Below are 57064 nucleotides of genomic sequence, written 5' to 3' on the forward strand. Positions count from 1 at the left end.
CCGGGGGAGGTCGGCGCACACCATGCACGTCACGCATCTCTCGCTGGCCGACTTCCGCTCGTACGCCCGGGTCGAGGTTCCGCTCGATCCGGGCGTCACCGCGTTCGTGGGCCCGAACGGGCAGGGCAAGACGAACCTCGTCGAGGCCGTCGGCTATCTCGCCACGCTGGGCAGCCACCGCGTCTCCTCGGACGCGCCACTTGTCCGTATGGGCGCGGAGCGGGCCGTCATCCGGGCCGCCGTCACCCAGGGCGAGCGATCCCAGCTCGTCGAGCTCGAACTCAATCCCGGCCGCGCCAACCGCGCCCGTATCAACAGGTCGTCGCAGGTCAGACCGCGCGACGTGCTGGGAATCGTCCGTACGGTGCTGTTCGCGCCCGAGGACCTCGCGCTGATCAAGGGCGACCCCGGTGAGCGGCGTCGCTTCCTCGACGAGCTGATCACCGCCCGCTCCCCGCGCATGGCCGGTGTCCGGTCCGACTACGACCGGGTGCTGAAGCAGCGCAACACCCTCCTGAAGTCGGCCGCGCTCGCCAGGCGCCACGGCGGACGTTCCATGGACCTGTCCACACTCGACGTCTGGGACCAGCACCTCGCGCGCGCGGGAGCCGAGCTGCTCGCCCAGCGGCTCGACCTGATCTCCGCGCTGCAGCCGCTGGCCGACAAGGCGTACGAGCAGCTGGCACCCGGCGGCGGACCGGTCACCCTGGAGTACAAGCCCTCGGCGCCCGGCGACGGGCACACGCGCGAGGCGCTCCACGAGCAGCTGATCGCCGCCCTGGAAGAGGCCCGCAAGCAGGAGATCGAGCGAGGCGTCACCCTCGTCGGCCCGCACCGCGACGACCTGCTGCTCAAGCTGGGCCAGCTCCCCGCGAAGGGGTACGCGAGCCACGGCGAGTCCTGGTCGTACGCCCTGTCGCTGCGCCTGGCCTCGTACGACCTGCTCAGGGCCGAGGGCAACGAACCGGTGCTCGTCCTCGACGACGTCTTCGCGGAGCTGGACGCGCGCCGCAGGGAGCGGCTCGCGGAGCTCGTGGCCCCCGGCGAGCAGGTGCTGGTCACCGCGGCCGTGGACGACGACGTGCCGGGCGTGCTCGCAGGGACGCGGTTCTCGGTGTCGGACGGCGCGGTGGACCGCGTATGAGCTCCGAAGAGCCTGCCGAAGGCGCCGCCAAGGACACCGCAGCGGGGGCCCCGAAGACGCCCGAGCCGTCCGGTGTCGACCTCGCCAGGGTCGCCCTGCGGGCCGCGAAGGAACAGGCACGCGCGCGTGGGGACGCCGCGCAGCAGAAGAAGCAGGCCCGGCGCGGCGGACTGCGGTCCGGGGCGCGCGCCGACGGGCGCGACCCGCTGCCGCTCGGATCCGCGATCAACCGCCTGATCACCGAGCGTGGCTGGGAGACGCCGGCCGCGGTGGGCGGCGTGATGGGCCGCTGGCCGCAGATCGTCGGCGACGACCTGGCCAACCACTGCGTACCCCAGCGGTACGACGAGGACGAGCGCGTCCTGACCGTGCAGTGCGACTCGACGGCGTGGGCCACCCAGCTGCGCCTCATGGCCCCGCAGCTGGTCGCGCGCCTCAACGAGGACCTGGGCCACGGCACCGTGCGCCTCATCAAGGTGCTCGGCCCCGGCGGCCCCCCGCGCCGCTTCGGGCCCTTGCGCGCACCGGGCAGCACGGGCCCCGGCGACACCTACGGCTGAGCCCGTCGGTGGCGGTAGCTGGGGGTTGACGGCTCAAAGCGCTGAGTGCCGCTGTGAGCCCTCTGGAGCCCCGTTCCGCATATGGGGAGTCGGCCGAGTCCCGTTCAGGACGGCACATGAGGACTCAGGTACCGGCAAACCCCCATCACTGTCAGCGCTACCGGTAGACTGGAGGCTAATCCCGCCCCACTTGTGGGACGCACCGAGCAACGCTGACTATCGCTGAACGACGCAGCCGCTCCGGCCATTGCCGGGTGCTTGGCTTGTGCTGTGCCAGAAAGGGCGCTTCGTGGCCGATTCCGGCAACCCCAACGAGAACATCCCGTCCACCGCCGTCGGCGAGAACGGCGAGGTCAACACCTCGTACGACGCCAGCGCGATTACCGTCCTCGAGGGTCTGGACGCGGTCCGCAAGCGGCCCGGCATGTACATCGGCTCGACCGGTGAGCGGGGCCTGCACCACCTGGTGCAGGAGGTCGTCGACAACTCCGTCGACGAGGCCCTGGCCGGGCACGCGGACGCGATCGACGTCACGATCCTCGCCGACGGCGGCGTCCGCGTCATCGACAACGGCCGTGGCATTCCGGTGGGCATCCACCCTGTCGAAAAGAAGCCGGCCGTCGAGGTCGTGCTCACCGTGCTGCACGCGGGCGGCAAGTTCGGCGGCGGCGGTTACGCCGTCTCCGGTGGTCTGCACGGTGTCGGCGTCTCCGTGGTGAACGCGCTCTCCACCAAGCTGTCCGTCGAGATCAGGACCGACGGATACCGCTGGACGCAGGACTACAAGAGCGGTGCCCCGACCGCCCCGCTCGAGCGCCACGAAGCCACTCAGGAGACCGGCACCTCGGTCACCTTCTGGGCCGACGGCGACATCTTCGAGACCACCGAGTACTCCTTCGAGACGCTGGCACGGCGCTTCCAGGAGATGGCGTTCCTCAACAAGGGTTTGACCATCAAACTCACTGATGAGCGCGAGTCGGCGAAGGCGACCGCGGGCGCGGACTCGGCCGAGGCGTCCGACGCCGAGGCCGCCGAGGCCCGCACGGTCACGTACCACTACGAAGGCGGCATCGTCGACTTCGTGAAGTACCTCAACTCCCGCAAGGGCGAGGTCGTCCACCCGACCGTCATCGACGTCGAGGCCGAGGACAAGGAGCGCCTCCTCTCGGTCGAGATCGCGATGCAGTGGAACTCGCAGTACACCGAAGGTGTGTACTCCTTCGCGAACACGATCCACACGCACGAGGGCGGCACGCACGAAGAGGGCTTCAGGGCCGCGCTGACGGGCCTGGTCAACCGCTACGCGCGCGAGAAGAAGCTGCTCCGCGAGAAGGACGACAACCTCACGGGTGAGGACATCCGCGAGGGTCTGACCGCGATCATCTCGGTGAAGCTGGGTGAGCCCCAGTTCGAGGGCCAGACCAAGACCAAGCTGGGCAACACCGAAGCGAAGACCTTCGTACAGAAGGTCGTGCACGAGCACATGACGGACTGGTTCGACCGGCACCCGAACGAGGCCGCGGACATCATCCGCAAGGGCATCCAGGCCGCCACGGCCCGTGTCGCCGCCCGCAAGGCGCGTGACCTGACCCGCCGCAAGGGCCTCCTGGAGACGGCGTCCCTGCCGGGCAAGCTCTCCGACTGCCAGTCGAACGACCCGACGAAGTGCGAGATCTTCATCGTCGAGGGTGACTCCGCCGGTGGCTCGGCGAAGTCCGGCCGCGACCCGATGTACCAGGCGATCCTGCCCATCCGAGGCAAGATCCTGAACGTCGAGAAGGCGCGCATCGACAAGATCCTGCACAACCAGGAAGTCCAGGCCCTCATCTCGGCCTTCGGCACCGGTGTGCACGAGGACTTCGACATCGAGAAGCTCCGCTATCACAAGATCATCCTGATGGCGGACGCCGACGTCGACGGTCAGCACATCAACACGCTGCTCCTGACGTTCTTGTTCCGCTTCATGCGGCCGCTGGTCGAGCACGGACACATCTACCTATCGCGCCCGCCGCTGTACAAGATCAAGTGGTCGCGCGACGACTTCCAGTACGCGTACTCGGACCGCGAGCGCGACGCCCTGGTGGAGATCGGCCGCCAGGCCGGCAAGCGCATCAGGGACGACTCGGTCCAGCGCTTCAAGGGTCTCGGTGAGATGAACGCCGAGGAGCTGCGCATCACGACGATGGACCAGGAACACCGCGTGCTCGGCCAGGTCACCCTGGACGACGCGGCACAGGCCGACGACCTCTTCTCGGTGCTGATGGGAGAGGACGTCGAGGCACGGCGCTCGTTCATTCAGCGCAATGCCAAGGACGTCCGCTTCCTCGACATCTGAGTCGGCCCGTACAAGCCGCACCTCGAAAGGACTTTGACCAGCAATGGCCGACGAGAACACCCCTGTGATGCCCGAAGAGGAACCCGCCGTTCCCGGTGTGGGCATGCGTGTCGAGCCCGTCGGGCTCGAGACGGAGATGCAGCGCTCCTACCTCGACTACGCGATGTCCGTCATCGTGTCCCGCGCACTGCCGGACGTACGGGACGGCCTGAAGCCCGTCCACCGTCGCGTCCTGTACGCGATGTACGACGGCGGCTACCGCCCCGAGAAGGGCTTCTACAAGTGCGCCCGCGTCGTCGGCGACGTCATGGGCACGTACCACCCGCACGGCGACTCCTCGATCTACGACGCCCTGGTGCGCCTCGCCCAGCCGTGGTCGATGCGGATGCCGCTGGTGGACTCCAACGGCAACTTCGGCTCCCCGGGCAACGACCCGGCGGCCGCCATGCGGTACACCGAGTGCAAGATGGCGCCGCTGGCCATGGAGATGGTCCGTGACATCGACGAGGACACCGTCGACTTCACGGACAACTACGACGGCCGCAACCAGGAGCCGACGGTCCTGCCGGCGCGCTTCCCGAACCTGCTGATCAACGGTTCGGCGGGCATCGCGGTCGGCATGGCCACCAACATCCCGCCGCACAACCTCCGCGAGGTCGCGGCGGGCGCGCAGTGGGCCCTGGAGCACCCCGACGCCTCGCACGAGGAGCTGCTCGACGCCCTCATCGAGCGCATCAAGGGCCCCGACTTCCCGACCGGCGCCCTTGTGGTGGGCCGGAAGGGCATCGAGGAGGCGTACCGCACGGGCCGTGGCTCCATCACGATGCGCGCGGTCGTCGCGGTCGAGGAGATCCAGAACCGCCAGTGCCTGGTGGTCACCGAGCTCCCCTACCAGACCAACCCGGACAACCTCGCGCAGAAGATCGCCGACCTGGTCAAGGACGGCAAGGTCGGCGGCATCGCCGACGTGCGCGACGAGTCCTCCTCGCGCACCGGCCAGCGCCTCGTCATCGTCCTGAAGCGTGACGCGGTCGCCAAGGTCGTGCTGAACAACCTCTACAAGCACACCGACCTGCAGTCGAACTTCAGCGCCAACATGCTGGCCCTGGTCGACGGCGTGCCGCGCACCCTCTCGCTGGACGCGTTCATCCGGCACTGGGTCACGCACCAGGTCGAGGTCATCGTCCGGCGCACGAAGTTCCGGCTGCGCAAGGCCGAGGAGCGGGCGCACATCCTGCGCGGCCTCCTCAAGGCCCTGGACGCCATCGACGAGGTCATCGCGCTCATCCGCGGCAGCCAGACCGTCGACATCGCGCGCGAGGGCCTGATGGGCCTCCTCTCGATCGACGAGATCCAGGCCAACGCCATCCTCGAGATGCAGCTGCGCCGCCTCGCCGCGCTGGAGCGCCAGAAGATCGTCGCCGAGCACGACGAGCTCCAGGCGAAGATCAACCAGTACAACGCGATCCTGGCCTCGCCGGAGAAGCAGCGTCAGATCATCAGCGAGGAGCTCGCGGCGATCGTCGACAAGTTCGGCGAGGACCGTCGCTCGGCCCTGGTGCCCTTCGACGGCGACATGTCCATGGAGGACCTGATCGCCGAAGAGGACATTGTCGTCACCATCACCCGTGGTGGTTACATCAAGCGCACCAAGACGGAGGACTACCGCTCGCAGAAGCGCGGCGGCAAGGGCGTGCGCGGCACGAAGCTGAAGCAGGACGACATCGTCGACCACTTCTTCGTGTCGACGACACACCACTGGCTGCTGTTCTTCACGAACAAGGGCCGCGTCTACCGCGCGAAGGCGTACGAGCTCCCGGACGCCGGTCGTGAGGCCCGCGGCCAGCACGTCGCGAACCTCCTCGCCTTCCAGCCGGACGAGCAGATCGCCGAGATCCTCGCGATCCGCGACTACGAAGCGGTGCCCTACCTGGTGCTCGCCACCAAGGGCGGCCTGGTCAAGAAGACCCCCCTCAAGGACTACGACTCACCTCGCTCCGGTGGCGTCATCGCCATCAACCTCCGCGAGACGGAGGACGGTTCGGACGACGAGCTGATCGGTGCCGAACTGGTCTCCTCCGAAGACGACCTTCTGCTCATCAGCAAGAAGGCCCAGTCGATCCGGTTCACCGCAACGGACGACGCGCTGCGCCCGATGGGCCGCGCCACGTCGGGCGTCAAGGGGATGAGTTTCCGTGACGGCGACGAACTGCTCTCGATGAATGTCGTTCGTCCAGGTACGTTCGTGTTCACCGCCACCGACGGTGGGTACGCGAAGCGGACCAACGTCGACGAGTACCGCGTCCAGGGTCGCGGTGGCCTCGGCATCAAGGCCGCCAAGATCGTGGAGGACCGCGGCTCGCTCGTCGGCGCCCTGGTGGTCGAGGAGACCGACGAGATCCTCGCCATCACGCTGTCCGGCGGTGTGATTCGTACGCGAGTCAACGAGATCAGGGAGACGGGCCGTGACACCATGGGCGTCCAACTGATCAACCTGGGCAAGCGCGATGCCGTGGTCGGTATCGCTCGTAACGCCGAGGCCGGTCGCGAGGCCGAGGAAGTCGACGGAGACATCGTCGTCGACGAATCGGACATTGACGAGCCGGCCGCCGGTACGGACGAGGGCACGGACTCCTCGGCCGAGTAGCGCGAGGAGTGAATCATCGTGAGTGGAGCCACGGGCGCCGGGGCGAATCGGACCGGCACTACCGGCACGGACGGTGCCCGTGGCTCCGCCACTGATGCACACGACTCCGACGAGTCTCATGGATCCCAGGGGGGGACTGTGACGGACACCCGAGGTCCAGGGACTACCGGTCAGACTTCTGACCAGTACGACGCCTCGTACGCGGCAGGCAAGGGCAAGGCCAAGGGCAAGCAGACGGGCGGGGCGGGCGGTGCGGGCGGGGCGCTGCCCGGAGAGCGCCAGCCCCAGCAGCAGTCGTCCCAGCCGTACCACCCGCCGCAGGCATACCAGCAGGGCGCTCAGGCGGGCGCCGCGCGCCGGCCACGCACCGGGGCGCGCACGATGCCGCGCACGCGCAAGGCGCGGCTGCGCGTGGCCAAGGCCGACCCGTGGTCGGTGATGAAGGTCAGCTTCCTGCTCTCCATCGCTCTCGGCATCTGCACGATCGTGGCGGCGGCCGTCCTGTGGATGGTCATGGACGCGATGGGCGTCTTCTCCACGGTCGGCGGCACGATCTCCGAGGCGACGGGCTCGAACGAGTCCAACGGCTTCGACCTGCAGTCCTTCCTGTCGCTGCCGCGCGTCCTGATGTTCACGTCGATCATCGCGGTCATCGACGTCATCCTGGCGACCGCGCTGGCGACGCTGGGCGCCTTCATCTACAACCTCTCCGCGGGCTTCGTGGGCGGCGTCGAGCTGACCCTGGCCGAGGACGAGTAGTCCTCTCGTAGCCGTGCCTCCCCCGCGCGTGGGTATCGATTTTGGGACTGGCGCCCAGGTGCGCTAATCTTCAGAGGTCAGCGCGCGGGACATACACCGCAGCGCGGCGGGGCTATAGCTCAGTTGGTTAGAGCGCATCCCTGATAAGGATGAGGCCACAGGTTCAAATCCTGTTAGCCCCACCAGTACAGAACCCCCAGCCGGTCACGGTTGGGGGTTCTGGCGTTTCTGGGCACTTTCGTAGGGGTCTCCGGGCCGGTGGGCAGGGCAGGGTCTGTGTCAGCAGGCTGACAGCAGCCGTCGTACGTGGTGGGGCCCTGGTCGCGGCCGGGGCGGCCTGGGGTTGGGGGCACCGGTGGCTGTGGGGCTGACGCGCACGAGAAGACCCCCGGCCTGGGGTGGCCGGGGGTCTTCTGAGGAGTGTGAGGGCGGGCGCCCTGGGTGAGGGGCCGGGGTTACGGCTCCGAAGCGAGGCCCGGCTCGTGCGTGGTGGGCTCAGCCTCGGCTTCCGTGTCCGTGGGGGGCAGGTGTCGGCAGCTGGGGGACGAGCCGTGGGCCTCGGCGCGGATGCGCTGCTTCATCGTCGGGGGCAAGGACCGTTCGTACGCGGCCGACCAGAGGGCCGCCATCGGCGCGGACGCGCACACCGTGGCGTTGCGTGCGTTCGTGGTCTCCTGTACCGCCGTGGCGGCGGTCGCCGTCGTGGTGAGCCCCAGCGCGGCGAAGAGCGCGAGGAACGCGGTGACGATCGTGGTCCAGAGCTTCATGGCTTTGTTGCCGGTCATTGCCCCTCAATTCGGGTTGGGCGATTTGCGTACTTTCCTCATGATGTGTATGTGGGGCCCCGAGAGGTGGACCGACGCCCGCGTGGCGTCGATGTTCAGATGAACACCACCCGGATGGACCCAAGGGCGTCGAGAAAGGGGCAAAGCGGCGAAAGTCACAGTGGACGGGATCTGCGCGGAGTTTCCGGGTCCGTTTCGACTGCTGTGTGCGGGGCGGGAGTTGGCGCCGATCCAGGTCACCGATCGATATCGCTCGGTGTGTATAGTCGGGCGCCAGAAGTCCCCTACGTCAAGGAAAGACGAGGTCGCGCGGTGAAGAAGCTTCTCCTGGTCGCACTGGCCGCCATCGGCGGGCTCCTCGTGTACCGCCAGATCCAGGCGGATCGCGCCGAGCAGGATCTGTGGACGGAGGCGACTGACTCCGTGCCCACGGGTTCGTGAGTATCGACGACAGTCACTTCACAGGCCCCGGTCGCTTTTGCGGCCGGGGCTTTGTGCTGTCCGGACACGTCTTTCTTTCGCATTTGTAAATGGACTGATTGCGTACGCGAATGTGAGTGCCGTGCATGCGGGGGTGGCGCGGTTGCGTCGGTGGTGGACTCGTGGTGGTGTCCGCGTGGCATCGGGCGGGCAGGACGGTCGGGATGGCTGGGACGGCTGGGTTCGCGGCGAGGGGTGACGCTTGATGGGGCGGCGGCTGAGGCGGCTGAGGTGGCTGAAGCGGCTGAGCGGGTGCCGGGGGACGGCAGGGCGAGGCCGTGGCAAGACTGCTCCGGTTGCGGTGATGGTCGCCGGGCTATGTGCGGTGGCAGTACTTTCCGGAGAGGCAGGGGCCGCGGGAGCGCCTGCCCCGTACGCCTTTGCCGAGGGCGCCGAGACGGTCGACGGCGCGCCGAGCAACGTCGAGGGGCACCGGCTCAGTGCCGGTAAGACGTACAAAAGCTCCCTCCCGCGCGTGGGACAGCGGTTCTACCGCCTGGAGCTCCGGGCCGAGGAGAGCGCGTACGTCTCGGGCACCGCCGTTCCGAAGCCCGAAAGCAAGGTCTCCTACGCGGACGGCCTCGAGGTGTCCGTACAGGACGCCGACGGCAACAACTGCAGCCCCCTGGAGGCGGAAAAGGCACGGTTCGGCTCTTCGGAGAGCCCCCGCCCGATCACGGCCACGGCGGCGCGCAGGGTCGGACCCGACGAGAAGAGTTGTACGGGGGCCGGTACGTATTACGTGGTCGTGGAGCGAACCAGGGCCTCCAGTCCCGCTCTGGAGGACTGGGACCTGGAACTTCACGTCGCGTCAGAACCCGCGCTGCGGGCGGAAAGCCCGACGGTGCCGCCGGAGTCCTGGAACTCCGCGGCTCCCGTACTGCCGTCGGGGGAGCGGAAGCAGCGCGAGGGCGGCTCGAGCTTCAACAAGGCGCGGGGACTGGAGAACGGGGTGTGGGGGGCCGACATCGTGCCCGGAGAGACCCTCTTCTACCGCGTGCCGGTCGACTGGGGGCAGCAGCTTTCGGTCGCCGCCGAGCTCGGGAGTTCGGGCGGTGGTGTCGGTGGTGCTGGTGGTTCGGGTGGTGCGGGGCGCGGGACGGCTCGGGGCACGGGGTACGTCTCGTCCGCCTTGGTGATGTCGCTGGCCAACCCCGTGCGCGCCCAGGTCGACGACGTCGATTCGGCGTACGACGGCAAGCAGAAGTCGACACTTCTGGAGCCGCTGCCGCCGGTCGCGTACGAGAACCGTTTTGCCCTCACCGACGAGATCGCCGCGATGAGGTTCGCCGGTTGGTACTACCTGTCGGTCCACCTCAGTCGGGACGTCGCGGAGAAGTTCGGGGACGCCCAGCTGGAACTGACGTTGCGGGTGGACGTCGATGGATCGCCGCGCCAGGGCCCTTCGTACGCGGGAACACCCGAGCCCGCCGAGAACTTCGGCGTCACGGAACGGGACACGGAGGCCGCGAAGCGTGGGGATACGGCCGCGGGCGGGGGCGGCGCGAGTTCCGGTGGGGACGACGACGAGCTGATGGTGGTGGTTGCCGCCGGGGGCATCGGGTCCGGGGTGGTGCTGCTGGGGATCCTCGGCTTGTGGACGCTGATCGCGCGGCGCAGGGCGGGGGACGCGGCCGCGCAGTTCGGTCCGCCGCGGGGGTGGTGAGGCGGGCGGCCGCACTTCCCCTGAGCCGTCACGACCCACAGACCCGCAGACCCGCAGACCCACAGACCCGCAGACCCGCAGAACTGTCAGAGCTGCAGGAGCGCCCAGACGCCGACCGTGAAGCAGGCCAGCGCCATGAGCAGCATCGGGACCGCCACCTTCGCGGGCGGCCCGGGACGCTTCAGTGGGGCGGGGGAAGCCGCAGTCTGGGGCTGGAGAACTGGAGCGTGGGTGCGGGACACCGAGGACGTCACGGCCTGTGCGGGGTCGTGGGGCGCGGGGGCGGCTGCGGGTGCGGGTGCGACGTGGTGAGTGTGCGGCTGTAGGGAGGGCACGTACGTGGGTTCGGGCGCAGCTGTCCGTAGAGGCATCGGAGTGGGGGGAGTGGGGGGAGTGGACGGCTGGGGTGGCTGAGGAGGCTGGGACGGCGGGAGGGGTTGGACGGGAGGCGGCACGTGATAGGTGCCGCTGCCCGCGGGTGACGCGACGTACGGCGTCGGCGCCGGGGACTGACCTGGGGCGGGGGGCGGACCCGTCGGCGGCGCGGGGGCCGGAGGCGGTGCCGGGGGCAGCCGGGGCGCGGAATGCGGAGTAGGCGTCGAGCCCGGAGTAGGCGTCGAGCCCGGAGCAGGAGTCGGGCTCGGAGCAGGAGTGGGCGTCGAGGCCGTGCCCGGTGTCGTGGGTCCACGAGCGGGGCGCGCATGGCGAGGTGCGGGGCCAGGACGCGACGTAGAGAGAGGCCCTTCGGGACCGAAACCGATGGGCAGAGGCGGTAATTGATCGAAGATCTCGATGAGCTCGTCGTCCGGGCCGGGCTCGGGCAGCATCTCCGCGGCGGAAGCGAGTGCCTTGCGCGCACCCGTGGCGGTACGGAACCGCGTCTGGGGATCTGGCTGGAGAAGAGTGGCGATGACCTGCCAGAGGGGCTCGGGGATGCCTTTGGGGGCCGGTGGCGTGCCGTGCTCGGCGAAGTACTCGATCAGAGCCTTGGCGTCCGGCTTGGCGCCTTCCAGGAGGTACAGGGCCACCAGGCCGACGGCGAAGAGGTCGGCGGTGAAGTCCGGCTCGGCGCCCAGCATTTGCTCAGGGGCGAAGTAACCGGGCGTCCCGACGACGTAGTCCGTCTCGGTCAGCCGGGGCTCGCCCTTACGCATCGAGATGCCGAAGTCGGACAGGCGCAGATGCGGGCGACCGGCACCGGTGGCTTCCAGCAGGATGTTGGCGGGCTTGATGTCACGGTGGACGACGCCTTCGGCGTGGACGGCCGCGAGGCCGGAGAGGAGCTGGTCCAGGAGGGCGCAGACGAAGCGGGCCGGCAGCGGACCGTAGTCACCGATCACGTGCGCCAGCGAGCCGCCGCCGATCAGGTCCATGGTGAAAAGGACCTTGTCGTCGTCGGCGGCCCAGCTGGCGGGCGCGAGCACATGGGGGTGGTCGATCCGCAGGGCCTGCTCCCGTACGAACCTCAACAGGGAGTGCGCGTCGCTCTGTTGAAGGACCTTGGCCGCCACGTACCGGTGGCGCCGGTGGTCCCAGGCGCGCCAGACCGCTCCGACTCCCCCGTGTCCGATCGGGTCGACCAGTTCGTACCGGCCGGCGAAGACCTCACCCATGGTCGCGCTCCGCTCCCCTTCCGGGCCGCGCGCGGCGGCCCGGTCGACGGCTCAGCTCTGGTGCGCCTCGTAGTGGGCGACCGCGTCCGCGGTGCGCCCGGCGCCGTACACCCGGAGGAACTCTGCCAGTTCCGGGTGGGTCGGGGCGAGGGAGTCGGCGGCATCGATGATGTCGCCGGCTGCCGCGACGGAGCGCAGCAGTGACTGGATCTCGCGCACCACGCGCTTCACCGTGGGCGCGCCCGAACTGGTCGCCGTCTGCGAGGTGTTGGTGAGGACGGAGCCGCCCTGGGACTTCTTGATCTCGTCCATGCGGTCGGTGGCCTCCGCGGCGCTGACGCTGCCGTCCGCGACCTGGCCCGCCAGCTCCTGGAGGAGCTGGACGCGCTGGACGACGGCGGGGTTGCCGATCTTGGCGCGCTGGCCGCTCATCAGCTGGGACAGCATGGGCGCGGACAGGCCGAGGACTCCGGCGAGGCGGGCCTGGTTCAGTCCGAGATCATCGATGAGGCGACGGAAGAGCGCCCCCAGCGGCTCTCCGTACCAGTTCCGCTGGAGCTCTCGTGCTCTCGCGGTGGTGTCCTGCTGTGCGGCGTCCATTGCGTCTCCCCATCGCTTCCCCTAAGACCGCGGTTCGCTGCCGCGAACCACGTCGAGCATCTTACGGAGCGTGGTCGTGGACCGGGACCCCCAATCCTTTTGCGGAATCCGGGGGGTGACCCGGTACTCTGGTCTGCGATGCACGCCGGGACGTGGTTCTTCCGGTTCGACGTATCGCAAGCGGGGCCTTAGCTCAGTTGGTAGAGCGCTGTCTTTGCATGGCAGATGTCAGGGGTTCGACTCCCCTAGGCTCCACATCAGGAAAGCCCCTCCGGCCGCGGAAACGCTGGTCAGAGGGGCTTTTCCGTATGCCTGGGGGCCTTCAGGGGGCGGCTGGGGCCGTTCCGTCCTCGGGGCTGCTCCGTCCTCGGCGGGGCTGCTCCGTCCTCGGTGGGGCGGGCAGGGTGAAGGCGAGTGCGGCGACGGCCGCGCACACGGCCGCGATGGCCAGGAACACCGTGCGGTAGGCACCCGCGGTGGAGGTGCCGGAGGCCGTGGCGGCGGGGGTGAGCAGGGCGGCCAGGCCGATGGCGCCGCCGATCTGACGGGTGGCGTTCATGAGACCCGAGGCCGCGCCCGCGTCCTGTTCGGCGATGCCGGAGGTGACGGTGGTGGTGATCGGCGTGATCAGCAGCCCCATTCCGGCCGACATCACGACCGCGGGACCCAGCAGCCCCTCCCAGTAGGTGCTGTCGGCGTCGATCAGGCTCTGCCACACGAACCCCGCGGCGGACAGCGACGCGGCCGAAACGATCAGGGCGCGGGCACCGGTACGGCGCATGACGGCCGGGGCCAGGCGGGCGCCGGCGACGCCGACCAGGGTGTGAGGCAGGAAGGCGATGCCGGTGGCCAAGGCTCCGTAACGGTGTGGACCTCCTACGCGGTCCTCGCGATGACCGACCCGGACCTGGCCGCACAGCCCTTCGTCGCCGGGCCCGACCGCCTGGAGCGGCAGCTGACCGAAGTGCTGGAGCAGGCCCGGCGGGACGGCATCCTGGACCCGCTGCGGAACGCGGCCTCCGAAGCCGCCCATCTGCTGTCCCTCAGCCACGGCCTGGGCACCAGTGTCCTGGTCGGCCAGCGTGGTGCGGACGCCGCTACGGACATCCTGCGCGCACACCTCGGCCGGCTGTTCGCCCACCCGGCGCCGAGCCCGGGAGCCACGGTGGGCGTCAGCCGGGGTGCCCGGCGGTGATGTCGCTCGCGTCGTGCAGGGTGAGCGGGTGCGGGGGCTGTTCGTCGTCGGCGGGCGCGGTGTGAGCGGCGACGGGGTCGAGCAGGAAAGCGACGTGGTCGCCCCCGTCGAACCGGTCGTGGATGTCTCCGACGAACCAGGCGAGCGCGTCGGAGAGGATGACCGTGCCTTCCGGCCCCTCGTGCCAGGGCAGGTCGGCGAACTTGTCGGTCCGGTCGCTGCAGAGGGCCCCGAAGCGCTCGGCGAGGTCGTGCCGGTGCCGCGGCAGCAGGTGGACCGCGAGGTGCTGTGCCGTCCGGGCGACGCGGTACGTGTGGTTGGCCTTGGAGAGCCATACGGCGAACCGGGCGGGCTGGAGGGAGCACTGGCTCGCGAAGCCGACCAGGCAGCCCGCGCGCTGTCCGTCCGCCGCCGCGGTGACCACGTACACGGAAGGGTCCGTGAGCGCGGTGAAGGCCCCGATGTCCTCGTCCGTACCCATGTCAGGCGCTGACGCGGACGGTGGTCAGCGAGCTGTCCGCGGCGTCGGGGAGGTTCATGCCGGCACGTACGCCTGAACGCAAATAGTTCAGGACGGGTTCCGTCAGGCGCTCGCCGGGCAGGACCACGGGAATGCCGGGCGGGTACGGGGTGATCATCTCCGCGGCGACGCGTCCCGCCGCCTCCTCCACGGGCACGTCCTCGAGGTGGGCGAAGTAGGCGTCACGCGGCAGCGACGCTTGCTCCATGCGCAGGTCGGCGGGGGTGGGCACGTCGACTCCCGGCACGTCGGCCAGGTCGGCGGAGTGCGCGGACAGATCACGCAGCGCGTCGATCAGGCGGCCGACGGTGGATTCGTCGTCGGCGTAGGTGAGCTGGGCGCTGAGCCGGCGGTGGTCGAAGAGGTGCATGTCGAGGTGGTGCCGGGTGCGCAGCCAGTCGGCCGCGCGGTATCCGGTGGTCCCCAGCGCGGAGATGTCGATCACGACGGGCAGCGGGTCGAGATCGGCCGCCCGCCCGGGCCCGCAGTAGTCCTCGGCGTCGTCGACGTGCAGGCCCTCGATGTCCCCGATCGCCGCACGGGTGCGAGCGGCCAGCTGGAGGGCGTCGCCGAGGAGCCGCTCCCCGTGCTGGACCATCTGTCGGCGCCAGCCGTCCAGTCCCGCGTAGAGCAGGACCGAAGGGCTGGTGGTGCCGAGCAGGTCGGCCCGGGAGGCGAGGGAGGCGGGGTCGATGAGGTCGCCCTGGAGGTGGAAGACCGAGCCCTGTTCGAGGCCGCTCCCCATCTTGTGGACGCTGGTCACGCAGATGTCCGCGCCGGCGTCCATCGCCCAGGTCGGCAGTTTGTCGTGGAAGGGCAGGTGGGCGCCCCAGGCCTCGTCGACGATCAGGGGCTTTCCGCGCCGGTGGCACACGTCGGCGATGCCGTTCAGGTCGGCGGCGGATCCGTAGGGCGTGGGGCTGGTGACCAGGGCGCCGTCGGCGTCGGGGTGGGCCTCGAAGGCCTCCTCGAACGACTCGGCCGTGGGTGGATGGGCGAGGTGACGTTCGGGGTCCCAGGCGGGGCTCACCCAGACCGGCTCGACGCCCGACAGGATCAGGCCCGCGATGACGGACTTGTGGGCGTCGCGTCCGACCAGGAGGCGGCGGTGCGGCGAAGTCACCGTCAGCATGGCCGCCTTGACCGACAGGGAGCTGCCGCATGTGGAGAAGAACGTGTGCTCGGCGTGCACCGCGTCCGCCATCAACTGCTGGGCGCGCTCCAGGATGTGCTGACGGCTGAGCCGGTCGTCGAGCCCGCCGCTGGCGAGTACGTCACCGTAGAACACGGCCTCCCCGAGCACCTTGGTGACCCGGGGGTCGGCGCCGCGGGCCTGCTTGTGGCCGGGCGGTGTGAAGGCGAGCTCGTCGGCTTCGTGGTACCGCTCCAGGGCCTCCAGTACGGGGGCTTCGTCGTGGTTCAAGCTTTCGTTCGCAGCCATGCCAGATGCAGTTCCCGTTCCGGCGTGCACCAACCCGGCGGGTGCGGGTGGCGCGGGGCGGAGTGGTTCGTTGTTTCACGTGAAACACCGCGGGGCGGGAGACCGGATGGTCCCCGCCCCACGGTGTCCTGCTGCGTGCGGGTCCGCTGTCTACGTACCGGCGTGTGTCAGTTCCGCTTGCCTTGGTCCTTGGCGTTCTTGGCCTCGGCCTCGGCTTCCGCTTCGGCCTGCTTGGCCTGGACCTCGGGGTCGAGGGCTGCTTGGCCACTGCCGTCGACGGAGGTCAGCGGCGTGCTGTCCCGGACCTCCGTGGCCGCGGGCGGCTCGACGAGCCAGTCCGGGTTGGCCTGCTTGTCCCACCACTTCCAGGCGGCGACCGCGCCGCCCGCGAGGATGCCGACCACGGCGAGGCGCTTGGCGAGCCGGCCGGCCCTGGCCCGGCGCTGGTGCTTGCGGGCCAGACGCTGGATCTCCTTCGCGGAGACCTGACCGCGCAGCGCGGCGAGCGCCGCCGTGCCACGGGACGTGGCCTCGTCGCGGACGGGCTGCGCGGCCGCGACCGCGTGCTCGATGCGGGGCCTGGAGTAGTCGGCGGCCTGACGGGCGGCCTTGCGGGTGCGGACGGCGGCTTCATGCGCGGCGTGGTCGACCTTCGGCGGCACATGGGTGCGGGCCTGCTCGACACGGGGGGCGACGTGGGCGCTGTACTGGACACGGGCTTGCACGGCGGCCTGCTGGGCGGCATCAGCAGCCTGCTGTGCGGCAAGCGACATCTTGGGCGCGAGCCGTACGCGCGCTTCGTGGGCGTAGTGGGTGGCCCGGTCCTTGGCCGTGTCGGCGTAAGGCGCCACCGCGTCCGCGGCGTGACGCACGCTGTCCTTGGCAGAGCCGGTCGCGGCGCGCACGCTGTCGATGCGGGTCACGGGATCCTCCTCCTCGGTGGCGTATACGTATGTCACCTTTCCACCCTTTCAACGATCATGCCTTTCGGAACGCTCCAAGGCATGCGAGGGCGGGCATCCGGGTCACAGGAGCTGACACCGGCCAGTCAATTCGATCCAATTGGTGCAAGAAGAGCTCTCGGCCGACAATGCCACGGATCGCTTCGACGCGCGCCCACTCGGTGGCTACTCGTCCCAATCCGGTCCGTGCGAGGATCGGGGTGTCACAGAAGACAACGGAAGGCAGATCGTGGCTGAGCAGCTTTACGCCACCCTGAAGACCAACCAGGGCGACATCGAGGTCCGGCTCCTGCCGAACCACGCGCCCAAGACGGTCAAGAACTTTGTTGAGCTCGCTCAGGGCGAGCGCGAGTGGGTTCACCCGCAGACCGGCAAGAAGACCACGGACCGGCTGTACGACGGAACGGTCTTCCACCGCGTGATCAGCGGTTTCATGATCCAGGGCGGTGACCCGCTGGGCAACGGCACGGGCGGCCCGGGCTACGAGTTCGAGGACGAGTTCCACCCCGACCTCGCCTTCGACAAGCCCTACCTCCTGGCGATGGCCAACGCCGGCCCGGGCACCAACGGCTCGCAGTTCTTCGTGACTGTCTCGCCGACGGCGTGGCTGACCCGCAAGCACACGATCTTCGGCGAGGTCGCCAACGACGCCGGTAAGAAGGTCGTGGACGCCATCGCGGCCGTGCAGACCAACCCGCGCACCGACCGCCCGGTCAACGACGTGGTCATCGAGTCCGTGGTCATCGAGACCCGCGACGCCTGATCCACGCGTACCGCGCGCACCGCGCGTATGCGCGAGGGAACCAAACCGCCCCGCCCGTCCGTAGAGGAAGGGCGGGGCGGCGCGTTGCCACGTGTGCCGTCACAGTGCCTTCGTACGGAGATTGAGGGGACCCCATGGACCAGGCGCCAGGCAGCCCGCAGGAGCCACAGGGCGCGTCGGGCCTCCCCGGCTGCTACCGGCATCCGGACCGTGAGACCGGTATCACCTGCACGCGCTGCGAGCGCCCCATCTGCCCCGAGTGCATGATCAGTGCCTCGGTCGGCTTCCAGTGCCCCGAGTGCGTCCGCGAGGGTTCGGGCACGGGCCACTCCCCGTCGGCGACCCAGCCGCGCACGGTCGCGGGCGGCGCGGTCACCGCCGACCCGCGCCTGGTGACCAAGGCCCTGGTCGGGCTGAACCTCGCCCTGTTCCTGGTGCAGCTGGTGGTGGGGGACCGCTTCACCGACCGGTTCGATCTGCTGGGGCGTGCCTTCGTCCCGGAGTTCGGCACGGTCGAGGGCGTCGCCGAGGGCCAGTGGTACCGCCTGGTGACGGCGATGTTCCTGCACAGCAGTTACATGCACATCGCCTTCAACATGCTCAGCCTGTGGTGGATCGGCGGCCCGCTCGAAGCCGCCCTCGGTCGCGTCCGCTACCTCGCGCTCTACGTCGCGTCGGGCCTCGCGGGCAGTGCGCTGACGTATCTCCTCGAGGAGCCGTTCAGGCCCTCGGTCGGGGCGTCCGGCGCCATCTTCGGTCTGTTCGGTGCGACCGCCATCCTGATGAGGCGCCTGAACTACGACATGCGGCCCGTGATCGCGCTGCTGGCGATCAACATGGTGATCACCTTCTGGTGGCCCAACATCGCCTGGCAGGCGCATGTCGGCGGGCTCGTCGGGGGCGTCATCGTCGGTTACGCGATGGTCCACGCGCCCCGCGAGCGACGGAACCTGATCCAGTACGGGAGCTGTGCGCTGGTGCTCGTCGCGACTGTGGTCATGGTCCTCGTACGGACCGCGGAGCTCACCTGACGTACCGGGTTGTCCACAGCGTGTGCCCGATCTTGTGCATGCTGTGGGGAACAACCGTGCCCCTTGTCGCTGACCTGGGTTTCCCCAGGAAGGACAAGGGGCGAGCGGCGCGGGGGACCCCGGTGGGTCAGTCACACCGGTGTCAACCGGCCGAGGGTTATCCACAGATCTTCAGTCTTTTTCCACGCATGTGGATAGCGCTGTGGATAACTCAGGGGAAGGCTTGCTTTCGGCTCGCTGCTTCCCCTGGCCGACCCGCTACTTCCACTGCGTGGAGACGCCGAATCCCGCCGCGATGAAGCCGAAGCCGACCACGATGTTCCAGTTGCCCAGCGGGTCGATCGGAAGCTTGCCGTCCGTGACATAGAAGACGACGATCCAGGCGAGTCCGATGAGGAACATCGCCAGCATCACCGGAGCCACCCAGCTGCGATTCGTCAGCTTGATGGTCGTCGCCTTCTTGGCGGGCGGCGTGTAGTCGTCAGCCTTCTTGCGGATACGTGACTTCGGCACGAGGGTCTCTCCTGTCGATGCGCTGCGTGGCCGCGCAGGTAACTGTGGTCTGGCGCCGGGCTGGGCACTGCGAGGAGCTGAAGCCTCCCCCGGGCGTCCGTTAGCGTAGTGCTTCCAAGGCGCTGAAGGAGATAAGGGTACGTTGAGCAATTCTGCCGACCCTCACAAAGGTGCCGGTCGTCGCCCCCGATGGCGTCCGGTTCGGGTGCTTACGGGTGCTGTATTCGCACTCGCCGGACTGCTCTTCTTCACCAGTTTCAACACGGCCAAGGGCACCAACATCCGTACCGATGCCTCCCTGCTGAAACTCTCCGACCTCATTCAGGAGCGCAGCCACAAGAACGGCAAGCTCGACGAGTCCAACGGCGCCCTGCGCGACGACGTCGAATCGCTCGCCCAGCGCGACGGCGGCGGCACCAAGGCGGACGACGCACGGCTCAAGGCGCTGGAGGAGAACGCCGGCACCAAGCAGCTCAGCGGAAAGGCGATCACGGTCACCCTCGCCGACGCCCCGCCCAACGCCACCGCCAAGCTCCCCGGCTACCCCGAGCCCCAGCCCAACGACCTGGTCATCCACCAGCAGGACCTGCAAGCCGTGGTCAACGCCCTCTGGCAGGGCGGCGCCGAGGGCATCAAGGTCATGGACCAGCGCCTGATCTCCACCAGCGCCGTGCGCTGCGTCGGCAACACCCTGATCCTCCAGGGCCGCGTCTACTCCCCGCCGTACAAGGTGACCGCGGTCGGCGACCCCGACAAGCTCAGGACCGCGCTCTCGGCGTCTCCCGAGATCCAGAACTACATGCTGTACGTCAACGCGTACGGACTCGGCTGGAAAGTGGACGACGACGGGGCGGTGACTCTTCCCGGCTACTCGGGCACAGTGGATCTCCACCACGCGAAGCCGGTGGAGTGACTGTGCAATGACCGTGGAGTAGCCGCCTCTGGGGGGTCCTGTGTCCGTGCGGGTGATGGTCAGGACGTTCAGCGAACTGTGCATCACCGTCGGCACGTTGATCGTGCTCTTTGTCGCGTACGTCCTGTTCTGGACCGGCGTGAAGGCCGACAACGCCATGGACAGCCAGATCGACAAGCTGCAGGACCGGTGGGCACAGGGCGCGGTCTCGGCGGGGACGGACGACGAGCCGGCCGAGACCTCGCCGCAGGCGCCCGCCCCCTACAAGGACGGCAAGGCCTTCGCCGTCATGTACATCCCGCGGTTCGGTTTCACGTGGAACAAGCCCGTGCTCCACGGCACCGGCACCGACGTCCTCAAGAAGGGCCTCGGCCATTACGCCTCCACCGCCCGGCTCGGCCAGAAGGGCAACTTCTCCGTGGCGGGCCACCGCCGCACCTACGGAGACCCCTTCAAGGACTTCCCGGAACTGCGCCCCGGCGACGCCGTCGTCCTGACCGACGGCGCGACCTGGTTCACGTACCGCATCGACAAAAAGCCCTACAAGACGCTCCCGAGCGACATCGACGTCATTGATCCGGTACCGCGCAAATCCGGTTATGACGGCCCGGGCCGTTACCTCACGCTTACGACCTGTGAACCAGAGTGGGGCCACAGTCACCGGCTGATCGCCTGGGCGCATCTGGACGCCACCCAGCCCGTGGAGGCCGGGAAACCTGAGGCACTGCGCCGTTAGTCTGGTGCGGTACGGCGAGTCAGGCCTGGCCGTACGTGACGGAAGGGACGGCATGTACGGCTGGATCTGGCGACATCTGCCGGGAAACGCATGGGTGAGGGCGCTGATTTCCCTGGTGCTCGTCTTCGCGGTGGTCTATCTGCTGTTCCAGTACGTCTTCCCGTGGGCCGAGCCTCTGCTGCCCTTCAACGACGTCACCGTGGACGGCCAGTGAGCACCGCAGGCGGCGCCCGCAGCCGCACCCGCGTCCTCGTCGTCGACAACTACGACAGCTTCGTCTTCAACCTCGTCCAGTACCTGTACCAGCTGGGTGCCGAGTGCGAGGTGCTGCGCAACGACGAGGTCGAGCTGCGGCACGCGCAGGACGGCTTCGACGGCGTTCTGCTGTCGCCGGGCCCCGGCACCCCGGAACAGGCGGGCGTCTGCGTCGAGATGGTGCGGCACTGCGCCGCCACCGGCGTGCCCGTGTTCGGCGTCTGCCTCGGCATGCAGTCGATGGCCGTGGCGTACGGCGGAGTGGTGGACCGCGCCCCGGAGCTCCTGCACGGCAAGACCTCGCTCGTCCGCCACGAGGGCAAGGGCGTCTTCGCGGGCCTGCCGTCCCCGTTCACCGCGACCCGCTATCACTCGCTGGCCGCCGAGCCCGCCACCGTCCCGGCGGAGCTGGAGGTCACCGCGCGTACGGAGGACGGCATCATCATGGGTCTGCGCCACCGTGAACACGCCGTCGAAGGCGTGCAGTTCCATCCGGAGTCGGTCCTCACCGAGCACGGCCACCTCATGCTCGCCAACTGGCTGGCGGAGTGCGGCGACACCGGAGCCGTCGGGCGATCGAGTGGGCTGGCCCCGGTGGTGGGCCGGGCCTCGGCGTGACGGCGTTGGGCCCCGAGCGCGGCTCTTCCGGAGACTCGTACGACCCTTCCGGAGAGTCGTACGACCCGCTGACGGGCCCGCTCCCGGGGCAGCACCCCTCTCCGTGGTTCCGCAGCGCGCCTGCGGAACCCTCGGCACCCCAGGGGGCGCAGCCTGAGCCTCGACCGGAGTCGGAGCCGGAGCCGGAGCCACAGCGTGAGCCCACGTACGAGGAGCTGTACGGCGCGTACGCCCCCGAGCGGCCCGCGCCCTCGTACGAGCCGGTCCAGGACGACGAGACGGTGGGGCTGCGGACCGCTGACACGCGGCGAATAGCTGCACCGGAGCCCGAGCGTCCCACGGAGGGCAGGGCCGCCCGCCGCAAGGCCGCCAAGAAGGGCGGTAAGCGCCCCGTGGAACCCCGCCAGGGCGCCCCCCTCTCCCGCCTCGAGGCCCGTCGTGCGGAGCGGGCCCGCAGGCCGTCGCCGGGAGCGGTGATCAGCCGGGGGCTCGGCGAAGTCTTCATCACCGTCGGCGTCCTGATGCTCCTGTTCGTCACGTACCAGCTGTGGTGGACGAACATCCGTGCCCAGCAGCAGGCGGACGGCGCCGCGCACGACCTCCAGGAGAGCTGGGCCAAGGGCAAGGGCAAGCCCGGCACCTTCGAGCCGGGCCAGGGCTTCGCGCTGCTGCATATTCCCCGCCTCGACGTCGTCGTGCCGGTCGCCGAGGGCATCGACAAGCAGAAGGTCCTCGACCGCGGCATGGTCGGGCACTACAACGAAGGTGCCACCAAGACCGCGATGCCGGACGCGAGGACGGGCAACTTCGCGGTCGCGGGCCACCGCAACACCCACGGCGAGCCGTTCCGCTACATCAACCGCCTGGAGCCGGGCGACCCCATCGTCGTGGAGACGCAGGACAAGTACTTCGTCTACAAGATGGCGAGCATCCTGCCGCAGACCGCGCCCAGCAACACGAGTGTGATCGGACCCGTACCGCCGGGTTCGGGCTTCACCAAACCCGGCCGGTACATCACACTGACCACCTGTACCCCGGAATTCACGAGTAAGTATCGAATGATCGTCTGGGGCAAGATGGTCGAGGAGCGACCGCGCGACAAGGGAAAACCGAGCGCGCTCGTGAACTAGAACGGTGAGAACGGGGCAGATCCAGTGGCAGCCACGACCGACGACGAGAAGCAGGCCGAGGAGCCCGCTGCCTCTCCCGCTCCCGCAGCACCACGGCGGCGCGGCCGCGGCCCCGTCGCCACGGTGGTCAGCGTCTTCGGTGAACTCCTCATCACCGCGGGCCTCGTGCTCGGCCTCTTCGTCGTCTACTCGCTGTGGTGGACGAACGTCATAGCGGACCGCGAGGCGCACAAGCAGGGCGACAAGGTGCGCGACCACTGGGCGGACGGCCGGGGCGGTCCGGGCGGCCTCGACACCAAGGGCGGCATCGGTTTCCTCCACGTACCCGCGATGGGCAACGGCGAGATCCTCGTCAAGGCGGGCACCAGCGGAAAGGTCCTCAACGACGGCGTCGCCGGCTACTACAAGGACCCGGTCAAGTCGGCCCTCCCCGAGGACAAGAAGGGCAACTTCTCGCTGGCCGCGCACCGCGACGGGCACGGGGCGAAGTTCCACAAGATCGACAAGATCAAGAAGGGCGACGCGATCGTCTACGAGTCCAGGGACAAGTGGTACGTCTACAAGGTGTACAAGTCGCTGCCCTCGACCTCGAAGTACAACGTGAAGGTCCTTGACCCCGTCCCGAAGGAATCCGGCGCGAAGAAGCCGGGCCGCTACATCACGCTGACGACGTGCACGCCCGTCTACACGTCGCGCTACCGGTACGTGGTGTGGGGCGAGCTGGAACGGATCGAGAAGGTCGACGACAAGCGGACGCCGCCGGCGGAGCTGAAGTAGTCCCACAGCCGAAGCCACACGCCGAGGCCACACGCCGAGGCCACACGCCGAAGCACTCACGCCGAAGCCACCACGCAGAAGCCCCGGTACCGCTGAGCGGTACCGGGGCTTCTGCGTGTGGGTCACTCGGGAATCAGTCCCGCCAGGGGTCGTCCCGGTTGCCGTGGTGGTCGCGGTCGTCGCGGTTGGCCATGCCGCCGATGATGCCGCCGAATCCGCCGTTCCCGCCGCCACCGTTGTTGCCGTTGTCTCCGCCGCCGCCCGCGGTGGTCAGGTTGACCGCGGTGCCGGGCTCCGCCTCCTGACCGGCGTTCGGCGTGGACAGGACCACGAGGGCGTCGTCGTCCTGCGGCCCTGTGATGGTGCCGACCGACAGACCCGCGTCCTCGATGGCCTTCCGGGCGTCCTTCAGCTTCTGGCCGGTGAGGGGCGGCACGGTGGTGGCCTCCTCGGCTTCCTTGGCCACCTGGACGTTGACCGTGGAGCCGGGGTCGGTGGGCGTGCCGGCGGTCGGCGTGGTCTTGATGACCTTGCCCTCGTCGACGTCCTCGCTGGCGACGTCCTGGCGGGCGGGAGTGAAGCCGCTGTCCGTGATCCGCTTCGCGGCGGCTTCGTAATCGAGGCCGACGACGTCAGGGACGGTCTCCTGCTTCTTCTCCTTGGCGACGGTGAGCGTGATGGTCTCGCTCTTCTCCGCCTTCGTGTCGCCCGCCGGGTCCTGGCTGATGACCTTGCCGGGGGTCCTGTCGGACTCCTCCGACGTCCTCTTGACGTTCGTGAAGCCCTTGTCGTTGAGCAGCTTCTCGGCCTCTTCGTAGCTGAGGCCCTGCACGTCAGGGACCATGATCTTCGGCGTGCCCGTCGAGACCGTCACCGTGATGGTGTCGCCCTTCTTGACGTCGGCGTTCACCCCGGGGTCCTGGGAGCAGACGTCACCCTTCGGGTACTTCGCGCACGCCTTGCGCTCACCGACCTCAAACTTCAGGCCGACGTTCGTGGCCGACCTCTTGGCCTCGGCCTCGGACTCGCCGACGAGCTTCGGGGCCGAGATCGTGCTGTCGCCCCCGCCGTCCCCGCCGAAGGTGTACTTCCCGATGAGGATCGCGCCCACCAGGACCAGGATGCCCGCGATGACGAGCAGCCACGTCGACGTGTTGTTCTTCTTCTGGCGGCGGCCGCGGCCCTCGTCGTAGCCGTAGCCCCCGTCGTCCGGGTTGACCGGCGGGAGCATGGACGTCTGGCCTCCGCCGTTCTGCGGGCGGAGCATCGCGGTCTGCTGGTCGGCTCCGTAGCCGTCGGTACCGCCGTAGCCGACCGCGCCCATGGCCGCCGTCGCCGCGACGGGCTGGCCGTCGAGGCAGGCCTCGATGTCGGCGCGCATGTCGTCGGCCGACTGGTAGCGGTAGTCAGGGTCCTTCGTGAGCGCCTTGAGGACGATCGCGTCCATCTCGGGCGTGATCTCGTTGTCGAAGACGCTGGGGGCCTGCGGCTCCTCGCGCACGTGCTGATAGGCCACCGCGACCGGGGAGTCGCCCACGAAGGGCGGCCGGACGGTGAGCAGCTCGTAGAGGAGGCAGCCGGTGGAGTAGAGGTCCGAGCGGGCGTCGACCTGCTCGCCCTTGGCCTGCTCCGGCGAGAGGTACTGCGCCGTGCCGATGACCGCGGAGGTCTGCGTCATCGTCATGCCGGAGTCGCCCATGGCGCGGGCGATGCCGAAGTCCATGACCTTGACCTGGCCGTTGCGCGTCAGCATGACGTTCGCGGGCTTGATGTCGCGGTGCACGATGCCGTTGCGGTGCGAGTACTCCAGGGCCTGGAGGATGCCGATCGTCATCTCCATGGCCCGCTCCGGCAGCAGCTTGCGGCCGGAGTGCAGCAGCTCGCGCAGTGTGGAACCGTCGACGTACTCCATCACGATGTACGGGATGGAGACCCCGTCCACGTAGTCCTCGCCGGTGTCGTAGACCGCGACGATCGCCGGGTGGTTCAGCGAGGCGGCCGACTGGGCCTCACGGCGGAACCGGGCCTGGAACGACGGGTCGCGGGCGAGGTCCACGCGCAGCGTCTTCACCGCCACGGTGCGACCGAGACGGGTGTCGTGCGCGAGGTAGACCTCCGCCATCCCGCCGCGGCCGAGCACCTGGCCCAGCTCGTACCGGCCGCCGAGGCGACGCGGCTCTTCCATAGCTATTCCAGCCCTCTCCGTCGGTCCCGACCGCACCGTTGTGTGGTCCGGCGGTGTGCTGTCCGGGCATACGGTACCCGGCTCCACTTGCGTGACCCGGCCGCGACCGTCACCCGATACCGGACCGGTACCGCAACGTGCACCGATGTGGAGGGGCCGTGACGGGGGTCACTTCTTGCTTTCGATGACTGCCTTCATCACGTCCTTGGCGATGGGCGCCGCGAGCCCGCCACCGGAGATGTCGCCCCGGTCGGCGTCGCTGTCCTCGACCACCACGGCGACGGCCACCGGCGAACCGGAGTCCGTCTTCGCGTACGAGATGAACCAGGCGTACGGGTTCTCGCTGTTCGCGACGCCGTGCTGCGCCGTACCCGTCTTGCCTCCGATGGTGACGCCGGGGATCTGCGCCCTGGTTCCGGTTCCCGTCTTGACGACCGTCTCCATCATTTCCTGCAGCTTCTGGGCGTTCTCCTTCGAGAGCGGCTCGCTCATCTCCTTGGGCGAGTGCTTCTCGATGACGTCGAGATTGCGCGCCTGGAGCTCGCTGACCATGTACGGCTCCATGAGCGTGCCGTCGTTGGCGATCGCCGCGGTGACCATGGCCATCTGCAGGGGCGTCGCGGCGGTCTCGAACTGGCCGATGGAGGAGAGCGCGGTCTGCGGCTTGTCCATCTCCTCGGGGAAGTTGGAGGCGTTGGAGCGGACCGGCACGAACTGCTGCTCGTTGAAGCCGAACTTCTTCGCCGTCTCCAGCATCTGGTCCTTGCCGAGATCGGAGCCGATCTTGCCGAAGACGGTGTTGCAGGAGACCCGCAGCGCCTCACGCAGCGAAGCGTTCTTGCAGGGCAGGTCGCCCTCATTCTTCAGCGGCTGGGTGGTGTTCGGCATCGTCCACGGGAGCGGCGAGTCCGTCTTCTCGTCGATGTTGTTGTAGAGGCCGTGCTCCAGGGCGGCCGCCGCCGTGACCACCTTGAAGGTGGAGCCGGGCGGGTAGGTCTCGCGCAGCGCGCGGTTGACCAGCGGCTTGTCCTTGTCCTTGTCGAGGTCAAGGAACTTCTGGGCCTCTTCGTTGGTGTTGCCGGCGAAGTCACCCGGGTCGTACGACGGCGTGGAGGCCAGGGCCAGGATCGCGCCCGTCGACGGGTCGATCGCGGCGACGGCGCCCTTGCCCTTGCTCTTCAGGCCCTCGTACGCGGCCTTCTGCGCGGCGGAGTTGAGGGTCGTGACGACATTGCCGCCCTCCTTCTTCTCGCCGGTCAGCATGTCGAGCGTGCGGCGGAAGAAGAGCCGGTCGTCGTTGCCGGTGAGGATGCCGTCGTCGATGTTCTCCAGCTGGCTGGCGCCGATGCGCTGCGAGGAGTAACCGGTGACGGGGGCCCACATCTCCCCGTTCTTCCAGGTGCGCTTGTACTTCAGGTCGCTGCCCGGGGTGGCCTTGGAGCCGGTGATGGGCTTGCCGTCGACGATGATGTCGCCGCGCGGCTGGGAGTAGCGCTCGATGGTGACGCGGCGGTTCTTGTCGTGCTTGGCCAGCGTGTCCGCCTGGACGTACTGGAGCCAGTTGTCCCGGGCGAGCAGGGCGAGGACGAGCAGCCCGCAGAAGATCGCGATCCGGCGCAGGGGCTTGTTCACGGTCGGACCACCTGGGTCATTTCGGCGTCGGGGTTCGGGGCGGGGGCCGGGGCCGGGCGGCGGGCGGTGTCGCTGATCCGGATCAGGATGCCGACCAGGGCCCAGTTGGCGATGACGGAGGAACCGCCGTACGCCAGGAAGGGCATCGTCATACCCGTCAGCGGGATCAGGCCCATGACGCCGCCGGCGACGACGAAGACCTGGATGGCGAAGGCGCCGGAGAGGCCGATCGCGAGGAGCTTGCCGAACGGGTCCCGGGCGGCGAGTGCCGTGCGTACGCCGCGCTCGACGATCAGGCCGTAGATCAGCAGGACGGCCATGATCCCGGCCAGACCGAGCTCCTCACCGTAGGTGGCGAGGATGAAGTCGGAGTTGGCGGCGAAGCCGATGAGGTCGGAGTTGCCCTGGCCGAGGCCGGTGCCGAGGACGCCGCCGGAGCCGAACGCCATCAGGGACTGGGCGATCTGGTCACTGCCAGTCGAGGCGATCACGGCGTCGGAGAACGGGTTCAGCCACGCGTCGACACGCTTCTGCACGTGCGGCTCGAAGGTGGCCACACCGACCGCGCCGACCGCGGACATCAGCAGACCGAAGACGATCCAGCTGGTGCGCTCCGTGGCGACGTACAGCATCACGACGAACATGCCGAAGAACAGCAGCGACGTACCGAGGTCGGTCTCGAAGACCAGGATCAGGATCGAGATCGCCCAGACGACGATGATCGGGCCGAGGTCACGGCCACGAGGCAGGTAGAGACCCATGAAGCGGCGGCTGGCCAGAGCCAGCGCATCACGCTTCACCATGAGATAGCCGGCGAAGAAGATCGCGATGACGATCTTCGCGAACTCGCCCGGCTGGATCGAGAAGCTGCCGATGTGGATCCAGATCTTGGCGCCGTTGATGTTCTGGCCGATGCCGGGTACGAGCGGCAGGAGCAGCAGAACGATGGAGCCGACCATCGAGATGTACGTGTAGCGCTGCAGGATGCGGTGATCCTTCAGCAACAGCAGGACTCCGACGAACAGGGCGATGCCGATCGCGGAGTACATGAGCTGTTTTGGAGCGTAGGGGCTGAAGGCTCCGAACTGGAGCTTGGCGAGGTCCTGCAGCTTCTCCGACTGGTCGAGCCGCCAGATGACCACGAGACCGAGGCCGTTCAGCAGCGTGGCCAACGGCAGGAGAAGCGGGTCCGCGTACGCCGCGAACTTGCGTACGACAATATGGCCGACTCCCGCGAGCAGCCCGAGGCCGACGCCATAGCCGAGCATGCCGGACGGCAGCTCGCCACTGATGGCAAGGCCCACGTTCATGTAGGCGAACAGCGGAATGACGACCGCGAACGCGAGCAGCGCGAGCTCGGTGTTGCGCCTGCTGGGCGCTCCGATCGCGCCGATCGTCGACGTGTGTGTAGTACTGCTCATGGCGTGCAGAGGCCCCCAACGGCTGCTTACTGCTTACCGCACAGCGGGACCAGCTTCTGCTCATCCTCGGAGAGGCTGGGGCCGGGTGTGGGAGTCGGTGCGGTCTTGGACTTGTTCTTGTCGGTCGAGCTGTTCTTGTCGTTCTTGTTGTTCTCGGTGTTCTGGCCGGGCGTGGTCGGGTCCGGGGTCGGCGCCTTGCGCAGTCCGGTCGTGCCACCCGCTTCGCCTTCACCGGTCTTGGCGTTGTTCTCGCGCTCGACCTCGCGGCGCTCGGCGTCCTTCTTGCACGCGGACGCCTGCAGGCCGAGCTCCTCGATCTTGCTCTTGGCGTCGTCGAGGTTGTCCTCGGGGATCGTTCCCTCGACCTGCTTGCGCTGGTACGGCGGCAGGTACTTGAGTTCGACTTCGGGGTGGTCCTTCTCGACCTTCGACAGGCTGACCCAGGCCAGGTCCTGGTCGATGCCGCGGAAGAGCGCGACGTGCTCGTCCTTCGTGCCCACGTAGTACTGGGTCTGCGTCCAGCGGTAGCCGCCGTAGAGACCGCCGCCGATGACGGCGAGAGCGAGCACTCCGTAGAGCGATCTCTTGAGCCACTTGCGGCCGCCGCCGGGCTTCACGAAGTCATCGTCGTCGTACGCCCCGAAGCTGCCCTCGGGGACGTATCCCGTGGTGTCGCCGCTGCCGGGCGGGCCGAAGCCGCCACCCTGTCCGTGCGGGGCCTGCGGCGGGACCGGACGGCCGAGCCCGGAGGCCCGTCCCGCGGGCGTCTGCATGGCGCCGTCGTCCTGCGACTGGAGCTGGTTCTCCGCGACCGCGCCGACCACCACGGGGGTGTCGGACAGCTGGCCCGCGAGGGTGTCGCCGCTGTCGATGTCCAGGACGTCGGCGACGATCACCGTGATGTTGTCGGGGCCGCCGCCGCGCAGCGCGAGCTGGATGAGCTCCTGCACGGTCTCCTGCGGGCCCTGGTAGGACGCGAGGGTGTCCTCCATGGTCTGGTGGGACACGACTCCGGAGAGGCCGTCCGAGCAGATCAAGTACCGGTCGCCGGCGCGGACTTCGCGGATCGACAGATCCGGCTCCACGTGGTCGCCGCTGCCCAGCGCGCGCATGAGGAGGGACCTCTGCGGGTGGGTGGTGGCCTCTTCCTCCGTGATGCGGCCCTCGTCGACGAGGCGCTGCACCCACGTGTGGTCCTGGGTGATCTGCGTGAGGACGCCGTCCCGCAGGAGGTACGCGCGCGAGTCGCCGACATGGACGAGACCGAGGCGCTGGCCCGTCCACAGGAGCGCGGTCAGGGTGGTCCCCATGCCCTCGAGCTGGGGGTCCTCCTCGACCATCATGCGCAGCTGGTCGTTGGCCCGCTGCACGGCGGTGCCCAGCGACGTCAGGATGTCAGAGCCCGGGACGTCGTCGTCGAGCGTGACGAGCGTCGAGATGACCTCCGAGCTCGCCACCTCGCCCGCGGCCTGGCCCCCCATGCCGTCGGCGATCGCGAGGAGACGCGGGCCGGCGTAACCGGAGTCCTCGTTCCCCTCCCGGATCATGCCTTTGTGCGATCCGGCGGCGAAGCGCAAAGACAGACTCATGCGCACCTCGCCCGTCGGCTCCGGGTACATCCGCACGGTGCCCACCCTCCGGTCGGGAGCGCGCCGGCGTCCAGTGCCTGGACAGCCGTTTCGGCTCGCTCGCTCCGCTCGCGCTCTGTCATGACGTAGTACTACTTCCGCAGCTCGATGACGGTCTTGCCGATGCGGATCGGCGCGCCCAGCGGAACGGGCGTCGGGGTGGTGAGTCGGGTCCGGTCGAGATACGTGCCGTTGGTGGACCCGAGATCCTCGACGATCCACTGGCCGTCACGGTCCGGGTAGATCCTGGCATGCCTGCTGGAGGCGTAGTCGTCGTCCAGCACGATCGTGGAGTCGTGCGCTCGGCCCAGCGTGATGGTCTGGCCCTGCAGCGCGACGGTCGTCCCGGCGAGGATGCCCTCGGAGACGACGAGCTTGCTGGGAGCGCCGCGTCGCTGGCGGCCTCCGCCGCTCTGCTGCTGGCGCGGCTGAGGTGGTGCGGCCTGCTGTTGGCGGGCGGCCTGCTGCGGCCGCTCCCGCCGCGAACCGCGCTGTGTGACGCGCGTTCCGAACAGGTCGCTGCGGATGACCTGGACGGCCACGATCACGAACAGCCACAGAACAGCTAGGAAACCTAGCCGCATGACCGTCAGGGTCAGCTCTGACATTGCCCCCGCTTCACCCTTCGGCTTGCCGGTAAACGATGGTGGTTTGACCCACGACGATCCGCGAGCCGTCGCGGAGCGTAGCGCGGGTGGTGTGCTGCCCGTCTACCACGATGCCGTTGGTAGACCCGAGATCCTGGATCGTCGAGGGCGTTCCGGTCCGGATCTCACAGTGCCGACGGGATACGCCGGGGTCGTCGATCCGCACATCGGCGTCGGTGCTGCGGCCCAGCACCAGCGTCGGGCGGGAGATCTGATGGCGATTGCCGTTGATCTCGATCCAGCGCCGCACCTGGGCGCCCGGAAGCGGTCCGGCGCCGGGGCCCTGGGGCCTGCTCGGAGCCGGGGACTGCCCGCCGGGGCGGCCTGCGCCCGGCGGTGGTGCGGCGGGCATGGGAGGCGCGCCGCCGGGAGCCCCGGAAGGCGGCTGCGGGTATCCATAACCGCCGGCGCCGGCGCCGCCCGCGCCCGCGCCGCGACCGGCGGCCGCCGGGCCACCGGGGCCCGCGGGGGCCTGGTCGGGTGCCTGGGAGCTGCTGGAGGCGAGGGTGCGGCTGCGCACGCGGTACAGACCGGTGTCGAGGTCCTCGGCCTTCTCCAGGTGGACCTTGATGGGGCCCATGAAGCTGTACCGCTGCTGCTTCGCGTAGTCGCGCACCATGCTGGAGAGCTCGTCGCCGAGCTGGCCCGAGTACGGACTCAGCCGCTCGAAGTCGGGGGCGCTGAGCTCCACGATGAAGTCGTTGGGGACGACGGTCCGCTCGCGGTTCCAGATCGTCGCGTTGTTGTCGCACTCGCGCTGGAGCGCGCCTGCGATCTCGACGGGCTGGACCTCGGACTTGAACACCTTGGCGAAGGTGCCGTTGACCAGACCTTCAAGTCGCTGCTCGAACTTCTTCAGGACTCCCATGGGGCACCTCCTCCGTCGTAGTCATCCTGGTACTGCTTACTGATCGTATCCACGCGCCGGGAAATCGGCTGGTTCCCCCTGTCCGCCCAGTCGACGAGTGTCGCCTCTCACAAGACATGCCCGCACCAGCGTCCATGGATCCTCGCAGGACCCCTGACGGAGCCCTGATCTGTGGCCCCGGGAAACCCGTACGGGCAGCTGCTCGGGACGTCTGCTCGAGCCTCCTTTTACAACGGATCGTAGAGGGGGCCCAAAGCCAGTGTCCCGCACCTGGCTGTGGACCCCGGCGAGCTCGGCCGGGGCGGGTGAAGTCGGGGCCGGGGTGGTGGGCGCGACCGGCTCGGCCCTAGGGGCGGATGGGACCCGGCCGGGGCCGGGGCGAAGCTTCTGGGGCCAGGTGCCCGCCCCATACAGATGTGAATCCACCCGCTGCAGCGTGCTAATCTTCTGGATGTCGGCAGGCGCTCGCACCACACAGTGAGAGACCCAAAGACAACACCCATGCGCGGGTGGCGGAATAGGCAGACGCGCTGGATTCAGGTTCCAGTGCCCGAAAGGGCGTGGGGGTTCAACTCCCCCCTCGCGCACCATGAGGAAGCGGTCCTCCTCCGGACGAAAGTCCGGAAGGGGGCCGCTTCTTTTTGTGCTTCTGAGGCGGGTGTCGCGCTCGGGGCGTGTTCTTTCGCGGCACGGTGATGTATGTCACCGAAGTTATCCACAGGCCCTCACGGCGTTCGGCGAGCAGCGGTACGGTCGAGGCCGAATCCGGGATTGGCGGACAGCCGGCGGGGGCGATGGGCGTGGTGGAGAGCGACGGAAAGATCCCTCGGCAGCGGGGCGGGAGGCTGCCGCGGGTGCCGGGGTTCGCCGAGTGGCCGGCACAGGGGTCGCCAGGGTCGCCCAAGGGCGAGGGCAAGGCGCTCCGGCGGCGGGTGCCCCGTTCCGCGCACGCGGAGTTCGCGGTGGACGGCGGGCGGCCGGACCCCGTGGTCGCCGTGGAGGAGTCGAGCCGCAGCAGGCTCCCCGAGCTCGCGCCGATCCGGGTCGGCAGGATGGCCGCCTCTCCCTTCGCGTTCCTGCGGGGTTCCGCGGGACTCATGGCATACGACCTCGCACGCACTCCGCTGTCGGGGATAGGCGCTCAGATATGCGGAGACGCGCACGCGGCGAATTTCGGGTTGTACGGGGACGCGCGGGGCGGCCTCGTCATCGACCTGAACGACTTCGACGAGACGGTGCACGGCCCCTGGGAGTGGGACCTCAAGAGGCTGGCCGCTTCCCTGGTGCTCGCGGGGCGCGAGGCGGGCGCGAGCGAGGACACCTGCGAGGAGGCGGCGCTGGATGCCGTCGGGGCCTACCGCCGCACCATGCGTCTCCTCGCGAAGCTCCCGGTGCTCGACGCGTGGAACGCCATCGCGGACGAGCAGCTCGTCTCCCACACGGACGCGCGTGATCTCCTCGGCACCCTGGAGCGGGTCTCCGAGAAGGCGCGGCAGAACACGAGCGCCCGCTTCGCGGCGAAGTCGACGGAGCGTGTCGAGGGAGAGGACGGTTCCGAGGGGCGACGCTTCGTCGACGCGCCGCCCGTTCTGCGGCGCGTGCCGGACGCGGAGGCCGCCTCGGTGGCGGCCGCCCTCGGGGAGTACCTGGGCACGCTGACCGAGGACAGGCTGCCGCTGCTCGCGCGGTACGCGATCCAGGACGTGGCGTTCCGCGTCGTCGGCACGGGCAGTGTCGGACTCCGCTCGTACGTGGTGCTGCTCCTGGACCACCGGGGCGAGCCGCTGGTGCTGCAGGTCAAGGAGGCGAGGCCCTCCGCGCTCCTGCCGCATCTGCCGGTGGCGGGGTTCAAGGCGCCCGAGACCCTGCACGAAGGACACCGGGTGGTGCTCGGTCAGAAGCGGATGCAGGTCGTCAGCGACTTCCTGCTCGGGTGGACGACAGTCGACGGACTGCCTTTCCAGGTGCGGCAGTTCAGGAACCGCAAGGGCAGCGTGGATCCGGCGGCGCTGGCCGCCGACCAGTTGGACGACTACGGCCGGATGACCGGCGCCCTGCTGGCCCGCGCGCACGCACACAGCGCGGACCCGCGCCTCATAGCGGGGTACTGCGGCAAGAGCGGCGAGCTGGACGAGGCGATGGCACGGTTCGCGACGGCGTACGCGGACCGTACGGAGGCAGATCACGCGCTGCTGGTGAAGGCGGTCAAGGAGGGGCGGATGGCAGCGGAGACAGGGGTGTGAGGGGGAGCGTCCGGGGCTGGGCGGCGCGGGCTTCATGGGTGGGTTGCCCGGTGGCCTAGGCTGGACGAGTGACGATCCCGGAAGCCGACCCGACGCAGCCCGAGACTCCTGACCATTCCCAAGAGGGAGCGCAGCGGCCGGGCACCGAAGGGCGGCTCAAGGAGCAGCTGAAGGCGCGGCTCAAGGAGCGGTCCGAGGCGCGCTCTCAGGAGGGTTCCTCCGAGGAGCGGCCTGCTGAGGAGCGTCCTGCCGCGGAGCGCCCCGAGGAGCGGCTCGAGAGGGCCGTGCGCGCTGCCGAGCAGGCGTTGATCGAGTACGAGATCGCGCTGGAGACCTTCCGTGTGGAGGTGGAGAACTTCTCCCGCCTGCACCACCAGAAGCTCGGCCCCATGTACGCCCGCCTCGACGAGTTGGACGCGCAGATCGCCGAGGCCACCGCGGCCCGCACCGGTGACCCCGAGGACCGGCGCAGGGCGGAAGAGGCGCGGGCCCGGGTGATGCCGATGCCCGGCGTCGAGGAGCTGTTCCACGGCTGGATGGACGGCGAGGGGCTCTACCCCGAGGCCGCCGCCATGCTGACCGACCAGTCCGTGCGGCCGCCGCAGCGGGTGCGCCCCGGCGAGGAGGCCCGCAAGCTCTACCGCGAGCTGGCCCGCAAGGCGCATCCGGACCTGGCGCAGGAGGAGGGCGAGCGGCAGCGGCGCGAGGAGTTCATCACGCGCGTCAACGCCGCCTACGCCCGTGGCGACGAGGCGATGCTGCGGGAGCTGTCCGAGGAGTGGGCCGCGGGGCCCGTCCCCGAGGAGCAGCGGCTGACCCGCAGCGAGGAGCTGTACGCCAGGCTCGAATGGCTCGCCCAGCGCAAGGAGCTCCTCACGCTCCTCGCCAAGGAGCTGGAGGAGGGCGCGATCGGCGGCATGCTGCGTCTCGCGCCCGATGACCCCGACGCTCTCCTCGACGAGATCGCCGAGCAGCTGCTCGCCCAGGTCGCCGAGCGTGAGGCGGAGCTGGAGCGACTGCGCGACTGACCGTGCGGCGGCGACTGGCCGTGCGGCGCGACTGAGCGTGGGGCCGGTCGGGTAGCGTCGGGGCATGGTTTTTGGATCTCAGGTGCCCACGGTCGGCATCGACGAGCTCACGAGCGGTGACTTCCTGCTGGACGTCCGGGAGGACGAGGAATGGCAGGCGGGTCACGCCGAGGGCGCGCTGCACATTCCGATGAGTGAATTCGTGGCCCGGTACGGCGAGTTGACCGAGGCGGCGCCGCAGGACGGCAAGGTCAACGTCATCTGCCGGTCCGGAGGGCGCTCCGCCCAGGTCACCATGTACCTCGGGCAGCAGGGCATCGACGCGGTGAACGTCGCGGGTGGCATGGAGGCATGGCAGGCCGCGGGGCGGCCCGTCGTCGACGCCAAGGGCCAGCCGGGCGCCGTGGTCTGAGCACGGGCGAGGGCGGCGCCGGGCGGCCTGGCTCGGCCTGATGCGTCCTGGTGCGGCCGGGTGCGGTCTGATGCGGTGGTGCACGTGTTGGGTGCGTGACGGGAGCGTTCGGCGCTCAGCCGGGTGGGGCACTCAGCGGAGTGCGTGGGCTGCCAGTAGGTCGCCCAGTACCTCCTCGTGTGCCGCCGCCGGGCCGAGGGAGAGCTCCAGCTGCTTGGCCCAGGCGTGGTAGCGGTGCAGGGGGTAGTCGGTGTCGGCGCCGAAACCGCCGTGCAGATGCTGGGCGGTCTGCACCACCCTTCGTACGCCGTCCGACGCCCAGATCTTGGCGACCGCGACGTCTCCCGCCGCGGGCAGGGCGCCGTCCGCTCCGGTGCTGATGCGCCAGGCGGCCTGCCAGAGGGTGACCTCCATCGAGCGCAGATCGATGTAGCGGTCCGCTGCCTGGACGGCCACTGCCTGGAACGTGGCGACGGGGTGGCCGAACTGCTCTCGCTTGCTGGTGTATTCGCTCGTCATGCGAAGGACGCCCTCGCCGAGGCCGAGGGCGAGTGCACAGGTCCCGGTGGCGAGCAGGTCGCGCAGGCTGTCCCAGGCGCCGTCGGCCTCGATGACGTCCGACGCGGCGATGCGGACCGCTTCCAGGCGGAGTTCGCCGAGACGCTCACCGCTGGTGGACACCTGCTCCGCGAGGGCCAGCCCCTCGTGGACACGGGGGACGAGCGCGAGGACGGTGTGTCCTTCGTGGGTATGGGCGGGGACGACGACGAGGTCGGCGTTCTGCGCCCAGGGCACGCCCGTCTGGAGCCCGTCCAGAACCCAGTTGTCGCCGTCGCGCCGCGCGGTGACGGCCAACTCGGCGGGGTCGTGCCCGGTGCGGCCGTTGGCGGCGACCGTCAGGACGAGGTCGCCACGGGCAGCCGCGGGGAGGACCCGCCGCTTCAACTCGCCGCTGCCATGGGCCTGTACGGCCGAGGCGGCGGCGCTGCTCTCCAGGAGAGGGACCCGCGCGAGCACCTTGGCGGATTCGCGCAGGACCAGGCACAGGGCGATGGGGTCCAGGCCCACGCCGCCGTGCTCGGAAGCGATGAGCACGCCCAGCAGGTCGGCGTCGGCGAGCCGGGACCACAGGGCGCGGTCGAAGTCCTCGGCGACGGCGCCCGGGGTGAGAGCGGGGCTCGGCACCCCGTCCGGGACGACGTCGGCGAAGAGCGCCTTCGCCGCCTCGACCACGGCCTGCTGTTCCTCGGTGAAGGTGAAGTCCACTGCCCGTCCTCCATGTCCCGTGTCCCTGCCGACCGCCGTACCTGACGGGGCGTCAAGATAGAACAGGTTCTATGGGAAGGGAACAGGCAGGGGCAGGGGGGGCAGGGGCTGGTGTGGGCGTGGGCGGGGCGAGGCGGTTGAGGGCGAGGGAGGCGGCGTCGGGTCAGCGGTCGAAGTCCAGCTCCACGGTGTCGGTGGCGGGGCGGGACTGGCAGGCCAGCACATAACCGGCCTCGGTCTCCTCCGGCTCCAGCGCGAAGTTGCGGTCCATCCGCACCTCGCCGGAGACGCAGAAGGCCCGGCATGTGCCGCACACCCCGCCCTTGCAGGCGTAGGGCGCGTCGGCGCGGTTGCGCAGGACTGTTTCCAGGAGGGTCTCGCCCTCCTGTACGGGCCAGGTGCCCGAGCGGCCGTCGAGGGTCGCCGTCATCGTGCTGTGCGCGGGCGCCGGGACCGAGGGAGCGGTGGGCACGCCCGCATCGTCCACGTGGAAGATTTCCTCGTGGACGCGGCCGCGAGGAACGCCGAGACCGCGCAGCGCCCGCCCCGCCCCCTGCACCAGGCCGAACGGCCCGCACAGGAACCAGCCCTCGATGTCCGCCACGGACAACAGCGCGGGCAGAAGCTGCGAGAGCCGCTCCTCGTCGAGCCGCCCGGAACCAAGGCCCGCCTGCTGCTCCTCGCGGGAGAGCACGGTCACCAGCTGGAACCGGTCGGGCCAGCGGTCCTTCAGGTCGGCGACCTCTTCCAGGAACATCGTCGAGGCGGCGGTGCGGTCGCTGCGTATGAGGCAGAAGTCCGCCTTCGGCTCGCGCTCCAGGAGCGTCGTGACGATCGAAAGCACCGGGGTGATGCCGCTGCCGCCGACGATCGCCGCATAGCGTCCGGGGGCCGGGTCCAGCGTGAAGCGTCCGGCAGGCGTCATCACATCCAGCTCGTCGCCCACGGCCACTTCCATGCATGCGTACGTGGAGAAGGCGCCGTCCTCGACGAGGCGCACCCCGACGCGCAGGGCCTCGGGTCCCTCCGGAGCCTCGGGGCGCGGGGCCGGGGAGCAGATCGAGTACGTACGTCGGATCTCCGTGCCGTCGGCGAAGCGGCGGACGGCGAGGTGCTGGCCCGGCGTGAACCGGTACTCCTCGCGCAGCGGGGGAGGCACGTCGAACGTCAGCGTCACGGAGTCGTCGGTGAGCCGGTCGACCGCCGCAACCCGGAGCGGGTGGAAGCGGGCCATCACAACTCCTTGAAGTGGTCGAAGGGTTCGCGGCAGGAGGCGCAGCGGCGCAGCGCCTTGCAGGCCGTGGAGGAGAAGCGGCTGAGCAGTTCCGTGTCGGTGGAGCCGCAGTGCGGGCAGCGGATCGACAGGCTCAGGGGGACGGGGCCGTCCGCCTGATGGGAACGCGGCGGCGCTATGCCGAACTCGGCGAGCTTGCGGCGGCCCTCGGCGCTGATGTCGTCCGTCGACCAGGCGGGGGAGAGGACCGTGCGCACCGAGACCTCGGCCATGCCGCGCCCGTGCAGCACCTGCTCGATGTCGGCGCTCATGGCCTCTATCGCCGGGCAGCCCGTGTACGTGGGGGTCAACTCGACGTCCACCTTGCCGGGGGCGAGGACCCGCACACCGCGCACCACACCGAGCTCGGCCAGTGTCAGCACGGGCAGTTCGGGGTCGGGCACCGAGCCCGCGAGGGCCAGGAGCTCGGCCTCCAGCTCGGTGGGCGCGGTCGTCACCATGACGCCCCCGGGTGGCTGCGGTGCAGGTGCTGCATCTCGGCGAGCATCCGGCCGAAGGACTCGGTGTGCAGGCCCTGGCGTCCGGCGCCCGCCGTCCACGCGCCGGACTGAGGGCCTTCGGGCACGGTCAGTGTGGCCCGCTCGATGACCGCCGTCACCGAGGCGGTCCACCTTTCGCGCATCGCCTGCCAGTCGGCGTCCAGCCCCGGCACCGGCTGGAACATCTCGCCGGTGAACCGCCACAACGCGTCGAGGCCGCGCTGCATCCGCTCGTGGCTCTCGTCCGTGCCGTCGCCGAGCCGCAGGGTCCACTGCTCGGCGTGGTCCTGGTGGTAGGCGACCTCCTTGACGGCCTTCGCCGCCAGGGGGGCGAAGGCGCCTTCTCCGGCGGCCAACTCGCCGTACAACAACGTCTGGTAGGTGGAGAAGTAGAGCTGGCGGGCGATGGTGTGGGCGAAGTCGCCGTTCGGCTGCTCGACCAGCTGGAGGTTGCGGAAGGAGCACTCCTCGCGGAGGTATGCCAACTCGTCCTCGTCACCGGCCATGGAGAGCAGGATGCGGGCCTGGCCGAGCAGGTCGAGGGCGATGTTCGCCAGGGCGACCTCCTCTTCGAGGACCGGGGCGTGTCCCGCCCACTCCCCCAGGCGGTGGGAGAGCACCAGGGCGTCGTCGCCGAGGGCCAGGGCGGGGAGGGCGGCCGGGGCGTCGGCTGCGGCGGACGAGGGGGCGGGCGCGGGCGCAGAACGGCGGGCGGGCGCGGAGGCCGGGGCCGGGGTGGGGGTCACAGGTGCTTCACCCCTTCCGGGATCTCGTAGAACGTCGGGTGGCGGTAGGGCTTGTCGCCGGCCGGCTCGAAGAAGGAGTCCTTCTCGTCCGGGGAGGAGGCGGTGATCTCGGCGGACGGCACGACCCAGATGGAGACGCCCTCGCTCCTGCGCGTGTACAGATCGCGGGCGTTGCGCAGGGCCATCTCGGCGTCCGGCGCGTGCAGGCTGCCCGCGTGGGTGTGGGAGAGACCGCGGCGGGAGCGGACGAACACCTCCCACAGCGGCCAGTCGGTCGAGCTGCTCATGCTGTCGCCTCTCCGTGCTGTGCGGGGTCGCTGTGCGTGCCGTGGGTGTCGTGCGTGCCGCGGGTGTCATGCATGCCGGGGGCCTCGTGCCCTATGCGTGTGCCGTGCTTGTCGGCCGCCTGCTTCTCGGCATACGCGGCCGCGGCGTCCCTGACCCAGGCGCCCTCGTCGTGGGCACGCCGGCGCTGGGTGATCCGCTGGTCGTTGCAGGGGCCGTTGCCCTTGAGGACGTCCCAGAACTCGGTCCAGTCGATCGGGCCGAAGTCGTAGTGCCCCCGGGACTCGTTCCATACGAGGTCCGGGTCGGGGAGTGCCAGGCCGAGGGATTCGGCCTGGGGGACGCAGATGTCCACGAAGCGCTGGCGCAGCTCGTCGTTCGAGTGGCGTTTGATCTTCCACGTCATCGACTGCTCGGAGTGCGAGGACTCGTCGTCCGGCGGGCCGAACATCATCAGGGAGGGCCACCACCAGCGGTTCACCGCGTCCTGCGCCATGTCGTGCTGGGCCTGGGTGCCGCGGCTGAGGGCGAGCAACGACTCGTACCCCTGGCGCTGGTGGAAGGACTCCTCCTTGCAGACGCGGACCATCGCGCGTGCGTACGGACCGTACGAACAGCGGCAGAGGGGGACCTGGTTGGTGATCGCGGCGCCGTCCACGAGCCAGCCGATCGCGCCGACGTCCGCCCAGGTCAGCGTGGGGTAGTTGAAGATCGATGAGTACTTCTGGCGGCCCGAGTGCAGCTTGTCGAGCAGCTCGTCGCGGCTGGTGCCGAGGGTTTCGGCCGCGCTGTAGAGATACAGGCCGTGGCCGGCCTCGTCCTGCACCTTGGCCATGAGGATCGCCTTGCGCCGCAGGGAGGGGGCGCGGGTGATCCAGTTGGCCTCGGGCTGCATGCCGATGATCTCGGAGTGCGCGTGCTGGGCGATCTGGCGGACCAGGGACGCGCGATAGGCGTCCGGCATCCAGTCGCGTGGCTCGATGCGCTCGTCGGCGGCGACCGCCGCGTCGAAGGCGGCCTGGTGCTCCGCCGTGCGCGCGGCGGAGTCCGCGGCGGGCCCGGCCTCGTCCGGCTCGGTCCCCGCCGCCTGGTGTGCGGCTGCTGTCGCCATCTCTCGGTCCCCCTCGACCCTGAGCGAACCGCCCGACCGATCGTTCGGTTCGTTGAATTCAATGGTGCGGCCCTCCGCCATAAGGTGTCAACCCTGTGGATAACTTCACGGACGCTGTGCGTGACGGGCGGGCGTGAGTACCGTTCCGGCGGCAGGGTTCGGTGCGGGAGCGGGGAACGGGGCGTAATGGACGGGTACGGGTACGACAAGGGTCCGGGCGGCGGAGCCGCCGGGCCTGACGAGCCCGATGAGTCCGATGAGCCCGATGAGCCCAATACGTCCGGACCATCGGCGGGATCGGGAGCGGAAGCGGCGGAGGGCCACCCGGCTGCCGACTCCGAGTCCGACTCCGTCCCCACCCTCGGCCAACAACCCCGCGTCGGGATCGCCGGGCTCAAGATCGGTTACCAGATCGCCGCCGCCTGCGCCCTGGCCGTCGTCACGGTGGCCGCATGCGTGCACATAGGGATGCTCTTCCTCCACGTCGCGCCCTCGAACACGCTGACCAAGCAGCACGGGGACGTGGTCGACCAGTGGATCTACCCGGAGTTCGAGCAGAACTGGAAGCTCTTCGCGCCCAATCCGTTGCAGCAGAACGTCGCGGTGCAGGCCCGCGCGGAGCTCCGTACGGCCGAAGGGGGCGTACGGACCACGGACTGGTACGAACTCTCCGCTGAGGACGGCGCCGGCATCGACGGCAGTCTGCTGCCCAGCCACACGCAGCAGAACGAACTCCGCCGCGCCTGGGACTTCTACGTGGGTTCGCACGACGCGAAGAATCGTCCCGTCGGCCTGCGGGGCCAGCTGTCCGAGCGTTACGTCCGCCGTATCGCGTACATGAGGCTCGACCGGGAGTCGCCGGGCGGCAAGGGCGACGAGATAGCGCGCGTGCAGCTGCGCTCGAAGACCACGAACGTGCGGCCGCCCAAGTGGAGCGATGAGAAGGTCTCCCCCAAGCCGTCCTACCGGGTGCTCCCCTGGTGGTCGGTGGCGCCCGACGACCTGCCGCTCGCCGAGGAGACGGGCCGCTCGGACTCACCCGCGAAGGGGACTGCCCGGTGATCCGTCACGAACGCCCGCCGGCGCGCGGCATCAACAAGGTGACGGGGTCCGCCCTCGGTCCGTACCAGACCGCGGTGATCCGCATCGGGTTCGCCGGTACCTGGCTGTTCTTCCTGCTGCGCGAACTCCCCCACCGCCATGAGATGTACGGGCCCGACGGGCCGTGGAACTGGGACATGGCGCAGCAGCTCATCGCGAGCAACGGCGCCTTCACCGCGCTGATGTGGTCGGACGGGCAGGTCTGGTTCGAGATCGTCTACGCGCTGGGGATCGTCAGCAGCGCTCTGCTGCTGCTCGGCTGGCGCACCCGCGCGATGTCCGTGCTCTTCATGGTCGGTGTGCTGTCGCTGCAGAACCGCAGCATCTTCATGGGCGACGGCGGCGACAACGTCATCCACCTGATGTCGACCTACCTGGTCTTCATCCGGTGCGGCCAGGTCTGGTCGCTGGACGCGCGACGCGCGGCACGCGCCCGCGTGAAGGGCGCGGAGTACGGGGTGGGCGCTGAGAACGGGGCGGGTGCCGAGAACGGGACGGGCGGCGAGAACGGGACGGGCGGCGTGGCCGTCGATCGGGTCGGGCCCGTGCTGTGGTGGGTGCTCGGGCTCGGGCTTTCGGCCGTGACGTTCATGGGGGAACTCAGCGGCGGGTGGCTGCTGTTCTTCTGGGGGCTGTGGCTGGTGCACGGCCTGTGGTGGGCCGTGGGTCGGCGCGCCCCGCAGAGTGAGCTGCGCAAATTCCTCGACGTCGTGGCGAACCTCGCCCACAACGCCGGGCTGCTGGTGGTCATGGTCGAGGCCTGTCTGATCTACGCGACGGCCGGCTGGTACAAGATCCAGGGAAGTCGCTGGCAGGACGGCACGGCCGTCTACTACCCGCTGAACCTCGACTACTTCTCCCCGTGGCCGACCCTCTCCGACCTGCTCTCGTCCAACGGCATCATGGTGCTGCTGGTGACATACGGGACGGTCGCCGTGCAGGTGGCCTTCCCCTTCACCCTCTTCAACCGGCGCGTCAAGAACGTCCTATTGGCGGCCATGATCGTCGAACATGCCGTGATCGCGGTGGTCCTCGGGCTGCCGTTCTTCTCGCTCGCGATGATCGCGGCCGACGCGGTGTTCCTGCCGACGACGTTCCTGCGCCGACTGGGCGGATGGGCGGCACGCGCGCGTGGAGGGGTGGTTTCCCGTAGGGCCCCAGACGGATCGAGCTGGTCCTTCGGCTTCGGCAGAGGTGCCGTGCCGGATCAGCGCCCCGTCGACGAGGAGCGGGGCGATGAGCCCACAGAGCGGGCGCGCGTAGGCTTCACCCCATGAACAGGACGGATGGGGCGGACCCCGACGGTGCCGTACGCGCCTGGCGCGGGCTCGCCGACTCCTCTGTGCTGCTCGACGGCTTTCACGCGATCAAGCACGCACTGCGCTTCGGCGCGCGGGTGCCGGTCGCGCTGACCAGCGACCGGTCCGCTGTCCTTGCGCTCGCGGACGAGCTGGCGCCGGACGTGAAGGACGCGCTCGACGCGCTCCTGTCGCAGGTCCCGGACGAGCGGCTGCGCGCCCTCGTGCCGCGGCTGCATCCCACCGCGGTGGCCGCTCTGGCGGTACGTCCCTCCCGTGCGGCCAACCTCGCGGAACTGGAGCGTGTGCCCAGGCCGGCGCCGGTCGTCGTGCTCGACGACCCTCGCAATCTGGGCAATGCCGGGGCGGTGATCCGGCTCGCCGCCGGGTTCGGGGCGACCGGGGTCGTCACGACCGGCACGCTCGACCCGTGGCACCCCACCGTCGTGCGGGGCGGCGCGGGCCTGCACTTCGCGACCGCCGTGGAGCGCGTGGACGTGGCCGGGCTGCCGCCGGGCCCGGTGTTCGCGCTCGACGCCGAGGGCGAGGACATCAGGGGGCTGAAGCTCCCGGACGACGCCGTGCTCGCCTTCGGGTCCGAGCGCAGCGGTCTGTCGGCCGCACTGCGGGAGCGTGCGGACCACCTGGTGGCCCTGCCGATGCGGCCCCAGGTCTCCAGCTACAACCTGGCGACGAGTGTCGGCATGACGCTCTTCCACTGGTCGGCGGGCAGGCCCCCGGCATCGGAGGCCTGAACCCGCCACGCGTCACGAAGCCCGCGCCGCACGCCGTCCTGCATGCGCCGCAAGCCGTACGGCACGCGGCGCACGCCTCAAGCCGGACCTCACGCGTCCTTGCGGATCTCCACCACGCGGAAGCGGTTGGCCACGAACGCGCCGTCGCACAGCGCGGCGTTCGCGGCCGGGTTGCCGCCCGAACCGTGGAAGTCCGAGAACGCCGCGGTCTGGTTCACATAGACGCCGCCCGTGAGGTTCAGGGACAGCTGGGCGCACTCTTCGAGGCAGGTCTCCTCCACGGCGGCGGAGACCTCCTCCGATGTCGTGTACGCCCCGACGGTCATCGCTCCCTTGTCGCGCACCGTGCGGCGCAGCAGGTCCACCGCGTCCGTCGCGGAGTCGACGGCGACCGCGAAGGAGACGGGGCCGAAGCACTCGCTGAGGTAGGCCGCCTCGGCGTCCGGCTTGGCGCCGTCCAGCTTGACGATCACCGGGGTGCGGACCACGGCGTCCGGGAAGTCGGGGTTGGCGATCTCCCGGGAGGGGAGGGCGACTTCGCCGAGGCCGGCGGCCGCTTCCAGGCGCGCCTTCACGTCGGGGTTGACCAGCGCGCCGAGGATGCCGTTCGCCCGGGCGTCGTCGCCGAGCAGGCCGCTCACCGAGGACGCGAGGTCCGAGACCACGTCGTCGTACGACTTGGTGCCGGCGTCCGTCTGGATGCCGTCGCGCGGGATCAGCAGGTTCTGCGGGGTGGTGCACATCTGGCCGCTGTACAGGGACAGGGAGAAGGCGAGGTTGGCCAGCATTCCCTTGTAGTTGTCCGTGGACTCGACGACGACCGTGTTGACGCCGGCCTTTTCCGTGTAGACCTGGGCCTGGCGGGCGTTGGCCTCCAGCCAGTCGCCGAACGACGTCGATCCCGTGTAGTCGATGATCTTGATTTCGGGGCGGACGGCGAGGGTCTTGGCGATGCCCTCACCGGGACGCTCGACGGCCAGGCAGACGAGGTTCGCGTCGAAGCCGGCCTCGGCGAGGACCTCGCGGGCGATCCGCACGGTGAGCGCCAGGGGCAGGACCGCGCGCGGGTGGGGCTTGACCAGGACGGGGTTGCCGGTGGCGAGCGAGGCGAAGAGCCCCGGATAGCCGTTCCACGTCGGGAAGGTGTTGCAGCCGATCATGAGCGAGATGCCGCGCGCGACGGGCGTGAACCGCTTGTTCAGCGCGATCGGGTCGCGCTTGCCCTGGGGCTTGGTCCACTCGGCGGCGTCGGGGGTGCGGGTCTGCTCCACGTACGCATAGGCGACCGCTTCGAGGCCGCGGTCCTGGGCGTGCGGACCGCCCGCCTGGAAGGCCATCATGAACGCCTGGCCGCTGGTGTGCATGACCGCGTGCGCGAACTCGTGCGTACGGGCGCTGATCCGCGACAGGATCTCCAGGCAGACCACCGCGCGCACTTCCGCGCCCGCGTCGCGCCAGGCGCGCATCCCGGCACGCATGGCGGGCAGCAGGGTGTCGATGTCGGGGTGGGGATACGTGATCCCCAACTCCGGTCCGTACGGAGAGACTTCGCCGCCCACCCAGTCGTCCGTGCCGGGCTGGTCGAGGTCGAAGCGGGTGCCTTGGAGTGCGTCGAAGGCGGCCTTTCCCTCGGGGAGGCTCAGGCTGCCACCCTCCCCGTACGCCTTCGGGTGCTCGGGGTGGGGGGACCAGTACGCACGCGTGCGGATGGTCTCCAGCGCCTGGTCGAGGGTGGGCCGGTGCTTGGCGATCAGCTGGGGCGCGGTGAGTTCGGCGGCCATGACGGGACCAACTCCTCCTCGGGCAGCTCTTCATCGAGCTGGCGAGCTGGGCAGGGACGGTGGGCAGGAACGCTCTGACAGAGCTAGAGTAACCGAACGATCGGTCGGGACAAGGGGGTCCGTCGAACCTGTGGACAACTTCTTCACGGCCACCCCCGAGCCCTCCGGCCGGTGGCCCGTGCGGGAGGATCGCGAGCATGACAGCACTCGAGCTCAGCAGCGCCGTTGCCGTGGTCGGTACCGGAACCATGGGGCAGGGCATCGCGCAGGTCGCCCTGGTCGCGGGCCACCCCGTGCGGCTGTACGACGCCGTGCCCGACCGCGCGCGGTCGGCGGCCGACGCGATCGGCGCCCGCCTGGACCGGCTCGTCGAGAAGGGCCGTCTGAGCGCCGAGGACCGCACCGCGGCCGGCGCCCGGCTCACCCCCGCCGAGAGCCTCGCGGAGCTCGCCGACTGTGGCCTCGTCGTCGAGGCGATCCTGGAGCAACTGGACGTCAAACAGCGACTGTTCCAGGACCTGGAAGAGGTCGTCGCCGAGGACTGTCTGCTGGCCACCAACACCTCGTCCCTCTCCGTGACCGCCATCGCGGGAGCCCTGCGCGAGCCCGGCCGCTTCGTCGGCCTGCACTTCTTCAACCCGGCACCCCTGCTGCCTCTCGTGGAGGTCGTCAGCGGCTTCGCGACGGACGAAGCGGCGGCCACGCGCGCGTACGGGACCGCCAAGGCCTGGGGCAAGACCCCGGTGCGCTGCGCGGACACCCCGGGATTCATCGTCAACCGCATCGCGCGGCCCTTCTACGCCGAGGCGCTGCGCCTGTACGAGGAGCGGGTCGCCGGCCCGGCCACGATCGACGCCGTCCTGCGCGAGTGCGGCGGCTTCAAGATGGGGCCGTTCGAGCTCACCGACCTCATCGGTCAGGACGTCAACGAAGCCGTCACGCGCTCCGTGTGGGAGTCCTTCTTCCAGGACCCCAAGTTCACGCCCTCGCTGGCTCAGCGCCGCCTCGTCGAGTCGCGCCGCCTCGGGCGGAAGTCGGGGCAGGGCTGGTACGCCTACGGAGACGACGCCCCGCGCCCGGAGCCGCACACCGCGCTTCCGGAGAAGGCCCCGGCGTCCGTCACCGTGAGCGGCGACCTCTTCCCGGCCGACGCGCTGACCGGCCTCATGGAGAAGGCGGGCATTCAGGTCGGACGCGCCAAAGGGGTGCCCGAGTACCCCGGCTGCATCGAGCTCCCCAGTGGGGCCCGGCTCGCCCTGACCGACGGTACGGCCGCCGACCTCGCGGCGGAGCCCACGATCCACTTCGACCTCGCACTGGACTACCGCACCGCGACCAGGATCGCCCTCGCCCCGTCGAGCAGGGTGAGCGAGCAGTCCCTGAAGGAGGCGATCGGTCTCTTCCAGGCGCTCGGCAAGAAGGTCAGCGTCATCGGGCACACCCCGGGGATGATCGTGGCGCGCACGGTGTGGATGCTCGTCGACTTCGCCCTCGACGCCGTGGGCCGGGAGGTGGCGGACGCCGAGGACATCGACACCGCCATGCGGCTCGGCGTCAACTATCCGCTCGGACCCATCGAATGGGGCCGCCGCCTCACCGCGTACCGCGTGGCCGAGGCGCTCGACGCCCTGCACGACGAGTACCCCACCGGGCGTTACACGCCTTCCCAGGCACTGCGGCGCCAGGCCGTGCGAGAGGAGTACTCATGACCACCGCCCGGCGGGACACGTACACCCCGGAGACGCTGCTCGACGTAGCCGTCCGGGTCTTCAACGAGCGGGGGTACGACGGCACGTCCATGGAGCACCTCTCCAAGGCGGCCGGCATCTCCAAGTCGTCGATCTACCACCACGTGGCGGGCAAGGAGGAGCTGCTGCGCCGTGCGGTGAGCAGGGCCCTGGACGGTCTCTTCGGCATCCTCGCCGAGGAGCACGCGCGCGTGGGCCGTGCGGTGGAGCGCCTGGAGTACGTCACACGCCGCACCGTGGAGGTCCTGGTCGCCGAGCTGCCCTACGTGACGCTGCTGCTGCGCGTGCGCGGCAACACGGACACCGAGCGGTGGGCCATGGAGCGGCGCAGGGAGTTCGACCAGCAGGTGGCCGAGCTCCTCAAGGAGGCCGCCGCGGACGGTGACCTGCGCTCCGACCTCGAACTGCGCCTGGCCACCAGGCTGCTCTTCGGAATGATCAACTCCATCGTGGAGTGGTACCGGCCGGAGAGCCGGGGAGCGGCGAACGGCGAGCAGATCGCCGACGCGGTCGTGCAGTTGGCGTTCGCGGGGCTGCGCACCGACCGCTGACCCCTGACCGCCGTCGTACGACCGACGGGTCATGACGGCCACAGGGCCACAGGACCGCCGGGTTCAGCGGTCCGGCTCCATGTCGTCCTCCTCGAAGACCAGCAACGTACGCGTGCTGAGTACTTCGGGGATGGACTGCAGGCGGGTGAGTACCAGCTCACGCAGTGCGCGGTTGTCCGGCGTGTGCACCAGGAGCAGTACGTCGAAGTCGCCGCTGACGAGCGCGATGTGGGACGCGCCGGGGAGCGCGCGCAAGTGCTCGCGCACTGTGCGCCAGGTGTTCTGGACGATCTTCAGCGTGATGTACGCGGACGCGCCCTGCCCGGCGCGCTCGTGGTTGATCCGCGCCCCGAAGCCCCGGATGACGCCGTCGTCGATGAGGCGGTTGATGCGGGCGTACGCGTTGGCCCGGGACACATGGACGCGTTCGGCCACGGAACGTATCGAGGCGCGACCGTCCGTGTACAGGATCTGCAGGATGTCGCGGTCGATGGCGTCCAAGGGACGCGGGTCCGCGACCGGGGCTTCGGGGTGCCGGGGTTCAGGTATGCGGGTCTCGGGGGGCCGGGTCTCGGGAATCCGGGGCTCCGCACGGTCGCCGTCCTGCCCGTCGGCCATTCGTTCAGATGCCATGTCCCCCGGCCTCCCTACCATGGACGTACTGCATCCATACCAGGCTGTGCAGAACCGTTTGTCCACAGCCTGGAGGTGCCTGTAGCCAAAATGTGCCGTCGACCGAACAATCGGTAGGTGAGGCGCATCACGTCGGCGCGCCTCTTTTGCCACTCCCACGAGGAGACCGCTTCCCAGGAGGTGCCGTCATGACGGTCATGGAGCAGCGGGGTGCCTACCGGCCCGCCCCGCCCCCCGCTTGGCAGCCCAGGACCGACCCCGCGCCGCTGCTTCCGGACGCGGAGCCGTACCGCGTCCTCGGCACCCAGGGCGCCGAGAAGGCCGACCCGGGGCTGCTGCGCCGTCTGTACGCGGAACTGGTGCGCGGTCGCCGCTACAACACGCAGGCGACGGCCCTGACGAAGCAGGGCAGGCTGGCGGTCTACCCGTCCAGCACCGGGCAGGAGGCGTGCGAGGTCGCCGCCGCGCTCGCTCTGGAGGAGCGGGACTGGCTCTTTCCCAGCTACCGGGACACGCTCGCCGTGATAGCCCGCGGCCTCGACCCCGCTGCCGCGCTGACGCTGCTGCGCGGCGACTGGCACACCGGGTACGACCCGCGCGAGCACCGCACAGCCCCTCTGAGCACGCCTCTCGCGACCCAGCTCCCGCACGCCGTGGGCCTCGCGCACGCCGCCCGGCTCAAGGGCGACGGCGTGGTCGCGCTCGCCATGGTCGGTGACGGCGGCACCAGCGAGGGTGACTTCCACGAGGCGCTGAACTTCGCGGCGGTGTGGCAGGCGCCCGTGGTCTTCCTCGTGCAGAACAACGGCTTCGCGATCTCCGTGCCGCTCGCCAAGCAGACCGCGGCACCGTCCCTGGCCCACAAGGCCGTGGGGTACGGCATGCCAGGTCGCCTGGTGGACGGCAACGACGCGGTGGCGATGCACGAGGTGCTGAGCGAAGCGGTCTCCCGCGCGCGGCAGGGCGGTGGCCCGACGCTCGTCGAGGCCGTCACGTACCGCATGGAAGCCCACACGAACGCCGACGACGCCACGCGATACCGCCAGGACACCGACGTGGACGCCTGGCGTGACCACGACCCGATCCTGCTCCTGGAGCGGGAGTTGACGGAGCGCGGACTCCTGGACGATGACATGAAGCGGCAGGCGCGCGACGACGCCGAGGCCATGGCCGCAGAGCTGCGCGACCGCATGAACCAGGACCCGACGCTCGACCCGATGGACCTCTTCACGCACGTGTACGCCGAGCAGACCTCCCAACTGCGGGAACAGGCAGCGCAGCTGCGGGCCGAGCTGGAAGCGGCTTCGGAAGACGCCGAGGAGGAAGCTCGATGACCACGGTCGCGGCGAAGACCGCCACCAAACCGGCCACCATGGCGCAGGCACTCGGGCGCGCGCTGCGCGACTCGATGGCCGAGGACCCGTCCGTGCACGTCCTCGGAGAGGACGTCGGAGCGCTCGGCGGTGTCTTCAGGGTCACCGACGGGCTCGCCGAGGAGTTCGGCGAGGACCGCTGCACGGACACGCCGCTGGCCGAGGCGGGCATCCTCGGCACCGCGGTCGGCATGGCGATGTACGGGCTGCGGCCCGTCGTCGAGATGCAGTTCGACGCCTTCGCCTACCCCGCCTTCGAGCAGCTCATCTCGCACGTGGCACGCATGCGGAACCGCACGCGCGGCGCGATGCCGCTGCCCATCACCGTGCGCGTGCCCTACGGAGGCGGCATCGGCGGCGTCGAGCACCACAGCGATTCCTCCGAGGCGTACTACATCGCGACACCGGGGCTCCACGTCGTCACCCCGGCCACGGTCCCCGACGCCTACGGGTTGCTGCGCGCCTCCATCGCCTCCGACGACCCCGTCGTCTTCCTGGAGCCGAAGCGCCTGTACTGGTCCAAGGCCGACTGGAACCCGGACGCTCCGCGGACCGTTGAACCGATAGGCCGCGCGGTGGTGCGGCGCGCCGGGCGCAGTGCCACGCTGATCACGTACGGCCCCTCCGTGCCCGTCTGCCTGGAGGCGGCCGAGGCCGCGCGGGCCGAGGGCTGGGACCTCGAAGTGGTCGATCTGCGCTCCCTGGTGCCCTTCGACGACGAGACGGTCGCCGCGTCCGTGCGGCGTACGGGGCGGGCGGTCGTCGTGCACGAGTCGGGCGGCTTCGGCGGCCCCGGTGGTGAGATCGCCGCGCGGGTCACCGAGCGCTGCTTCCACCATCTGGAGGCGCCGGTGCTGCGGGTCGCGGGCTTCGACATCCCGTATCCGCCGCCGATGCTGGAGAAGCACCATCTGCCCGGCGTCGACCGGATTCTGGACGCGGTCGCGCGGCTCCAGTGGGAGGCGGAGGGCTGATGGCACCCGCTTTTGATGTGAACAGTCTCGAATTCAAGCTGCCCGACCTCGGGGAAGGGCTGACGGAGGCGGAGATCGTCCGCTGGCTCGTCGAGGTCGGTGATGTCGTGGCGGTGGACCAGCCGGTCGTCGAGGTCGAGACGGCCAAGGCGATGGTCGAGGTGCCGTGTCCCTACGGAGGCGTGGTCACGGCCCGCTTCGGTGAGGAGGGCGTGGAACTGCCCGTGGGCGCGCCGCTGTTGACGGTCGCCGTCGGCACCCCGTCCGGGACGGGTGCCTCCGACCGGAACGGCGTCCCTGCGGAGCCGGCCGGGTCCCGGGCCCCTGAGGAGCCCGCCGAGCGGGCCCTCCAGACGGCCGCGGAGGAGTCCTCCGGCAACGTTCTGGTGGGGTACGGCACGGGGGCGGCGCCCGCGCGTCGCAGGCGCGTGCGGCATGTCCCGGCCGAGCCGGCCGCGGCCGCGTCCTCTCAGGTCCACCCGGCCGACCTGAGCAGTGCCGACCCGGGGAATCCCGGCGGCGCGGGGAACCCGGGTGGCTCGGACGGGCCGGTTCCGGTGATCTCTCCCCTCGTACGGAAGTTGGCGCGGGAGAACGGCGTCGAGCTGCGGGGCCTCGCGGGGTCGGGGCCGGACGGGCTGATCACACGGGCCGATGTCGAGTCGGCCATCTCCGCCGCCAGGGAGCCGGAGGAAACGGCGGACCACCAGGTCGGAGCGGTCGGAGCGGTCGGAGCGGTCCGAGAGGTCCGGGAGGCCCGGGAGGTCGGGGCCGACGCCGAGGCGCGCAGGACCGCGACGATCAAGGCCGCGGTCCGTGAGGACGACGAGATGATCCGCGCGGGGCGGTCCGAGGCGCGTCACCAAGTGGAGGCGGGCCAGGAACCGCGGAACGCGGGCCTGGAGTCCCGGCACGCGCTGACCGGCATCCGGGGCCTGGTCGCGGACAAGATGTCCCGCAGCCGGCGTGAGATACCGGAGGCGACCTGCTGGGTCGACGCCGACGCGACGGAACTGCTCGCGGCCCGCAAGGCGATGAACGCGGCGATGACGGAACGCGACGGCAGCCAGAAGGTGTCGCTGCTCGCGCTGCTCGCCCGTATCAGCGTGGCCGCGCTGACCCGCTTCCCCCAGCTCAACTCGTCGGTGGACATGGAGGCGCGGGAGGTGCGGCGGTTCGCCGACATCCACCTCGGTTTCGCGGCGCAGACCCAGCGCGGCCTGGTCGTCCCCGTCGTGCGGCACTCCCAGTTCCGGTCGACCGACTCGATCAACGCGGAGCTGATCCGGCTCACGGAGTGCGCGCGGGCCGGAACGCTCACCCCGGGGGAGCTCACCGGCGGCACCTTCACGCTCAACAACTACGGGGTCTTCGGGGTCGACGGTTCCACGCCGATCATCAACCACCCGGAGGCGGCCATGCTCGGAGTGGGCCGGATCGTCCCCAAGCCGTGGGTGCACCAAGGGGAGTTGGCGGTGCGGCATGTGGTGCAGTTGTCGCTCACCTTCGACCACCGGGTCTGCGACGGCGGTACGGCGGGCGGCTTCCTGCGCTACGTGGCGGACTGCGTCGAGCAGCCCGCGGTGCTGCTGAGGTCGGTGTGAGCGGGCCCTGCTGAGGAGTCCGGGCCGTACCGCGTGCTCCCGGGCCGTACCGCGTGCTCCCGGGCCGCCCCCGGGTGGCTCCCGGTTCGGTCCCGGATGACTCACGGTTCGTACCCGTGTGGCGGAAGTCCCTTGCCCTCAGGGCCCTTGACGGGGGTGGCAATGATCCTTCGTACGCCCATACTCGGGGGGTGACCACAAACGAGACCGGCCCGTACGACGCCGTCGTGCTCGCCGGGGGCGGCGCTGCGCGGCTCGGCGGGGCGGACAAGCCGGGGGTGCGGGTCGGGGGCCGGACGCTGATCGACCGTGTGCTCGCGGCCTGTTCCGGCGCCGGGACCACCGTCGTCGTGGCCGCGCCGAGGCCGACCGCGCGTCCCGTGGTGTGGGCGCGCGAGGAGCCCGCGGGCGGCGGCCCCCTGGCCGCGCTCGACGCGGGCCTGCGGCACACCGCGGCGGAGCGCGTGGTGGTGCTCTCCGCCGACCTGCCGTTCCTGGACGAGCAGACCGTACGCCGCCTCCTCACCGCCCTGGACGCGAGTGGCGTGGATGGGACGGCTGGGGCGGACGGGGTGGCTGGCGTGGCCGGGACAGCAGGGACGGACGGGGCGGTTCTCACCGACCCTGACGGCCGTGACCAGCCACTCGTGGCGGCCTACCGGCGAAAGGCGCTGGAGCGGGAGATCGCGGAGCTCCTGGGTGAAGGAGGTGGCGGTGCGCTCGCCGGGCTGCCGCTGCGCCGGCTCACCGCGCGGCTCGCCCTCGCGAGGGTCGCCGACCCCGTCGCCGCTTTCGACTGCGACACCTGGGACGACATCGCCGCCGCCCGGGCGCGCATCAGGGAGCATGGGCACGTGTTGGATGAATGGATTTCCGCAGTCAAGGACGAGCTGGGCATCGACCTCGACGTCGACACCGGCGCCCTCCTCGACCTCGCTCGCGACGCCGCGCACGGTGTGGCCAGGCCCGCGGCACCGCTGACCACGTTCCTCGTCGGATACGCGGCGGCGCAGGCCGCCGCGCGGGGCGAGGCGGCCTGCGGTGCCGAGGCGGTGGCCGAGGCGACGCGCAAGGCCGTGGCGCTCGCGGCCCGCTGGGCTGACGAGGACCAGCAGGACGCGAAGCCGGGCACCGCGCCCAGTACGCCGCCGGACGCCGGATGACCGGGCAGCCCACGCCGGACGCCGAGCTCGACGAGGCGCTCGCCCTGGTGAACGGGGACCGTGACGGCCGAGCCGACGCCGTCTCCCGATCGGCCTCCCCGGCGACATCGACGTGGGCGTCCGCATCGCCGTCGTCCCGGGGCCCTGAGTCCACGTCAGCGCCCGCCTCAGCGTCAGCGCCCGCCTCGGCGTCAGCACCCGCCTCAGCCGCCGACCCCAAGGCCGCCACCCCCAGGGCCGCCACTCCCAGGACCGTCGGCCCCACTCCCGGCGACGACAAGCACCGCGACATCACTCCCTGGCCCGCAGCCCGCGCCCGCGCCGGTCGTGCCGCCGCAGGACCCGAGTCCGCCCTGGCACCCACCTCACCTGCCTCACCCACCGCACCTGCCTCACCCACCTCGCCTGCCTCACCCACCGCTCCCTCACCCGCTTCACCCGCCCCGCCGACTTCACTCGCCCCACCCGCCCCCCTGGACCAGGCGCTCGGCCGCATCCTCGCCGCGCCGCTCACCGCCCTCACGGACCTGCCGTCCTTCGACACCTCCGCCATGGACGGCTGGGTCGTCGCGGGCCCGGGCCCCTGGCTCGTACGGGCCGACGGAATCCTCGCCGGGCACGGCCGCCCGGACGCGCTCACCGACGGAGAGGCGGTGCGCATCGCGACGGGCGCCCGCATCCCCCCGGACGCCACCGCGGTGCTGCGCAGCGAACACGGCCGCACCGACGACAAGGGCAGGCTGCACGCCCTGCGTGAGGTCGTCCCCGGCCAGGACATCCGCCCGCGCGGCCAGGAGTGCCGCTCCGGCGACCACCTCCTGCCGTCGGGCGCCCTGGTGACGCCCGCCGTGCTCGGCCTGGCCGCGGCCGCCGGGTACGACGCGTTGCCGGTGGTCCGCAGGCCCCGCGCCGAAGTCCTCGTCCTGGGCGACGAGTTGCTGACGCGCGGCCTCCCTCGGGAGGGCCTCATCCGCGACGCGCTCGGCCCGATGCTGCCGCCCTGGCTGCGCTCGCTGGGCGCCGACGTGACCGCCGTCCGGCGCCTCGGGGACGACGCCGAGGCCCTCCACCAGGCCATCACCACGTCCGAGGCCGAGCTGATCGTCACGACGGGCGGCACCGCGTCGGGCCCGGTCGACCACGTTCATCCCACCCTGCACAGGATCGGCGCCGAGCTGCTCGTGGACGGGGTCGCGGTGCGGCCGGGGCACCCCATGCTGCTGGCCCGCATCCGGCCCGGACAGCACCTCGTCGGCCTGCCGGGCAACCCGCTCGCCGCCGTCTCCGGACTGCTGACCCTGGCCGAGCCGCTGCTGCGCACGCTCTCCGGGCGGGTGTTCGGCTGCGGCGGCCCCTCGACGTACACGGCGCCTGTGCGCGACGCCGTCCACGGTCACCCGCACGACACCCGTCTCGTCCCCGTCGTCCTGCGCGCCGACGTGGCCGTGCCGCTGCACTTCAACGGCCCGGCGATGCTGCGCGGTATCGCGGCCGCCGACGGGCTGGCGGTCGTGCCGCCCGGCGGGGCGCGGAGGGGGCAGGAGCTGGAGATCCTCGACCTGCCGTGGTCCGTGCCGGATGTCGGCACGGGCACGGGCGTGGATACGGGCACGGTCCCGGGTTTGTACGGTGGGCCAGTTGAGGTAGGCAGCACCGGGGCCGGAACCGGGACCGAAACCGGGCCAGAAACCGGAGCAGGCGCAGAGCACGCAGAGGGTTCAGACGGTTCAGACGGTGCGGACGGCGCAGAGGGCGCAGACGGCGAGGAGCGTTTCACGTGAAACTTCCCGGGCATGACGCCATCGCGCGTCACCCCGAAGAGCAGCACACGACCCACCGCATCAAACTGCCCCAGCGCGCGGTCGAGCGCCCGTTGCGCCAGGTCACCCGCCGCCTCTTGATGGCGTTGCTGGTGCTCGCTCTGACGACCTTCATCGTCTGGTTCGATCGCGACGGCTACCACGACAACTCGGACAACCGCCTCGACTTCCTCGACTCCGCGTACTACGCGACGGTCACGCTCTCCACCACGGGATACGGCGACATCGTCCCGTACAGCGACAGCGCACGGCTCACCAACATCCTCCTGGTCACGCCGCTGCGCGTGCTCTTCCTGATCATCCTGGTCGGCACCACCCTCGAAGTGCTCACGGAACGGACGCGCGAGGAATGGCGTCTGTCCCGCTGGAGGTCCAACTTGCGTGAACACACTGTTGTCGTCGGCTTCGGCACGAAGGGTCGCTCGGCGATCCAGACCGTCTGCGCGACCGGCCTGAAGCCGGAGCAGATCGTGGTGGTCGACCCCAGCGCCAAGGTGATCGACGCGGCCACGGCGGAGGGTTTCGCGGGCGTCATCGGCGACGCGACGCGCAGCGACGTGCTGCTCCGCGCCGAGGTGCAGCGGGCCCGCCAGATCATCATCGCGACCCAGCGGGACGACACCGCGGTCCTGGTCGCCCTCACCGCACGGCAGTTGAACCGCGGGGCGAAGATCGTGGCCGCGGTGCGCGAGGAGGAGAACGCACCGCTGCTCCGCCAGTCCGGCGCCGACGCCGTGATCACCAGCGCCAGCGCGGCGGGCAGGCTGCTCGGTCTCTCCGTGCTCAGCCCGAGCGCGGGCATGGTCATGGAGGACCTGATCCAGCAGGGCAGCGGACTCGACCTCGTCGAACGCCCGGTCATAAAGGCCGAGGTGGGTCTGAGCGTGCGGGAGACCGACGACCTGGTGGTCAGTGTCGTACGAGGGCACCGCGTGCTCGGCTACGACGACCCGTCCGTCGGGAAGCTGGAGTTGACGGACCGCCTGATCACCATCGTCCGCGCATCGCCCGGCACGGCCGTCGCCCCGGACCTGAAGCCACTGCGTCCGAACTGACGTGAGCGGGCGCGCATGACGACACCGGTGGGTGCGCATGACGGCACCGGTGGACGCGCATGACGGCACCCGTGGACGCGCATGACGGCACCCGTGGACGCGCCTGACGACACGGGTGGGCGCGCCTGACGCGGGCGGGTGCGCGCCGGATGCGGGCCGGGGTGACGCGAGTAGCCTCGGGCGTATGTATGCGATCACGATCCCCGAACCCGGTGGCCCCGAAGCGCTCGTGTGGGCCGAGGTGTCCGATCCCGAGCCCGGCGAGGGCGAGGTGCTCGTCGAGGTGGTGGCCAGCGCCGTGAACCGCGCCGATCTGCTGCAGCGGCAGGGGTTCTACAACCCGCCGCCCGGCGCCTCCCCGTACCCCGGCCTGGAGTGCTCCGGCCGGATCACCGCGATCGGCCCGGGCGTCTCGGGCTGGGCGGTCGGTGACGAGGTGTGCGCGCTGCTCTCGGGCGGCGGTTACGCGGAACAGGTCGTCGTGCCCGCCGGCCAGCTGCTGCCCGTGCCCGACGGCGTC

General features: G+C 70.2%; 52 protein-coding genes and 3 tRNA genes (1 of these 55 running past the window's edge). 33 read left to right on the forward strand and 22 right to left on the reverse strand.

The window, feature by feature from the left end:
* Positions 1–22: 22 nt before the first annotated feature.
* From recF to AB0N81_RS24705, 6 genes are all read left to right on the forward strand, one after another.
* Positions 23–1144, forward strand: a complete 1122-nt coding sequence (gene recF, locus AB0N81_RS24680; RefSeq protein WP_365361821.1) for a DNA replication/repair protein RecF — start codon at positions 23–25, stop codon at positions 1142–1144.
* Entirely contained in the window at positions 1141–1704 is a 564-nt protein-coding gene (locus AB0N81_RS24685; RefSeq protein ID WP_365361823.1) for a DciA family protein, read from the forward strand. Before recF ends, AB0N81_RS24685 begins: the two co-directional genes overlap by 4 nt.
* A gap of 265 nt (positions 1705–1969) precedes the next feature.
* Complete coding sequence (gyrB, locus tag AB0N81_RS24690) at positions 1970–4039, forward strand: DNA topoisomerase (ATP-hydrolyzing) subunit B (protein ID WP_365361825.1); 2070 nt, start codon at positions 1970–1972, stop codon at positions 4037–4039.
* A 43-nt stretch (positions 4040–4082) separates the two neighbouring features.
* The gene (gene gyrA / locus AB0N81_RS24695; RefSeq protein WP_365361827.1) at positions 4083–6686 is read left to right on the forward strand and encodes a DNA gyrase subunit A; all 2604 of its coding nucleotides are present in this window, start codon (positions 4083–4085) and stop codon (positions 6684–6686) included.
* Positions 6687–6704: 18 nt separating this feature from the next.
* On the forward strand, positions 6705–7445 hold the full coding sequence (locus tag AB0N81_RS24700) for a DUF3566 domain-containing protein (RefSeq protein ID WP_365361829.1): 741 nt from the start codon (positions 6705–6707) through the stop codon (positions 7443–7445).
* A gap of 108 nt (positions 7446–7553) precedes the next feature.
* Positions 7554–7630 (forward strand) — tRNA-Ile (locus tag AB0N81_RS24705).
* Between the two features lie 270 nt (positions 7631–7900).
* Here AB0N81_RS24705 and AB0N81_RS24710 read toward each other — a convergent pair.
* Positions 7901–8230, reverse strand: a complete 330-nt coding sequence (locus AB0N81_RS24710; RefSeq protein ID WP_365361831.1) for a DUF6344 domain-containing protein — start codon at positions 8228–8230, stop codon at positions 7901–7903.
* Positions 8231–8542: 312 nt separating this feature from the next.
* On the opposite strand from AB0N81_RS24710, the gene AB0N81_RS24715 reads away from it, so the two are divergent.
* Both AB0N81_RS24715 and AB0N81_RS24720 read left to right on the forward strand, forming a co-directional pair.
* Complete coding sequence (locus tag AB0N81_RS24715) at positions 8543–8671, forward strand: DLW-39 family protein (RefSeq protein WP_003999697.1); 129 nt, start codon at positions 8543–8545, stop codon at positions 8669–8671.
* A 364-nt stretch (positions 8672–9035) separates the two neighbouring features.
* Positions 9036–10376 carry a hypothetical protein gene (locus AB0N81_RS24720; RefSeq protein WP_365361833.1) on the forward strand — a complete coding sequence of 447 codons (1341 nt, stop codon included), beginning with the start codon at positions 9036–9038 and terminating at the stop codon, positions 10374–10376.
* Positions 10377–10462: 86 nt separating this feature from the next.
* On the opposite strand, the gene AB0N81_RS24725 is transcribed toward AB0N81_RS24720, so the two are convergent.
* Positions 10463–11989 carry a serine/threonine-protein kinase gene (locus tag AB0N81_RS24725; protein WP_365361835.1) on the reverse strand — a complete coding sequence of 509 codons (1527 nt, stop codon included), beginning with the start codon at positions 11987–11989 and terminating at the stop codon, positions 10463–10465.
* Positions 11990–12040: 51 nt separating this feature from the next.
* Positions 12041–12589, reverse strand: coding sequence for a hypothetical protein (locus AB0N81_RS24730; protein ID WP_055563954.1), 549 nt, complete (start codon positions 12587–12589; stop codon positions 12041–12043).
* Between the two features lie 182 nt (positions 12590–12771).
* Between AB0N81_RS24730 and AB0N81_RS24735 the strand changes: the two genes are divergently transcribed.
* Positions 12772–12844 (forward strand) — tRNA-Ala (locus AB0N81_RS24735).
* A 67-nt stretch (positions 12845–12911) separates the two neighbouring features.
* Here AB0N81_RS24735 and AB0N81_RS24740 read toward each other — a convergent pair.
* Positions 12912–13442: an MFS transporter gene (locus AB0N81_RS24740; protein ID WP_365361837.1), complete on the reverse strand. Its 531-nt coding sequence runs from the start codon at positions 13440–13442 to the stop codon at positions 12912–12914.
* 12 nt (positions 13443–13454) lie between these two features.
* On the opposite strand from AB0N81_RS24740, the gene AB0N81_RS24745 reads away from it, so the two are divergent.
* Complete coding sequence (locus AB0N81_RS24745; RefSeq protein ID WP_365361839.1) at positions 13455–13784, forward strand: TetR family transcriptional regulator C-terminal domain-containing protein; 330 nt, start codon at positions 13455–13457, stop codon at positions 13782–13784.
* Here AB0N81_RS24745 and AB0N81_RS24750 read toward each other — a convergent pair.
* The 3 genes from AB0N81_RS24750 to AB0N81_RS24760 all read right to left on the reverse strand — a co-directional run bounded on the left by AB0N81_RS24750 (position 13762) and on the right by AB0N81_RS24760 (position 16668).
* Positions 13762–14265 carry a flavin reductase family protein gene (locus AB0N81_RS24750; RefSeq protein WP_365361841.1) on the reverse strand — a complete coding sequence of 168 codons (504 nt, stop codon included), beginning with the start codon at positions 14263–14265 and terminating at the stop codon, positions 13762–13764. The genes AB0N81_RS24745 and AB0N81_RS24750 overlap by 23 nt on opposite strands.
* 1 nt (position 14266) lies before the next feature.
* Positions 14267–15745: an aminotransferase class I/II-fold pyridoxal phosphate-dependent enzyme gene (locus tag AB0N81_RS24755; protein ID WP_365361843.1), complete on the reverse strand. Its 1479-nt coding sequence runs from the start codon at positions 15743–15745 to the stop codon at positions 14267–14269.
* A 167-nt stretch (positions 15746–15912) separates the two neighbouring features.
* Positions 15913–16668, reverse strand: coding sequence for a DUF5324 family protein (locus AB0N81_RS24760; RefSeq protein ID WP_365362070.1), 756 nt, complete (start codon positions 16666–16668; stop codon positions 15913–15915).
* 268 nt (positions 16669–16936) lie between these two features.
* Here AB0N81_RS24760 and AB0N81_RS24765 point away from each other — a divergent pair, with 268 nt between their 5' ends.
* Positions 16937–17470, forward strand: a complete 534-nt coding sequence (locus AB0N81_RS24765) for a peptidylprolyl isomerase (RefSeq protein ID WP_365361845.1) — start codon at positions 16937–16939, stop codon at positions 17468–17470.
* Positions 17471–17604: 134 nt separating this feature from the next.
* Positions 17605–18501, forward strand: a complete 897-nt coding sequence (locus AB0N81_RS24770) for a rhomboid family intramembrane serine protease (protein WP_365361847.1) — start codon at positions 17605–17607, stop codon at positions 18499–18501.
* A 258-nt stretch (positions 18502–18759) separates the two neighbouring features.
* Here AB0N81_RS24770 and crgA read toward each other — a convergent pair whose 3' ends face one another.
* On the reverse strand, positions 18760–19014 hold the full coding sequence (gene crgA / locus AB0N81_RS24775; protein ID WP_365361849.1) for a cell division protein CrgA: 255 nt from the start codon (positions 19012–19014) through the stop codon (positions 18760–18762).
* Positions 19015–19156: 142 nt separating this feature from the next.
* Here crgA and AB0N81_RS24780 point away from each other — a divergent pair, with 142 nt between their 5' ends.
* The 5 genes from AB0N81_RS24780 to AB0N81_RS24800 all read left to right on the forward strand — a co-directional run bounded on the left by AB0N81_RS24780 (position 19157) and on the right by AB0N81_RS24800 (position 23443).
* The gene (locus AB0N81_RS24780) at positions 19157–19927 is read left to right on the forward strand and encodes a DUF881 domain-containing protein (protein WP_365361851.1); all 771 of its coding nucleotides are present in this window, start codon (positions 19157–19159) and stop codon (positions 19925–19927) included.
* Between the two features lie 46 nt (positions 19928–19973).
* A complete protein-coding gene (locus tag AB0N81_RS24785; protein WP_365362072.1) occupies positions 19974–20663 on the forward strand; it encodes a class E sortase in 690 nt (229 codons plus the stop codon).
* Positions 20664–20873: 210 nt separating this feature from the next.
* Positions 20874–21536 (forward strand): aminodeoxychorismate/anthranilate synthase component II, encoded by a 663-nt coding sequence (locus tag AB0N81_RS24790; protein WP_365361852.1) that lies wholly within the window; start codon positions 20874–20876, stop codon positions 21534–21536.
* Complete coding sequence (locus AB0N81_RS24795) at positions 21533–22666, forward strand: class E sortase (protein WP_365361854.1); 1134 nt, start codon at positions 21533–21535, stop codon at positions 22664–22666. The genes AB0N81_RS24790 and AB0N81_RS24795 overlap by 4 nt, the downstream gene beginning before the upstream one ends.
* Positions 22667–22690: 24 nt before the next feature.
* The gene (locus AB0N81_RS24800; protein WP_365361856.1) at positions 22691–23443 is read left to right on the forward strand and encodes a class E sortase; all 753 of its coding nucleotides are present in this window, start codon (positions 22691–22693) and stop codon (positions 23441–23443) included.
* 133 nt (positions 23444–23576) lie between these two features.
* Here AB0N81_RS24800 and pknB read toward each other — a convergent pair whose 3' ends face one another.
* The 6 genes from pknB to AB0N81_RS24830 form a co-directional block, all read right to left on the reverse strand.
* Positions 23577–25628 (reverse strand): Stk1 family PASTA domain-containing Ser/Thr kinase, encoded by a 2052-nt coding sequence (pknB, locus tag AB0N81_RS24805; RefSeq protein ID WP_365361858.1) that lies wholly within the window; start codon positions 25626–25628, stop codon positions 23577–23579.
* A gap of 168 nt (positions 25629–25796) precedes the next feature.
* Positions 25797–27260: a penicillin-binding protein 2 gene (locus AB0N81_RS24810; RefSeq protein WP_365361860.1), complete on the reverse strand. Its 1464-nt coding sequence runs from the start codon at positions 27258–27260 to the stop codon at positions 25797–25799.
* A complete protein-coding gene (locus AB0N81_RS24815) occupies positions 27257–28681 on the reverse strand; it encodes an FtsW/RodA/SpoVE family cell cycle protein (protein WP_365361862.1) in 1425 nt (474 codons plus the stop codon). The genes AB0N81_RS24810 and AB0N81_RS24815 overlap by 4 nt, the downstream gene beginning before the upstream one ends.
* Before the next feature lie 26 nt (positions 28682–28707).
* Complete coding sequence (locus AB0N81_RS24820) at positions 28708–30270, reverse strand: Stp1/IreP family PP2C-type Ser/Thr phosphatase (RefSeq protein WP_365361864.1); 1563 nt, start codon at positions 30268–30270, stop codon at positions 28708–28710.
* 131 nt (positions 30271–30401) lie between these two features.
* On the reverse strand, positions 30402–30917 hold the full coding sequence (locus AB0N81_RS24825) for an FHA domain-containing protein (RefSeq protein ID WP_365361866.1): 516 nt from the start codon (positions 30915–30917) through the stop codon (positions 30402–30404).
* Positions 30918–30927: 10 nt separating this feature from the next.
* Positions 30928–31824, reverse strand: coding sequence for a DUF3662 and FHA domain-containing protein (locus AB0N81_RS24830; RefSeq protein WP_365361868.1), 897 nt, complete (start codon positions 31822–31824; stop codon positions 30928–30930).
* Between the two features lie 503 nt (positions 31825–32327).
* On the opposite strand from AB0N81_RS24830, the gene AB0N81_RS24835 reads away from it, so the two are divergent.
* The 4 genes from AB0N81_RS24835 (at position 32328) to AB0N81_RS24850 (ending at position 35507) form a co-directional block, all read left to right on the forward strand.
* Positions 32328–32414, forward strand: a tRNA-Leu gene (locus tag AB0N81_RS24835).
* A 204-nt stretch (positions 32415–32618) separates the two neighbouring features.
* The gene (locus AB0N81_RS24840) at positions 32619–34067 is read left to right on the forward strand and encodes a DUF2252 domain-containing protein (RefSeq protein ID WP_365361870.1); all 1449 of its coding nucleotides are present in this window, start codon (positions 32619–32621) and stop codon (positions 34065–34067) included.
* A 284-nt stretch (positions 34068–34351) separates the two neighbouring features.
* Positions 34352–35095: a hypothetical protein gene (locus tag AB0N81_RS24845; RefSeq protein WP_365362074.1), complete on the forward strand. Its 744-nt coding sequence runs from the start codon at positions 34352–34354 to the stop codon at positions 35093–35095.
* 64 nt (positions 35096–35159) lie between these two features.
* A complete protein-coding gene (locus tag AB0N81_RS24850; RefSeq protein WP_365361872.1) occupies positions 35160–35507 on the forward strand; it encodes a rhodanese-like domain-containing protein in 348 nt (115 codons plus the stop codon).
* 132 nt (positions 35508–35639) lie between these two features.
* On the opposite strand, the gene AB0N81_RS24855 is transcribed toward AB0N81_RS24850, so the two are convergent.
* From AB0N81_RS24855 to paaA, 6 genes are all read right to left on the reverse strand, one after another.
* Complete coding sequence (locus AB0N81_RS24855) at positions 35640–36773, reverse strand: acyl-CoA dehydrogenase family protein (protein ID WP_365361874.1); 1134 nt, start codon at positions 36771–36773, stop codon at positions 35640–35642.
* Positions 36774–36936: 163 nt separating this feature from the next.
* The gene (locus AB0N81_RS24860) at positions 36937–38007 is read right to left on the reverse strand and encodes a 2Fe-2S iron-sulfur cluster-binding protein (RefSeq protein WP_365361876.1); all 1071 of its coding nucleotides are present in this window, start codon (positions 38005–38007) and stop codon (positions 36937–36939) included.
* Positions 38007–38507, reverse strand: coding sequence for a 1,2-phenylacetyl-CoA epoxidase subunit PaaD (gene paaD / locus AB0N81_RS24865; protein ID WP_365361878.1), 501 nt, complete (start codon positions 38505–38507; stop codon positions 38007–38009). Before paaD ends, AB0N81_RS24860 begins: the two co-directional genes overlap by 1 nt.
* Positions 38501–39190: a 1,2-phenylacetyl-CoA epoxidase subunit PaaC gene (gene paaC / locus AB0N81_RS24870; protein ID WP_365362076.1), complete on the reverse strand. Its 690-nt coding sequence runs from the start codon at positions 39188–39190 to the stop codon at positions 38501–38503. Before paaC ends, paaD begins: the two co-directional genes overlap by 7 nt.
* Positions 39191–39288: 98 nt before the next feature.
* Positions 39289–39579 (reverse strand): 1,2-phenylacetyl-CoA epoxidase subunit PaaB, encoded by a 291-nt coding sequence (gene paaB, locus AB0N81_RS24875; RefSeq protein ID WP_055569192.1) that lies wholly within the window; start codon positions 39577–39579, stop codon positions 39289–39291.
* Positions 39576–40688, reverse strand: a complete 1113-nt coding sequence (paaA, locus tag AB0N81_RS24880) for a 1,2-phenylacetyl-CoA epoxidase subunit PaaA (RefSeq protein WP_365361880.1) — start codon at positions 40686–40688, stop codon at positions 39576–39578. The genes paaB and paaA overlap by 4 nt, the downstream gene beginning before the upstream one ends.
* Before the next feature lie 186 nt (positions 40689–40874).
* Here paaA and AB0N81_RS24885 point away from each other — a divergent pair, with 186 nt between their 5' ends.
* From AB0N81_RS24885 to AB0N81_RS24895, 3 genes are read left to right on the forward strand one after another with little or no spacing between them, the layout of a single operon-like run.
* Complete coding sequence (locus tag AB0N81_RS24885) at positions 40875–41750, forward strand: DUF5819 family protein (RefSeq protein WP_365361882.1); 876 nt, start codon at positions 40875–40877, stop codon at positions 41748–41750.
* Positions 41747–43066 (forward strand): HTTM domain-containing protein, encoded by a 1320-nt coding sequence (locus AB0N81_RS24890; protein WP_365361885.1) that lies wholly within the window; start codon positions 41747–41749, stop codon positions 43064–43066. The genes AB0N81_RS24885 and AB0N81_RS24890 overlap by 4 nt, the downstream gene beginning before the upstream one ends.
* On the forward strand, positions 43063–43842 hold the full coding sequence (locus tag AB0N81_RS24895; RefSeq protein WP_365361887.1) for an RNA methyltransferase: 780 nt from the start codon (positions 43063–43065) through the stop codon (positions 43840–43842). The genes AB0N81_RS24890 and AB0N81_RS24895 overlap by 4 nt, the downstream gene beginning before the upstream one ends.
* Before the next feature lie 89 nt (positions 43843–43931).
* Here the strand turns inward: AB0N81_RS24895 and paaN are convergent, their stop codons facing one another.
* Entirely contained in the window at positions 43932–45623 is a 1692-nt protein-coding gene (gene paaN, locus AB0N81_RS24900; protein ID WP_365361889.1) for a phenylacetic acid degradation protein PaaN, read from the reverse strand.
* A 197-nt stretch (positions 45624–45820) separates the two neighbouring features.
* Between paaN and AB0N81_RS24905 the strand changes: the two genes are divergently transcribed.
* Positions 45821–47332, forward strand: coding sequence for a 3-hydroxyacyl-CoA dehydrogenase (locus AB0N81_RS24905; protein WP_365361891.1), 1512 nt, complete (start codon positions 45821–45823; stop codon positions 47330–47332).
* Positions 47329–47922, forward strand: coding sequence for a TetR/AcrR family transcriptional regulator (locus AB0N81_RS24910; RefSeq protein WP_365361893.1), 594 nt, complete (start codon positions 47329–47331; stop codon positions 47920–47922). Before AB0N81_RS24905 ends, AB0N81_RS24910 begins: the two co-directional genes overlap by 4 nt.
* 63 nt (positions 47923–47985) lie before the next feature.
* On the opposite strand, the gene AB0N81_RS24915 is transcribed toward AB0N81_RS24910, so the two are convergent.
* Complete coding sequence (locus AB0N81_RS24915) at positions 47986–48555, reverse strand: Lrp/AsnC family transcriptional regulator (protein ID WP_365361895.1); 570 nt, start codon at positions 48553–48555, stop codon at positions 47986–47988.
* Positions 48556–48743: 188 nt separating this feature from the next.
* Between AB0N81_RS24915 and pdhA the strand changes: the two genes are divergently transcribed.
* The 7 genes from pdhA to AB0N81_RS24950 all read left to right on the forward strand — a co-directional run.
* Positions 48744–49889 carry a pyruvate dehydrogenase (acetyl-transferring) E1 component subunit alpha gene (pdhA, locus tag AB0N81_RS24920; protein WP_365361897.1) on the forward strand — a complete coding sequence of 382 codons (1146 nt, stop codon included), beginning with the start codon at positions 48744–48746 and terminating at the stop codon, positions 49887–49889.
* Positions 49886–50902: an alpha-ketoacid dehydrogenase subunit beta gene (locus tag AB0N81_RS24925; protein ID WP_365361899.1), complete on the forward strand. Its 1017-nt coding sequence runs from the start codon at positions 49886–49888 to the stop codon at positions 50900–50902. The genes pdhA and AB0N81_RS24925 overlap by 4 nt, the downstream gene beginning before the upstream one ends.
* On the forward strand, positions 50902–52506 hold the full coding sequence (locus AB0N81_RS24930) for a dihydrolipoamide acetyltransferase family protein (RefSeq protein WP_365361901.1): 1605 nt from the start codon (positions 50902–50904) through the stop codon (positions 52504–52506). Before AB0N81_RS24925 ends, AB0N81_RS24930 begins: the two co-directional genes overlap by 1 nt.
* 191 nt (positions 52507–52697) lie before the next feature.
* On the forward strand, positions 52698–53669 hold the full coding sequence (locus AB0N81_RS24935) for an NTP transferase domain-containing protein (RefSeq protein WP_365361903.1): 972 nt from the start codon (positions 52698–52700) through the stop codon (positions 53667–53669).
* Positions 53666–55450, forward strand: a complete 1785-nt coding sequence (locus AB0N81_RS24940; protein WP_365361905.1) for a molybdopterin molybdotransferase MoeA — start codon at positions 53666–53668, stop codon at positions 55448–55450. Before AB0N81_RS24935 ends, AB0N81_RS24940 begins: the two co-directional genes overlap by 4 nt.
* Entirely contained in the window at positions 55447–56544 is a 1098-nt protein-coding gene (locus AB0N81_RS24945; RefSeq protein WP_365361907.1) for a potassium channel family protein, read from the forward strand. Before AB0N81_RS24940 ends, AB0N81_RS24945 begins: the two co-directional genes overlap by 4 nt.
* 184 nt (positions 56545–56728) lie before the next feature.
* A protein-coding gene (locus AB0N81_RS24950) for an NAD(P)H-quinone oxidoreductase (protein ID WP_365361909.1) crosses the window boundary here: on the forward strand, positions 56729–57064 show its 5' portion. It continues 642 nt past the right edge of the window; only the first 336 of its 978 coding nucleotides appear in the window; its start codon is at positions 56729–56731; the stop codon falls past the right edge of the window.

Source organism: Streptomyces sp. NPDC093510 (genome assembly GCF_040683555.1).
Lineage (GTDB): Bacteria > Actinomycetota > Actinomycetes > Streptomycetales > Streptomycetaceae > Streptomyces.

Bases quoted from the DNA above. Each gene is read 5' to 3' on its own strand.
- pdhA (WP_365361897.1), top strand. From the start codon at position 48,744: ATGACGGTCATGGAGCAGCGGGGTGCCTACCGGCCCGCCCCGCCCCCC.
- AB0N81_RS24820 (WP_365361864.1), bottom strand. From the start codon at position 30,270: ATGAGTCTGTCTTTGCGCTTCGCCGCCGGATCGCACAAAGGCATGATC.
- AB0N81_RS24730 (WP_055563954.1), bottom strand. From the start codon at position 12,589: ATGGACGCCGCACAGCAGGACACCACCGCGAGAGCACGAGAGCTCCAG.
- AB0N81_RS24815 (WP_365361862.1), bottom strand. From the start codon at position 28,681: ATGAGCAGTACTACACACACGTCGACGATCGGCGCGATCGGAGCGCCC.
- AB0N81_RS24895 (WP_365361887.1), top strand. From the start codon at position 43,063: ATGAACAGGACGGATGGGGCGGACCCCGACGGTGCCGTACGCGCCTGG.
- AB0N81_RS24750 (WP_365361841.1), bottom strand. From the start codon at position 14,265: ATGGGTACGGACGAGGACATCGGGGCCTTCACCGCGCTCACGGACCCT.
- AB0N81_RS24840 (WP_365361870.1), top strand. From the start codon at position 32,619: ATGGGCGTGGTGGAGAGCGACGGAAAGATCCCTCGGCAGCGGGGCGGG.
- recF (WP_365361821.1), top strand. From the start codon at position 23: ATGCACGTCACGCATCTCTCGCTGGCCGACTTCCGCTCGTACGCCCGG.
- AB0N81_RS24860 (WP_365361876.1), bottom strand. From the start codon at position 38,007: ATGGCCCGCTTCCACCCGCTCCGGGTTGCGGCGGTCGACCGGCTCACC.
- AB0N81_RS24830 (WP_365361868.1), bottom strand. From the start codon at position 31,824: ATGGGAGTCCTGAAGAAGTTCGAGCAGCGACTTGAAGGTCTGGTCAAC.
- AB0N81_RS24825 (WP_365361866.1), bottom strand. From the start codon at position 30,917: ATGTCAGAGCTGACCCTGACGGTCATGCGGCTAGGTTTCCTAGCTGTT.
- paaN (WP_365361889.1), bottom strand. From the start codon at position 45,623: ATGGCCGCCGAACTCACCGCGCCCCAGCTGATCGCCAAGCACCGGCCC.
- AB0N81_RS24770 (WP_365361847.1), top strand. From the start codon at position 17,605: ATGGACCAGGCGCCAGGCAGCCCGCAGGAGCCACAGGGCGCGTCGGGC.
- AB0N81_RS24910 (WP_365361893.1), top strand. From the start codon at position 47,329: ATGACCACCGCCCGGCGGGACACGTACACCCCGGAGACGCTGCTCGAC.
- AB0N81_RS24755 (WP_365361843.1), bottom strand. From the start codon at position 15,745: ATGGCTGCGAACGAAAGCTTGAACCACGACGAAGCCCCCGTACTGGAG.
- AB0N81_RS24940 (WP_365361905.1), top strand. From the start codon at position 53,666: ATGACCGGGCAGCCCACGCCGGACGCCGAGCTCGACGAGGCGCTCGCC.
- AB0N81_RS24885 (WP_365361882.1), top strand. From the start codon at position 40,875: ATGGACGGGTACGGGTACGACAAGGGTCCGGGCGGCGGAGCCGCCGGG.
- AB0N81_RS24685 (WP_365361823.1), top strand. From the start codon at position 1,141: ATGAGCTCCGAAGAGCCTGCCGAAGGCGCCGCCAAGGACACCGCAGCG.
- AB0N81_RS24725 (WP_365361835.1), bottom strand. From the start codon at position 11,989: ATGGGTGAGGTCTTCGCCGGCCGGTACGAACTGGTCGACCCGATCGGA.
- paaA (WP_365361880.1), bottom strand. From the start codon at position 40,688: ATGGCGACAGCAGCCGCACACCAGGCGGCGGGGACCGAGCCGGACGAG.
- AB0N81_RS24915 (WP_365361895.1), bottom strand. From the start codon at position 48,555: ATGGCATCTGAACGAATGGCCGACGGGCAGGACGGCGACCGTGCGGAG.
- AB0N81_RS24925 (WP_365361899.1), top strand. From the start codon at position 49,886: ATGACCACGGTCGCGGCGAAGACCGCCACCAAACCGGCCACCATGGCG.
- pknB (WP_365361858.1), bottom strand. From the start codon at position 25,628: ATGGAAGAGCCGCGTCGCCTCGGCGGCCGGTACGAGCTGGGCCAGGTG.
- AB0N81_RS24850 (WP_365361872.1), top strand. From the start codon at position 35,160: ATGGTTTTTGGATCTCAGGTGCCCACGGTCGGCATCGACGAGCTCACG.
- AB0N81_RS24905 (WP_365361891.1), top strand. From the start codon at position 45,821: ATGACAGCACTCGAGCTCAGCAGCGCCGTTGCCGTGGTCGGTACCGGA.
- gyrA (WP_365361827.1), top strand. From the start codon at position 4,083: ATGGCCGACGAGAACACCCCTGTGATGCCCGAAGAGGAACCCGCCGTT.
- AB0N81_RS24930 (WP_365361901.1), top strand. From the start codon at position 50,902: ATGGCACCCGCTTTTGATGTGAACAGTCTCGAATTCAAGCTGCCCGAC.
- paaB (WP_055569192.1), bottom strand. From the start codon at position 39,579: ATGAGCAGCTCGACCGACTGGCCGCTGTGGGAGGTGTTCGTCCGCTCC.
- AB0N81_RS24710 (WP_365361831.1), bottom strand. From the start codon at position 8,230: ATGACCGGCAACAAAGCCATGAAGCTCTGGACCACGATCGTCACCGCG.
- paaD (WP_365361878.1), bottom strand. From the start codon at position 38,507: ATGGTGACGACCGCGCCCACCGAGCTGGAGGCCGAGCTCCTGGCCCTC.